The sequence below is a fragment of the Bacteroidota bacterium genome (assembly GCA_016183775.1).
Classification (GTDB): domain Bacteria; phylum Bacteroidota; class Bacteroidia; order JABDFU01; family JABDFU01; genus JABDFU01.
This window is the reverse complement of the sequence record JACPDY010000005.1, coordinates 57,672-110,496: the sequence shown is the minus strand read 5'-3', so window position 1 is coordinate 110,496 and position 52,825 is coordinate 57,672. Positions and strand designations below refer to the sequence as shown.

Here is a 52,825-nt window from a genome sequence, read left to right as displayed (position 1 = left end):
GATATAAAAAAGAAAATCCCTGTTTTGCAGACAGAGATTTTCTTTATAGTTTATTGATCGGTTAGAAACAATATTTATTTTCAGAAATTAATTTCGCGGCAACACGCCTGCGGGCTTCTTTCACGTTAAAGACCTCCGTTTTAGTGAAGCGTTTAAGTCCCATCAGCATCATGCGCATTTCATCGCCCTCGGCATAAGAAGTAATGGCATCTTTGCCATTTTTGAAGATGCGATCGGCCGCGTCGTTAATAAATACACGCATAATATCCAGTTGTTCTTTCGAGGCAGCTTCGCCCTTTATACTTACTAATTTTTCAACACGTAATTGCAGTGATTCAGCTACATAAAGATCGATCAGCATATCCGCAATATTCATCAGTATTTCCTGTTCTTTTGCCAATTCCATCATCAGCTTTTGAGCCGCTGAACCGGCAACCATCAGGATGGCTTTTTTGAAATTCTTAATGTATTTCTTTTCAGCCGCGAAAAGTGTTGTGTCTTCAGCCGCAAAGTCAGGAACGGACATTAATTCCGCACCTATTTTTTGTGCCGGGCCCATCAGGTCGATCTCGCCTTTCATGGCTCTGCGCAGCAGCATGTCTACGATCAACATGCGGTTAATTTCATTGGTGCCTTCAAATATCCGGTTAATACGTGAATCGCGGTAAGCGCGCTCCATCGGGGCATCGGCCGAATAACCCATGCCACCATAAATTTGGACGCCTTCATCCACCACATAATCCAGTGTTTCGGAACCATGCACCTTCAGGATAGCTGCTTCAGGCGCGAATTGTTCAACACCCTTCAGGATAGATTTCTCATGTTCCATGCCACCTGCTGCAAGCGCATTAATAGCGTCTTCAATATTTTGTGTGGCACGGTATAAAGCCGATTCAGAAGCATAAATGCGGATCGCCTGCTCAGCTAATTTATAACGTATTGCCCCGTATTTCGCCAAAGGGCGCCCGAATTGGTTGCGCTCATTCGCATATTGTACAGCTTTGCCGGCAGTATTTTTAGAGGCGCCAAGGGCAGCCGCAGCTAATTTAACACGGCCTATATTGAGAATGTTTACTGCAATTTTAAAACCATTTTGTCTTTCCGATAAAAGGTTTTCAACCGGAACTTTGCAATCGTTAAAGAACACCTGGCGGGTGGAACTGCCTTTGATACCCATTTTATGTTCTTCCGGGTTCAAGGTGATCCCGCCGAACGATTTTTCAACGATAAAAGCACTCAGGTTCTCATCGTTATCAATTTTTGCAAAAACGGTGAACACCTCGGCAAATCCGCCATTGGTGATCCACATTTTTTGTCCGTTCAATATGTAATGTTTTCCGTCAGGAGAGAGTACAGCCTTTGTTTTCCCAGAGTTTGCATCAGAGCCAGAGCCCGGTTCAGTTAAGCAATAGCAGGCTTTCCATTCGCCCGATACAAGTTTAGGGATGTATTTTGCTTTTTGTTTTTCATTGCCATAGTATAAAATAGGAAGTGTTCCGATACCGGTATGAGCTGAAATAGATACCGCGAAAGAATAACCAGCTCCCAGCACTTCTGTGGCCAGCATGCCTGTTACGAAATCTTTTTCAAAGCCGCCCAGGTTTTCGGGTACACTTAAGCCAAGTAAGCCAAGTTCCGCAGCTTTATCTAAAAGTTTTACGGTAAGGCCTTCTTCCTGTTTGTCTATCTTGTCGAGGTTGGGCCATATTTCCTGCGCCAGAAAGTCCTTACAGGTTTGAGCGATCATTAATTGCTCCTCATTGAATTGTTCGGGAATAAAAACATCACCGGCCTGCGTTTCTTTTATCAGAAATTCTCCGCCTTTAAGTGCTTGTTTGGTTGTAGTAGTACTCATGGTTTTTTGTTTTAATTAGAAAAGCCCGTAAAATTACAAATAAGTGATGATAAAAGCTACTTCATGGTGATATTTCAACCTCTCATCTTTTCAAGCATCATCCCGCTCTGAGCAGCTATTGACTTGAGTTTTAATGTCATTGAACGCAGACCGAAAGCTGACTTGTGCTTTTGTTTATGATAATGCACCTCATTGTAAACCCAGCGGACGGCGTAATTATAAAAATTCCGGTTGTAGGTTCGTTTAAAATCAATATCTCTGTCTGTTGACGTTTCCCAGGCCGGGGGCTGAATAAAATCATCTTTAACTTCCGAGTAGAGTGGTGTTCCTTTGATGGGGTATGCAACAGTGATTGTGTAATGATCCGGGTCGGAGAGAATAAGGTGTCGTATTGTTTCTTTAATATCACGCTGTGTTTCGCCAGGGTATCCTAACATGATAAAGGTTCCGGCTTCTATTCCATGCTTACGTGATAGTTGTATCATGTTACGCACCTGTTCCACCTTGACTCTCCGGTCCATGTTGTCAATCACTTTCTGTGAGCCGCTTTCCGCGCCGATCCAAATCCTGTAGCATCCGCTTTGTTTCAGCAGATCAATAATATCTTCATTCATCCGGTCAGCACGGGTAATGATCTCATATCTCACTCTTATATTCCGGCTGGCGAGTTCATTTACGAATTCCCGCAGCCATTTGTGGCTGATCGTAAATACATCATCTGTAAACCATAATACATCGAAAGTGTAATTGGCTTTCAGCCATTCAATTTCATCAACTACAAGTTTGGGATTTCTTCTGCGGTAAGTTCCGCCATATACAGCACGGCTGCACCATTTGCAGGTATAAGGGCAGCCCCGCATTGTGCTTATAGAAATGGTGTTTTGTCCATGTCGTTTTTTCCAGGCATTGAGGTAAAGCTGCAAGTCGATTTTTGCACGGGCCGGAAAGGGAAGCAGGTTGATGTCTTTAAGCAAGGCCCTCTCAGAAGTCCGGATTATTTCTTGTTGCTTAATAAAGGAGATTCCATTAATGGTGGAGAGGTCAGGACGATCGGATAGTTGGTAAGCCTTTATTAACTCCAGCATTGTATCTTCTCCTTCACCAAGCACTATCACATCTGCTCCATAATGAAGAAAGTTGTCGGAACTGTTGCGGACTTCCGGTCCGCCTAATATTATTTTGATATGTGAAAGGGAATTGTTGCTTTTAATGAATTTAATGATTTTTAAAACATTCAGCTTGGTCATTAAGTTGGTATAGAGAGCAAGAATGTCAGGTTTTTCTGTGGCTATCCTGTTGCAGAATTTTTTAAGGTCTGAAAAAGTGTTGTCAATTACTTCATTTGCGAAACTATGCTGTTCTAAATAGGCCGAAATATAAAGTATCCCCAGGGGAGGGTAAGGCTTCATGATTTGTTGTTCCTTTTCATCCTCGCGTATGAAATAGCCATGACTTAAATAAATGCGCATAACGTAACTAAGTTACTGTTTCTTTTCGAGCGTTATAAAATAATGATCTGCCAGGTTTGAGAATATAGAAAGTCTTCCGGATAAATTTTCCGCGCGACCAAGAAGTTTTAAAAGCCATTCTTTGTTTTTAAAAAAGGGTTCTAAATAGGAAGGAGGTATAAAAAGACCGATTGGCTTTTGAATTAAAAAGTGAGAATTAAAGATCAAAAATTGCTTGATTTTTTTTGGGGAATGGTAATAGGTATTAAAGACTGAATTTTTGATAATTGTTTCCACTCCTTTTTTATTGAGTCTTCTGAACGCTTTTTTTAATTGGAGTTTCATGCTGAAATAAAATACTTCCCAAATGCAGCAGGTTCCCATGATTGTTAATGCAATCTTGCCGCCGGGCTTTAGCAGGTTGTGCAGCGTGTTTAATGTTTTTTTCAAGTCGGGTTCATTGATGCAGTTGAGTCCTCCGAAGTCGGATAGGATAAGATCAAATTGTTTTCCCTCGAATTTTGTGTGCAGTTCATGAAAGGAGCATTGCTCTGCATTTGCCCTCAGATCAAAATGGTGTTGTTTTATTTTTTCTGCTGCAATAGCAATCATTTCCGATGAAGCATCGGTGGCTGTAATTGTATGGCCGAATTTAGCCATGTAAACAGTGTCTTCTCCGGTTCCGCAGTTTATTTCCAGGATATTGAGTTTGTTTGACTTTTCGGTTGAGACGAGTAAGGGATTCAGATAATGCCAGACTCTTTTCCGCTGCAGGCTGCCGATAGTGGAATTGGTAAAATCTGCATCATAATGTAACGCGTAGTTGTCGAAAGGAGTTTGGGTGGCCATTTTGGATTAACAGGACTAAATGTAATAGAAAAAAGCGCTACTTTTTTATATACTTCCAGTTCCTTGTTTTTCCCTCTGATATCCATTTGACAGAGATGGAAAGTCGTCGGTTGCGGGTATCTTCGGTCTTTGCTTCAGTTATCCATTCAATATATTCCCTTCTTTTGGAAGGGCTGAATTCTTTAAACACTTTCACCGCCCTTTTATTTTTATTCAACACCTTTTTAAAATAGGCGGGGAGCTCCGGTTCTTTATTTACTATGGCTTTCGGTCGTGATGGTAATTTTACCCCTTCATCCGTTAGTTTAACGGCTTCTTTTATGTATTGAATGAGTATTTTATCCGAAGGAAGATCTTTCAGGCTTGTTATTCTTCCCAGATGTCCCATTGAAGTTTCACCAACACTTTTAAAAATTTTATGAGAGTCGGACATGATCGGTGCCTTCCAGAAACCAAATGAGCAGTGTTGTTTGAATGAAGCCAACGTGCATAAGATGGAGTCCTTGTAATCAAAACAAGCGAAGCTCCACTTTATTTTTTCTTCTACATCCGGGCAAGCCGCATGAACAAGTTTGCGAAGGTGGTTAAGTATAGGTTGGGCAAAAGGTTGCGATCTTGCAATGTAGTCGTCGATCTTTTTGTTTTTTGGCATCAGTGATAATTGTTTATCTGGAATTTATAAAAATCTGCGTTCAACTGTTTTTTGATATTTTCAATTTGTTTTTTTCAACTATCGCTGTTGGTATATAATAGAAAACAGAAGCAGCCCTTTTCAATGTTTTAAAATTTGTTTTAGCAGGTTGGGTAAATAATCGTTTCAGGCTTTCGTAACCCTGGTGTTTGCGGTAATTTTTATGCACATACCTGTGAAGCTGTCTGTAAAATGCCGGTGAATAAGTGTTTTTGAACATAAGCACGAGTTCATCGGAGTCGGTCCAATTACTCTTTTCTTTCAGTTCTTCTTTCACCTTTTCATAAAATTTTGTGCCTGGTAAAGGATAGGATACAGAAACCCCGATATCTTCAGGTAAGAGATCGTTCACCATTTTTATTGTTAGCTCAATATCTTCTTTTGTTTCGCCTAAATAACCGAACTGCAGAAATAAAGACGGCTTAATGCCATAATGTTTTAACAGGTTTACTGCTTTATAGATCTGCTCAACGGTGATGCCTTTCTCCATGGCATCCAGTATTTTTTGGGAGCCGCTTTCGGCACCTACCCATACACTATCACAGCCTGATTCGGCTAAATATTTTACGTAATTCTCCTGAACCAGGAGGTCGGCCCGCGATTGTATTTTGTACCTGAGCTTTAAATTATGTTGTTTCACCAGTTTGCTGAATTCTTCAACCCACGTCGGTTTTAGACCAAAAATATCATCGCAGAACCAAATATGATCGAATTTGAATTTATCTTTTAAAAGCAAAAGTTCATGTATTACATTTTGCGGACTTCGCGTGTTATAACGATTACCGTAAATAGGTTTGGCGCACCAATTGCATTTGTATGGACATCCCCTTGTTGTCGCCATGTTCAGTGAAAAATATCCGTATTTGTTTAACCATGTTTGCTTGTATGGTTCCATATTGATAAGGTTCCATGCGGGCACCGGGAGACTATCCAGGTTACGCATAACATCGCGTTTGGCAGTTTTGAACAACACATTGTTGTTGTAATATACAAGACCCCCGATATTTTCAATGCTCCTTGTTTTGTTTTTTAAACTGTCTGTAAGTTCAAGTAGCGTTTGTTCAGCTTCCCCGATGATGATATAATCCGCCCCATTTTTTAAATACTGTTCGCAATTGTCGCTTGAGTCGGAGCTTGAAACTATAACAATGCAGTTTTTCTGTTTAGCCAGTTTCACCATTTGAAAAGCCGCCTCACGCATATTGCTCAGGCACATTTTAGTGAGGTAGTTGAAGCCATCGTCGTAGATCACAAAAATATCCGGTTGCTTTTTTTCAAAAGCGGCTATAATTTCACCTGCCGATTGAGAGAACATGGTGTCAAAAAAACTCACTTCATAATTATTCTCAGAAAGCATTGCGGCAGCATATAAAGTGCCGACAGGCGGGTAGGGCTGGCCTAGCTCTTTTTGTTTAGGGTCGAATTGTAAAAAATAGGAGTGTGTAATTAGTATTTTCATTTAACCAGCCCGATATTGTTTTTCATATTAAAAGCTTTGATCGATTCTTCATGGGCCTTTAACACTTTTTGTTGAAACCCGTTTGGATGATGCTTTGAAACGTTTTTTCTCGACCGGACATTGAGATCAAATGTGGACTCATCGAAATCACTGAATTTTTTTTTCCAGTAAGCGAGGGTGAATTTAAAGCACCATTGGTCAAGCTTTTCGCCCAGCGAGCCTTTAAACAGGCTCTCGTTTATTTTTTTTAATAAATTATCGCTGACCAGCGGTACTGTGCTCAGGTTTGTAACAGGTTTATTTGGATAGAAATTATCTTTCCATTGATTCGCTTCAAAAAAATCCGAGCATAAATTTTTATTGTACATAGGCCTGGCGAACACGAGTTCGGTCGCCGTAAAAATATTTTTATCCGGCACTTCCAGGTTCTTTGAATCAATAAAATAGTTTACACAGAAATATTTATGTGAATTAAGCAGGAATACTTTCTTAAAGGTTACAAGTAACGTTCTGCATAACCACAGCCGGCCGGGTTTGGTAATAATGAAGTAATCAATGTCCCCCTCTTCATCTACATAACCTTTTGACAGGGAACCTGAAAGAAACACTGCTTCAACAAAAGGAAAGCGGGAAATGAGTTTAGTATATCGCCGGGCTTTAAGTAAATATTTTTCGGCAAGTTTATTGCCTTTTATCCTTCTGTCGACCGCAGAAACATCATTATTGACATAATAGAATTGTCCTGTTTGTGAAACATATCCTGACTGAACAAGTTTGCTGAGTTCCGTTTCAGTTTCAGATAACGTGATTTTTTGATGCTGGCAATTTTCGTAAATTTCTTTAACGGTAAGCGGATACCTGAAGATGCTGAAATAAAGAAGCGTTTTAATTATCGCACTTTGCTTTTCAGTTAAGGCTCTGGCAGCGGGTATGGTATTTGGTTCAAGAACTTCCAATCATCTAATTTATAAAATATGGAAGATATTCTACCTGAAGAAGCGGTTTATTTACCCTGATTTACCACCAGTTGGCCGGGTAATTTTATAAATGTAATTTGTTTCCAGGAAGAATTTTTTCTCAGCCAGTAAATTAAATGCTAACTTATTTTCTTCGGCCAGTTCCTTTATCCGATCAATGTCACAGTCCTCTGAAAGTACCATTAATACAACTGACTGTTCATCCATAAAGAGGGGTAACTGTTTGAACAGTCGCGAAAAATATTCCATGTTTTTTCCGCAATACCAGGCCCGTTCGGGCTCTATCGAGATTGACGATCGCTTTCCAGCTTATATCGGAGGCTGTCACATTCGCTCCTTTCTTTACACAATACACGGATAACATGCCGGTTCCCGCCCCCAATTCAAGTATATTTTTATCTTTCAGGGTCCGGGTTTTTAGAATTTCGAGCATAAACGTTGTACTATGGAAAAGCCCGGGATGGAATACGCCAGGCAGAACAACAAGGCGAATGCCATCATTGTAGTACTTGCGTTCCCACTTCAGATACAGGACCAGGAGAGGCCTGTATGTATAGTTTAGAATGAGTTTAACTGATTTCCGGATCATGTTTTTATATTAAGACTTTAAATATATTAATCAACCGGTTTTATGTGATCGGTCTCTGATAATGTTCAGGATCAGTTTTCGGGTCACTCGCGCATAAGCCATTTTTCTTTTAAAGGTAAATACTATTAAGCTGCCAATTAAAGACCAAATAAGAAATATCTTATTTACGAGATTGAATGTTTTACTTTTTGACATGAAATAGTTCAATGCCAAAACTCTTTTAAAATAAGCCTCGTGTTGAGGTAGTCTTCCTTTATTTATTTTATGATGTAAAGCAGAGGTGGTCGTCAGCACATGTATTGCAGGGAATTCAGGAAAACCAAGCGCCATGCCATAATTTTCACCTATTCCATTCTTATCTAAGGTTTCATCAAATGGATTTGCAATAAGCCATTCTTTTTTGATCATCCCGGCTCCTAAACCATAAAACGCGGTTTTAAATACAGGAGATCCGAAATGTGTTATTAAGGGCCAGCCGGCAAGCGTAAATGTGTTTTTTCTTTTCAAATAAAAGGCAAGGATAGGTAAGTAAATTAATCTGTTTAAGAAGGATGTTTTTATATTTTTTATTTCGTACCAAATTGTTTGCTGGAAAATAAATTTCCAGAATAATTTGCTCACTGAATTTACGGGGTATTCATGCACCCAGTTGTTATCCTTATTTTTTTCAAGTACTAATCCGCTTACAACGGAAACCTTCTCGGAATTTTTAATGAATTCTGATATCCTGAGAATATAATCTTCCCGTAATTCAATATCATCGTCACACAGCAAAATAAAAGATCCGCTTGCCTCGCGTATGCCAATGTTTCTCTGGGCACATACGGAAGGAGCGGTTTTAATACATTTTATTTTTAAAAGCGGGAACTGTTCTTTCAATAAATCCTCGTTGGTTGGACTCTGACTTGCATCAATAACTATAACTTCATCCGGCAGTTTGTTTTGCTGAGCCAATGATCTTATCGTCCGGATAAGGCTTTCCGGTCGGTTGTATGTTGGTATTACAGCGCTTACAGTTATCATTGGTTATCTTTCCGGTTTTGTGAAAAGTAAAGGGTGTTGAATTTTGATACACTGTCTTCCATCGATTGAATAAGCAGTCTTTGCCTATCGGGTTTACTCTTTAGTAATAAATTTAACTGTTCAACCATTTGATCTTTGCTCTCACAAACTCTTATCTTTTCTCCGGGTTCAACATTTCCTACTTTGTTAGCCACAACATACATTCCCGAATACAATGCTTCTTCAAATACATATCCCTGGCCCTCATGCACTGAAGGATGAAGCAGGATCCGGCTGTCGGCCATTAGCTCAATGACCTCATTGCGTTTAAGTTCTCCTTTAAGTTTAACATTTTTATCCAATCCGTGCTCTTCAATACTTTTCTGAAGGAGATGATATTCTTCACCATTACCAATAATGACGCATTTTAATTCCGGAAAGGAAGATACAAGTTGAGCGACAATTTCTATAAAAAGCGAATAGTTTTTAATAGCATGAAGGTTGCCAACCCCAAGTATATCAATGGCGGGTTTGGCAGATGGTGGAGTTTTGAAATTTTCGGTATCCAGCCCAATTGAAATGACCTGATCTGCGTTTCGGTTTGTAGTTAGTTTGAATTTTTCAGCGGCAAATACGGAAAGGGCCACAATTTTAAGTTTTGAAAAATTCAAATATCTCAGGTATTTGTTAGACGGCAGAGGATCTTGTCCAACGATTGTTGAAACGTGGTTTAGTCCGAATAACTTTCTGATATACTGGCCAATAAAGGCGCACTCAGTAAGCCAAAAGCTATGGATTACAGTTTGGCCGCTGTTCTTCAGGTAAAGGAACGTAAAAGTTGTAATTACCCTTAACCATGTTCGTATTCTAAATACTCCTTTTTTGTTTCCCCCGCCAATTGCATATACATGAATAGTATGCCACCTGTATTTTTTCTTTTTAAAAGGATATTGAAATGAGATCACTGAAACATTTACCTCAGGATTTAGCCTGGTGTAATACAAAATATAATTTTGCATTATGGGAATGCAATTAATGTCATTTTCATCTTTGGGAAATCCCGGAACCAAAAAGACAATATTTTTTTTAATTGATCTCATATAATGTCCAGTTTCCTTCTTTTACGCCTGTTGTATGTGGTTTGTAATTTTGCCTGATATGCTCCCAATTGAGCATAGGAAGTTTCCCTTTCCACTGTTTATTGAGCTCCGGTTCATTGATCAGGATGAATGAACCCTTAGGAAGGGTAGTGACTTTTGTATTCCATAGATTGATCGTTTTATTCCTGATCCCATACGTACGGATGGCTCCATTCATTCCAAATGTATAAATGGGATGATCTGCCAGGTCGTAACCCATGAGCTTTTCGCATAGTAATCGTTCCGTTTTATTCATAGTACTTATTCCTTTAAAGGCGAAGAAGAATAGAATGATCTGAAGCAGAATACTGCCGCCCATGAAGAATATTTTCTTCCCGTTTGAATTAAAAATGGATGCTAATAACCTATGAAATGGCATGTAGTAAATTATTATTATCAAAGGAAATGCCATTGTGAGTAGACGAATATTCTGATTTGGGATTCCCGCCAAAAAGAGGAGATATATCAATAAAGACAGAGCAATGAATGACATGATTTTTTTTTCGCGGAATGCTTGTATTGTCAATGGTAAAAAGAGGAGTCCCGCAAAACAAAATCCCGGGTGAACAAAAGGAAATAATACAAAAATAATATTGGGAAACTCGTAAGTATGTAACCCGTCTTCAAAATTAAATTCAGAAGCAGTAAAATTTGATAATGACCATTTTTGAAGTAAAGGGTGTTGAAATACATTCAGGAAAATCCCCGGCTGTATCAATATTAGTGCAACAGAAACCACACTAATTAATGTAATGGAAATAATAAATACCGTGAATGAGTTTTTTTTATAATGATCTCCGGCGAGGAGAATGAGAGGAACTGTCAATATGATAAAGCTTGAATAGTGTGTAAGTACGGCCAATATGGCCAATAGAACGGAATAAATAAATTCTTTTTTTTCACAGGAGAAACGATGTTTTAGAATATGATAGATAGATGCCGTGCAAAACGCGATAGAAAGCATGTCCGACATAACGCATAAGGATAATCTCAGAAAATAAGGAGACAGGAGGCCGAAAAGAGTAATGTAAATTTTGTCGTTGGTTTTTGATTCAGGAAAAATGAGGTTGATTATTTTAAATATATAGATCAGGGCAGCGGCAAATGCGGCAATTGACACCAGTTGCAGTGATTGAACAGGATTAAGAAGGAATGACAGCAAGGCTCCTGCCAGTGGATAAATAACCGGCCACATAAATTTTCCGGGAGTTATGCCATTTATAAAATAGTCTTTCAGGGCAATACTGTATCTCACATATTCATAACTATCAGCACCATAAAGCCCGTTGAAATCAATGATCTTGGTGAAAAGAGAAAGTAATAGAATGAGAAGGATAAATAGAAAGGGAATCGGATGATCTTTTATTATGCGCAAAGGGGTTATTGTTATTGGTTGTTAGCTGTTTGCTGTTGGTTGTTAGTGTAACTGTTAACAAACAACTAACAACCGGCAAATTCTTCAGGAAAGCATTTCGAAAATACCAGCCGCGCCTTGTCCTGTTCCAACGCACATCGTAACTACCCCGTATTTCTTTTTACGCTTGCGCAGTTCGTCAAATATCTGTACGGAGAGTTTTGCTCCGCTGCAGCCAAGGGGGTGACCCAATGAAATGGCTCCGCCGTTTACGTTAATAATATCCTGGTTAAGTCCGAGGGTACGGATAACAGCCAAAGATTGTGATGCAAAAGCTTCGTTCAATTCAAACAGGTCGATCTGATCTTGTTTAAGGCCGGCTATTTTTAATGCTTTCGGAATAGCGGCGATCGGGCCGATACCCATTATGCGAGGAGGAACACCTGCGGCCGCATACGATACAAGCCGCGCAACAGGTTTTAAGTTATTTGCTTTCATGAACTTTTCACTTACCACCATTACAAAGGCTGCTCCATCCGAGGTTTGCGAAGAGTTACCCGCGGTTACACTCCCTTTTGCGGCAAACACCGGCTTTAGCTTTGCCAGGGCTTCAATGTTTGTATCGGCACGAGGGCCTTCGTCAGTATCGACAATGAATTCACGCGTTTTACGCTTTTCATTTTCATCGACGTAGTTTTCTTTTACTTTGATCGGAACGATTTGTTCTTTGAACTTTCCTTCTTTGATCGCTGCAATGGCTTTCATATGAGAATTCAGAGAGAACTGGTCCTGGTCCTCACGTGATACTTTATACTCGTTAGCGACAGCTTCAGCGGTTAATCCCATGCCCCAATAATAATCCGGGTGGGCGAGGGCCACATCGGCATGCGGCACAATGCGCCAGCCCCCCATTGGGATAAGGCTCATACTTTCAGCGCCGCCTGCAATGATACAATCGGCCTGTCCTGCGTTTATTTTATAAGAAGCCATTGCTATGGTTTCCAATCCGGAGGAGCAATAACGGTTTACGGTTACTCCCGGAACCTTATCAGTATCAAATGCCAATAAGGAGATCAAGCGACCCATATTCAAGCCTTGTTCGGCTTCAGGCATGGCGTTACCAACAATCAGGTCATCTATTTGCTCAGCAGCCACATTCGGAACTGATTTCATCAAATGTTGTATCACATTTGCCGCTAAGTCATCCGGACGTGTAAAACGAAACCCGCCCCTTGTGGCTTTGCCTACTGCTGTGCGGTATCCTGCTACGATATATGCATTCATATTAAATAGATTTGAGATATGAGATTTGAGTCATTATTTTTTGCCACCAAAACTCCAAAACACTAAAGCCCACTAAAACTCCCTTTTCGTGGAATTTAGTGCTTTCGTGATTTAGTGGCATTTTATTTTTATTTATTAATTACGTAAAACTTTTCCTCCAACTAATATTGACTGAATACGCTCAAGAGTTTTCTTCTCTCCACACAATGACAAGAAGGCCTCTCGTTCTAAATCCAACAAATATTGCTCGCTAACCACTGTAGGAGCGGATAGGTCACCACCGCATAATACGAACGCCAGCTTTTGCGAGATCTTCACATCGTGTTCAGAAATATATCCGCCGCTCTTCATCGTATCAGCACCTAAATAAGCGAGGCCCAATCCCGTTTTGCCAAGCACACGAATGTCTTTGCGTTGAACAGGTTTTGTATAACCTTCTTTCGCTATCTCCAGGCATTCCGCTTTTGCTTCCGTTAATAAACGATTGCGGGAAACAACTACCATATCTTTTCCTTTGCGGAGATAGCCTAAACTAAATGCTTCATGGGCCGAAGTTGATACCTGTGCCTGACCGATAGTAAGAAAGCGTTGGCGAAAAGCATTCAATTCAATATCGCCTTCTTTTATATCGTCCGATAAACGCACTGCGAATTCTTTTGTTCCGCCGCCGCCGGGTATGAGTCCAACGCCAAACTCAACAAGGCCCATATAGGTTTCGGCGTGCGCTATAACTTTATCGGAATGCATACTCATTTCGCATGCTCCGCCTAAAGCCATATTGTGAGGTGCTACGATTACAGGTATGGAAGAATAACGTACACGCATCATTGAGTTTTGAAACGCTTTGATGGCGAAATTCAGTTCATCCCATTCCTGTTCAACGGCCATCATGAAGATCATCCCTACGTTCGCACCCGCGCTGAAATTAGCTCCTTCATTGGATATCACCAGGCCTTGAAAATCCTTCTCAGCCATATCGATCGCGGTATTCATGCCGCCTATCACTTCTCCGCCAATGGTGTTCATTTTTGTATGGAACTCAAGATTTAAAATTCCATCACCGATGTCGGTAAGTGTTGTACCTGCATTTTTCCAAACAGTTTTATTGGCGCGTATGTTATCGAGAATGATAAAGCTTTCAGTTCCGGGTATAGCTTTGTAAGATTTAGATGGAATATCATAGTATTTGCGAACACCGTTTTCCACTTTATAAAAAGTAGTTGCACCGCCCGCGATCATTTCATTTACCCATTTGGCAGGTTTTTTACCTGCTGCTTCCATATACTTAACCGTGTCCGCAACACCAAGTGCATCCCATGCTTCAAACGGACCAAGGCCCCAGCCGAAACCGGCACTCATGGCGGCATCTATTTTATAAAGTTCCTCTGTAATTTCCGGAATACGATTTGAAACATACGAAAACAAACCAAAAAACATGGCACGATAAAAATCTCCTGCCTTGTCTTTTCCTGTAATAAGCACTTTCATGCGGTCACGAAGATTCTCAATGGGCTTAGTGGCTTCAAGGGTAGCGAACTTTACCTTTTGAGATGGTTTATACTCCAGTGTTTTCAGGTCGAGCGCCTGTATCTCACTTTTTCCTCCTGCCCCTTTAACCTTTTTAAAGAAGCCCTGTTCAGTTTTTGAACCCAGCCATTTGTTCTCAACCATTTTAGCAATAAAGCCTGGAATAGCAAATTCAGCTTTAGCCTCATCATTCGGACAACTTGCCGCAACGCCATTCGCCACGTGTACCAATGTGTCTAACCCGACAACATCGCAGGTTCTGAAAGTGGCTGATTTTGGCCGGCCCAATACAGGTCCGGTCAGCTTATCAACTTCTTCAACGGTTAATCCCATTTTTTCCACCAAATGGAACAGGCTCATGATGCCATATACACCAATACGGTTGGCAATAAATGCGGGGGTGTCTTTACACAACACTGTAGTTTTACCAAGGTACAATTCACCATAGTGCATTAAAAAGTCAACTACGTCGGGTGATGTTTTTGAAGTAGGAATGATCTCCAGCAATTTTAAGTAACGGGGCGGATTGAAAAAATGCGTTCCGCAAAAATTCTTTTGAAAATCTTCGCTGCGTCCTTCGTTCATCAGGTTGATCGGAATGCCAGAGGTATTTGATGTGATGAGGGAGCCGGATTTCCTGAATTGCTCAACCTTCTCAAACACTTGTTTTTTAATATCCAGCCGCTCAATAACCACTTCAATTACCCAATCGCATGTGGCGACATCTTTCATATTGTCGTCGAAGTTGCCGGTAGTAATACGGTTCGCGAATGCTTTGCTGTAAATAGGTGAGGGGTTCGATTTAAGCGCGAAAGCAAGCGCATCGTTCACGATTTTGTTACGTGATTTCTTGTCTGTTGCCGCGTCTTTAGGAACAATGTCCAACAATATCACTTCAATGCCAATATTGGCAAAATGACAGGCAATGCGTGATCCCATTACGCCCGAACCAAGTATGGCGACTTTTTTAATAATGCGTTTGCTCATAAACAGGATAAATTTTTAATGTCCTTTTGAGTGAAATTGATTCTTCAATCGAAATGACAAAATGATTGATAATTGGAAAGATAAATATAGCTAAATTTTAGTGTTTAAATATAAATTCAGGCTATATATCAGGCTGTAGGGGCCAATGGTGCAGGAGAAATTTCGTTCCCCAGGCGTTTAAGTGTGAGGAGGTGTGAACGGATAGCACTTCCCAGCGTAGGGTTTTCGAGATACGGTATTCCAAATTCTTCAGCTGTACTTTTTACAATGTCCGAGAGTGCTTTATAGTGTACATGACAAATAGTAGGAAACAGGTGGTGTACAACCTGGAAGTTCAATCCGCCTAAATACCAATTCAGAAAACGGTTGTCACGGGCAAAATCGACAGTGGTATTTACCTGGTGTATGGCCCAATCGTTCTCCATTTCACTTTTGTCATTTGGCAGGGGGAAAGACGCGTCCTCAACAGAATGAGCTAATTGGAAGGTGATGCTGAGGATCAAGCCGCTTATCATGTGCATGATAAGAAAACCTGTTAAGACAGGAAGGAAATTATATCCGAAAAAGACACATGGAACTACTAACATATAAAAGATATAAAACAATTTGGAGAAAATAAGAATGAAAATGCTTTTGATATATTCTTTTTTGCTTGAGCGGTTAACTCCGTTCCTGCGATACCTGATTAATTGAAGAATGTCTTTAGAAACAAACCAGTTAAGTGTAAGCAGGGAGTAAAAAAAGAAAACATAAATGTGCTGGAACTTATGCATTTTCTTTAGTGGATGATGAGGTGAAAAACGTAAGGCCGGAGGGCCATCCAGATCATCGTCCATTGTGTGAATGTTGGTATAGGTATGGTGCAAAACATTGTGCTGGTATTTCCAGTTAAAAGAGGTATTGCCCAGCATGTTCAATGTATAGCCCAAAAAGGTATTTGCGTATTTATTTTTAGAATAAGCTCCATGGTTGGCATCGTGCATAATGGACATGCCAATTCCGGCCATTGCAAAACCCATTAACGCGAATAACAGGATAAGTGGAAGAAGTGTGAAATTGAAAGCAAGTATTAAAATATAAGGTACAATATACGCAGTAAGGAGTATAATGGTTTTTAAAACCATTCCGCCATTTGCGTGCCTGGAAATATTATTATTTACAAAATAAGCATCAACGTTCGCCCTGAGCGTACTGAAAAAACGCGATTTATCCTTATTAGTAAATTTTAATCTGCCTTTTTGTTTCAAAATCGTTTCTAAAAGTAAATTTTAATTGTATTTATCATAAAGGTTCCGGATCAATTTTAACGCCTATTTCGTATAGTCCTCTTTTTTTGTTAAAATTCAAATCCAATAATGATATAAATGGAAATAATGTGCGACAAAGGTACGATTAATAATGCATAAAAATTGGGTTGTTAATAGATTTTAATAACAGGACTGGTTTAATAGATGTGAATAACAATCTGATTACTCATAGGTGTCAGGGCCATAAATCTTATCAAAGAGATTTTTGTTTGCGGCGAGGATCACTTTTCGCTTCAGGCTCATTTTCGGTGTAAGTTCACCTTTCTCGATATTCCATTCCTGAGGAAGCAATTCAAAGCGTTTAATGGTTTCGTACTGGGCGAGCGTTTTATTCATTTTCTCCACCTCATCACGTATCCATCCTTTTACAACATCATTTTTTACCATTTCCTCATTGGAGGTATAGTTAATGTTTTGCTTTTTACAGAAATCTTTCAGGTAGGCAAATGCAGGAACAATAAGGGCAGAGGCGAACTTTTGATTTTCGCCTATCACCATGGCCTGTTCGATAAATGGTGATTCGCGTAATTTGTTTTCGATCATTCCCGGGGTGATGTATTTTCCGCCCGAAGTTTTGAAGATTTCTTTTTTGCGGTCGGTTATCTTCAGGTATTTTCCGTCTTCAAACATTCCGATATCACCGGTGTGAAACCAGCCGTCAATGATCACTTCAGCGGTAGCAGCCGGATTTTTGTAATAGCCCAGCATTATATTAGGGCCTTTAACCAATATCTCTCCGTCTTCTGCAATTTTAACTTCTACATTATCTATAACTGGTCCAACTGTTCCAAAGCGGCTGCAACCTTTGTCGAGATAATTTACCGCTACAACAGGCGATGTTTCCGTTAAACCATAACCTTCCAACACCGGAATACCTGCAGCCCAGAATACACGAGCCAAACGATTCTGCAGAGCAGCGCCGCCCGAAATTGTGGTAATAAGTTCTCCGCCAAGCGCTGCTTTCCATTTGCTGAAAATAAGTTTACGGGCGAGTTTAAGCTGAGTTTCGTACCACCAGCCATTTTTGCCATTCATTTCAAAACGGAGGCCAAGATCGAGCGCCCAGAAAAACAATTTTTTCTTTATGCCTGTTAACTCAATTCCCTTGGCAACAATCCGATCGTATACTTTTTCAAGCAGGCGGGGCACTGTTGTAAAAATATGCGGCTTTACTTCCTGCAGGTTCGCGGAAATTGTATCAAGGCTTTCGGCATAATATATTGAGGTGCCGCAGGCAAAATAATTATAAGTGAGCATGCGCTCGTATACGTGGTTCAGTGGTAAAAAACTCAATGCCTTGTGTCGATGATCGACGGGCATTAAACGTTTAACGGCTTTTAACTGGCTAACAATATTATCATGCGAAAGCATAACTCCTTTCGGGTTACCGGTCGTACCCGATGTATACAGTATAGTGGCAAGGTCGTTTGGCTTAATGGATGCTTTGATAGCGTCGAGTTTTAACTGATCTGTATTTTTTTTGCCCAGTTCTAACATTTCGCTCCAGTGTTGTCCACCTTCAAACTTATTGAAACAAAAAATGTTTTTTACGGACCCGGATTTTGCGGCGCAGCGTTTAACCTTTTCAAAAAGCTCCTGGCTCGAAACAAAAAAATATTTTATTCCCGCGTCGCCAATAATAAATTCCAGATCGTTGTCGCTTATAGTTGGGTAAATAGGAACGTCAACAGCACCGGTCATCATGCAGGCCATATCGGCAAAGTTCCATTCGGGGCGGTTATTGGCTATGATGCCTATTTTATCATCGCGTTGCACGCCAGTTGCAAGCAAGCCATAAGCCAGGTTGGTTGAAATATCGGCATAATCTTTTGTACTGTATGTTACCCATTTGCCGTCTTCTTTGCCCGCAAGGACATCGTTTTTTGGAAATTTTTCCAGGCAATAGGGTAAAAGGTCGAATAGACGTGTGTAGGACATTGTTTGGTTGTTGGTTGTTGGTTGTTGATTGTTGATTGTTGCAGGTTCATTATTTATCAGCAAATAAAAATTCCCTGACAATAGCCAACGCTAATATAATATTTTATAAACTTAAGAAATGTTTTTATACAGATTATTTGGTGAAATGACATTACTTAAGGATAAACAGCCGCCAACAGCTATCTAATTCAACTTCTCTTTCAATACATCTACAAACGAACGATTTTGTATTTTACTATCAAGCCATGATGCAAAGTCGAAAACGTTTAAAAATTCGGATAGATTATTCGATTTAGAAATGTCAGATACCTTCTTCTTTGTTTTTATGAATAAATCGAGAAGTTCTTTTTTGGAATTTACGGTGTGAATTTTATTGCCGAACAGATCAAGTACTAGTTCTTCAAACTCATATAGTCGACCTCTTTTAGATAAGAACTTGCGGACAGATCTTGACATGCTGATCAGCAGATCTGAATTGTCTAATTCATAATGTACAATGAGAGTGAATAATCTTAACGAATTTATCAGGCCCTGTAGAATTCCTTTATCAGATAAACGCATTATTTTATTGAGATATTTAAGCGCGTTTCTATACTCATTGATACAAAAATATGCGTGAAAAGAAAAATAGTAAAAAAATAATGACTGGGGGGATTCCATGATCAGGGAATTCTCCTTCATTAATTTTGTTACTTCAATTGTTTTGGTTATTGTGGCCTCGTTATTCATTCTTCTTACCTGATATGAAATATAGGAAAGCTTAGTTATCAGATAATCGTGGAAAATATCTTTTGTTCTCTCTTTTTCAGGCAAGCTGTCAAAAAAAGTTGTTGCTTTATTGTAATATAAATAAAAATCTTCCTGTTTATTTAAATAATCAAGAAGCGTTAAAAGATTATTGATTGATTGAATGTAGTCGTGTTTCCGTAATACCAATTTTGACTTGTTTTGTTCTATGAATTCAACATTTTTTTTCCTGAATTTGCATGATGCTTTCCAATCTTCCATAGCTCTGGTACTAATACCCATAATCTTGTAATAGTTGTTGGCCGATTCATAGGAAGTTGCGCTTTTTGCATCCTGTAGTAATGGATGAGAGGAAATCGCGCTTATTTTTTTGAAATATGCTTTATTCTTTAAATCAGGTTGAACTAGTTCATTGGTTACCATTAGTAAATGGAGCTGCTCAAACTCCAGTTGATTTTTATATTTACTCAAATAGCTGAAGTCTTCAGGGAAGCCTGTTTCAGCATAGTGTTTAATATCATCTGTTTTTTCAATAAGTTTTAAGGTTTTTCTCTTCCATGAAAGTAACAATAGAATAAATAAAAATTTTTCGTGATCAACTGCAATTTTTAATCCCTTTTTTATTGTTTTAATTGTTGAGGAGTAAAGTCTTTTGCGTAATAAAATTTCTGCTCTTTGCAAACTTTGGGCAAGTATTATTTCAACGGAATCTTTGGAATGGTATTTTTCGAGGCTTTTTAATATAGCTTCGGAAAGATAACTTTTGAAGAACTTTAAATTATTTACAATTTCTTTGTTTTTTAATCTGACTTTGAGTTTTTCTTCATTATAGCCATCAAGTCTGTCAATAATGTCAAATAAATGGAGGTAATCTTTGCCCTTTTTTCCCGATCCCTGGATGGAAGAATACAGTTTAAAATATCGTTTTTCAAGCGGGGTAAGCGATTTTATTAATTGAAAAAGTTCATCTGAAGGAGTTTTCATATAGACAATATTGATAATGTGGATGGTATAAATATAACTAAATACTATTTATTGTATGTTGGACTACTAACTTTTAAGTCATATTTATTTGACTTCCGTTGCTCTTTTAATGAAATTGCTGTAGTACTTAATCAAATAAACTAAAATACTATGCAAAACAGAGCGAAAATATTACTGGTTAATTTTATGTTTACAATAGCATTCTGACTTTGCATGAATACCATTGCGCAAACCGTTTATCCTGATTTTGCAGATGGTACACAATAAATATTAAAGATAAAAATGGGTGTAGTATAAATGTTAATTGAATTAGGCACTTAAGCAATAACTATAATAAATTAGAACCATTGATAATAAAGGATTTGATATTTTCAAATTTAAAATTTGTGATGCAATTATGTGCTAACCCACATAAGGCCATTCTAAAATGCCTATGGCCATTGGTTTTCATAATATTATCTAAGTGCCTAATTCAAAATGTTAATTTAACAACTCCATGATACCCATGAAAAAGTTTTACTACATCCCCGTCTTCGTCATTCTTATTTCAGGCAACGTAGTTGCCAATGGAAATAGCGACAAACGCACCCCTTCGGAAAAAGAGAAATCACAACTCTCTCAAAATCTCCGTGGCAGCGGCCTCTGCTTCACCCCCAACAAAGGCCAGTTGGCCGACATGAACGGCAAACTTTGTCCCGATATATTATACAAGGGTTCAGGCGGTGGAGCTGATATTTATTTACGCACAACAGGCCTCAGCTACGTGTACAGCAACATGGCTGAAGTAATGCACGAAGTTGATGAGCAAGTGGAAAAATTAATACAGGCAGGAGCAATAACCGAAGCCGATGAACGCAAAAGCAAAGAAGAGTTAATGCAAAAGGAAAACATAAAGGTACACCGTGTTGACATGGACTTTGCCAATTGCAATGAAAACATAGAACAGCTAAATGAAAATGAAGTAGAGGGCTACAACAATTATTATTACGCCCATTGCCCCAACGGTGTTTTAAACGTAAAACAATACAACAAAGTAACTTATAAAAATATTTACAAGGGCATTGACATTACCTATTACGGCAACACAGAAAAGGGAATTAAATACGATCTTATCGTGCAACCCCATGCCGACCCCAATCAAATAAAACTCCACTGGACAGGCGCTGAAAGCATACACATTAACCGCCAAGGAAACTTAGTGATCAAAACCAGTGTAAATGAATTCACCGAATCCATTCCTAAAGTTTATCAGATCATTAACGGAAAAATCGTTGACGTAAAAGCGGAATATAAACTAACACTCTCCCCTTCGGGGAGAGCCGGAGAGGGGTTTATTAGTTTTTCATTTTCAACTTTTAATTCTTCATTTCCTTTAGTGGTAGATCCCTGGGCTACGTATTACGGGGGCACGGGTTTTGATTACTGTCGCAGCGTAGCCTGCGATAACACCGGAAATGTTTATTTGGTTGGATATACCCAAAGCCCTTCAGGTATTGCTTCACTGGGTTTCCAGACAGTTTTTGGTGGCAGTTTGGTTGATGCCTTTTTAGTAAAATTTAATGCCCTCAATGGAGCTCGTATTTGGGCTACGTATTACGGGGGTACGGGTGATGACAAGGGTCACAGCGTAGCCTGCGATAACGCAGGCAATATGTACCTGGCAGGAGAGACCACCAGCAAAAATCCTGGCGTAATGGCTATTGCTCCCGGCTTTCAAACTGTTTTTGGGGGGGGGGGTAATGATGCCTTCCTTGTAAAATTCGATGCTGCAGGCGTAAGGGATTGGGCTACCTATTACGGGGGTACGGGTGGGGAACAAGGTTACAGCGCAGCCTGCGATAACGCAGGCAATATATACCTTGCAGGATATACTACGAGCCCCAATGCAATCGCTACTGCTACTGGTCACCAACCTTTTTTTGCAGCAAGTATTGATGCCTACCTTGTAAAATTCGATCCTGCAGGCATGAGGGATTGGGCTACCTATTACGGGGGTACGGGTGCTGATTACGGTAACAGCGTAGCTTGCGATAACGCAGGCAATGTGTACCTGGCAGGATTGACTGCGAGCCCCAATGCAGGCAGTGCGATCGCCACTGCCGGTGCCCATCAAACTGTTTTTGGAGGAGGTCAGGATGCCTTCCTTGTAAAATTCGATGCTGCAGGCGTGAGGGGTTGGGCTACGTATTACGGGGGTACGGGTTGGGATAGAGGTTATAGTGTAGCCTGCGATAACACAGGCAATGTGTACCTGGCAGGAAATACCTCCAGCCCTAATACGTTATTAAATGTAATTGCTTCTCCCGGTGGCTTTCAAACTGTTTTTGGGGGTGGATTTAATGATGCCTTCCTTGTGAAATTCAATTCCGCAGGCGGGCGGATTTGGGGAACCTATTACGGTTCGAATCTTCAGGAAGAGGTTCCGTATGGCTGCCTTGCCATAGATGGAAACAACAATGTGTACCTGTATATGGAAGTAGAAGATGAGCCGGGACCCACTCTTATTGACCCCTGTGCCTACCAGCCTAATTATGCAGGTGGAGGAGAAGATCAGATGATTGTAAAATTTAACCCCGCAGGCCAAAAACTATGCGCCACCTATTTTGGCGGAACAGGGTACGAGGATTTAGACCTTGGAGGTGGAATAGCTGTTTCCGGTAATTTACTGTTTATTTGCGCCTCCAATTTAACAGGTGGCTATCCGGTAACCCCGGGCGCCCATCAAACAGTTCACGGAGGCGGTGGTGCTTATGATGCCGTTTTAGCCTGCTTATGCACCAGTATATGCGAGGGCAAAACCTTAGGCTTAAACTATACCGCGACCGTCACAAGCGTATGCGCAAATGCGCCTGTTACATTTACACCAACAATAAGCAAGTCCTGCGATACCACGGGCTATAAATACCATTGGGTATTTACGGGCGGAAACCCCGCAACATCAGATTTCGTGAAACCTACAGTAAGTTTTTCCGGTGCAGGTACACATGATGTAAAATTGGTTGTTACTACGCTTTGTAAAAAGGATAGTGTAATTAAACCTTCATATATAACCGTAAATAATTGCGGTTGCGCCCTCTCTTCTGCCGTTGTATCAACGGGCAACACAAGCTGCAGTACTAAAAGTGATGGTAGCGCTGCTATAACCATCAGCAACGGCAGTGGCGGCCCCTACACATATAACTGGAGCAATGGCATAACGGGAACCACAACCGGCACAGCGTTTCTCGTTAACGGATTATCCGCGTCAACTTATACAGTAACCATAACAGAAGGAGCTTGTACCTCAACAGCAAACGTGACAATCGGTTCCCCGCCGCCCATTGCCGGACAATTCACCAAAGGCGCGGCGAACTGTGCTGGCTGCGGTTGCAAAGAATGGTTAATGGTAAACGCTACAGGCGGCGCAAGCCCATACACTTATACATGGCCCGATGGATATGTAAACAGGTATAAAAATCAGCTTTGTCCGGGCACTTACACGATAAATATTAAGGATAAAAACGGTTGCAGCGTGAATGTAAATCTGAGTGTCCCTTAGTTTACATCAGTTTTTAAACGCTCTCGATTACCATCGCACTCGCTCCGCCACCGCCGTTGCAAATGCCTGCAGCACCATACTTCGCGTTGTTTTGCTTCAGCACATGTATCAATGTAACGATAATCCGTGCACCTGAACAGCCTAATGGATGACCTAATGAAACGGCGCCCCCATTCACGTTCACTTTTGTTGCATCAAGTTTCATTTCTTTATTGTTTACAATTGCTACAACTGAAAAAGCTTCGTTGATCTCAAAGAAATTAATATCGCTCATTTTTAATCCTGCTTTGGCAACGGCTTTAGGTATAGCTTTGGAAGGTGTTGTGGTGAACCATTCGGGAGCCTGCTCGGCATCAGCGTAGCCTTTAATGATGGCCAATGGTTTAAGGCCCAGTAGATCTGCTTTTTCTTTGCTCATCAATACAACCGCTGCTGCGCCATCGTTCATGGTCGACGAGTTTGCCGCAGTGACTGTTCCATCTTTGGTAAAAGCAGGACGAAGTTCAGGCAGTTTGGCAAAATTTACATTTTTATATTCTTCATCTTCTTTAACCAATATGGGATCACCTTTGCGTTGAGGTACTTCAACGGGTACAATTTCTTCGTTAAATTTTCCGGCTGTCCAGGCGGCTTGTGAGCGTTTGTATGATTCAATAGCATACGCATCCTGCTCTTCACGGCTTATTTTACATTCTTTGGCGCATAACTCCGCTGCGTTACCCATGGGATAATTGTGGTAAACATCTGTCAGGCCGTCTTTTGCCAAGCCATCAATAAGTGTTGTATTGCCATATTTATTTCCCCAACGCAAAGTTTCCGCATAAAACGGCACCTGGCTCATGCTTTCCATTCCACCGGCAACAATAACATCAGCATCGCCCAACATAATGCTTTGAGCACCCTGCATTATGGCTTTCATCCCGGATGCACACACCTTATTGATAGTTGTGCAAATTACATTGTCAGGTAAACCCGCGAATTTGGCTGCCTGGCGCGCAGGGGCCTGTCCGAGGTTGGCTTGCATAACACTTCCCATAAGCTCCGAAACTTCCAAGAGGTGTTCTTACGGCGGATACGATATAAACTGTTCTCATAATCAAGGTTGATTTATATTGTAAAATTACTCATTAAAATTTAATGTTCTATGGTTTCAGGTTTCAAGTTTCAGGTTTCTCAGTTTTTAACCTGAAACCTGAAACCTTTTCAAACCTGAAACTTAAATAATATATCCGTAATTTTATGGTATTAACAAATCCGTATGTTGAACTTTTTCTCAAAGTTGGCCAATAAGCATTCCGAAATTTATAAGATATTGGCTTTTTTGCTGAGTATAGCTGTAATTGTCTTTGTTTTTCCGCACCAGGGAAAATTCAAATATGATCTGCATAATATTAAGGGGAAACCCTGGAACTATGAGGATCTTATCGCTCCGGTCGATTTCGCTATTGTTAAAACAGCCGATCAGCTTTCTTCGGAGCGGAGCGAAGTTTATAAAAATGCCAAAGCGTATTTTAAGTTAGATAAAAATGTATATCCGGCAAAGATGTCGGAGCTTGAGCTTGGCCTTGAAAAACTGCTGGATAAAAGATCAACACGTGTAAAGCAGAACCTGCACAGCCTTTGCATTTCTTTAATTGACAGCTTGTATAAAAAGGGTATTATTCAGTTGAATGAGGTGTTTGAAAGTAAACCTGCTGATTACTCGGTATATGTGATGAACGACAGTATCGCTGAAGAGCACGACATCGGGGATTTTTTCACTGTGCAGACTGCCGATGAATATATTAAAGCGCAATTAAAATTGTATAATTCAAGTGAGACCAATGCGCTTATTCCTTTGTTGGAAAATGTTATTGCCCAGAATATTTTCTGGGAACGGGAAACTTCTGAAAAGGTATTAAAACAGGAGCTGGAAAATATTTCGCTCACACATGGCGGTGTTGTGAAGGATCAGAGTGTGATATTGAAGGGAGAAATTGTTGATGCGGAGAAATACCAGGTACTCGAATCGCTGAGGGCCGAATACGAGGAGCAATTGGGGGGTAATGTAAACTTTATTTCGGTATTGATCGGGCAAACTATTGTGGTGTCGCTGTGTTTGCTTGTGCTGGCAATATTTTTGATCATGTTCAGGAAGGACATTTTCCTTGACAATTCAAAGATCACCTTTATACTTTTCCTCATCGTATTAATGGTGGCTACGGCTAATTTGTCGATCAAGTATGATAAGTTTAATTTGTATGTTCTTCCGTTTTGTATGCTGCCTGTTATTGTCAGGGCCTTTTTCGATACACGTCTCGCACTCTTCGCCCATATTGTCACTACTTTAATTATCGCTTTTGTTTCCTCTAACCGGTTTGAATTCGTTTTTGTACAGATCGTTGCGGGCATGGTGGCTATTTTCAGCGTTATAAACCTGCGAAACCGCTCCCAGTTTTTTTTAACATCAGTTTTAGTCTTCGCGGCATATATAATTTCCTTTATCGGGATCAATATAGTGCAGGAGGGGAGTTTTACCGGCATCAACTGGAGTGTTACAGAGTGGTTCGGGATAAGCGCTCTGCTCACTTCGTTCTCTTATCCGCTCATCTTTGTTTTCGAGCGAACATTTGGTTTTCTTTCCGATGTTTCACTTATGGAGTTGTCGGATACCAATAGTGTATTGCTGCGCGAACTGGCATCAAAGGCTCCGGGTACATTTCAGCATTCGCTGCAGGTGGCGAATATTGCCGAAGAGGTGATCTACCAGATAGGCGGGGATCCTTTACTTGTGAGGACAGGAGCGTTGTACCATGATATCGGTAAAATGGAGGCGCCGATCTATTTTATCGAGAATCAAACGGCGGAAATTAATCCGCATAACGAATTGAGTTATGAAGAAAGTGCCGCGATACTTATTCGTCACGTCACACATGGCATTGAGCTGGCAAAAAAACATAATCTGCCCCAGCAGGTCATTGATTTCATAAGAACGCATCACGGAACTACTACCACCTATTATTTTTACAAGATGTATAAAAGAGATCATCCGGATGAGCAGTTTGATGAAGGTATATTCCATTACCCCGGTCCGATTCCATTCTCAAAAGAAACTGCTGTGCTGATGATGGCGGATGGGGTGGAAGCGGCATCAAGAAGTCTGAAATCGTACAGTGAGCAAAGCATACAGGACCTGGTGGATAAAATTATAGACAGCCAGATCGCTTTGAACCAGTTTGTGAATGCGGATGTTACATTCCGTGATATTAATATCATTAAAAAAATTCTGAAGAAAAAGCTTATCAGTATTTATCATGTTCGGGTTGAATACCCGCGTTAATTTATATTCCTATGGCAATTCCTATAGATGTATTTGGTTTGTTTAAAATGAGCAGTCCGGATAAAACGGATGAAAAAATGTTTCTCTTAAGGATAAAAAGGCCCGGTTATTCTTATGCGCGTCCCTACCAGGAAGATGAAGCATTTTACATCGAAAAAATGAAAATGGAAGCATTGCTGCTGGCTTGCTCGGCTAAATTTTATGGGGATAAGGAAGTTACGGTTGAACACATCAGTTCTTTTGAGTATAAGCCTAAAGGAGAAATTTTATTCAATTCTAATGGTATGATCGATGTCGAAATATGGGCCGGGCAGCCTTCTGAATTTCCTGATTCAATTGTTATTTCGATGGCGGATTCAGAAAATGATTTTTTGAAATTTGTAGAGATGGATGAGGATCTGAATTTTTTTCTCCCGTTAAGTAAAATAGAAAAATATACGGTCAGGTTCATTACTGAAAATGATTTTGATCTGTCATCCGTACCCAAGTATAATTTAACTGATCTCGATAAAACGGAAAACCAATGATCACATATATAATTATCGGGATCACCACTCTCATTTCAATTTCGGCTTTTTCGAATCGTGATCTGTTTGGCAAACTGCTGTTCAATGCTTCTGCGGTTTATAATCACAGGCAGTGGTATCGTTTGTTTTCACATGGTCTGGTGCATGCCGATGCGGGTCATTTGCTTTTAAATATGTTTGTACTTTTCTCTTTTGGCACAGCTATTGAAAATCATTATTTTAAAGCGATATTTTCTCAAAACGCGTCATTTGTATTCGCGTTGATGTATGTTACGGCTTTGCCCGCTTCTACATTGTATAGTTATTATAAACACAAGCACAATTATGCCTATAATGCTGTCGGCGCCTCAGGCGCGGTATCGGCGGTTGTTTTCGCCTGCATTCTTATCAGTCCATTGAGTACATTGCTTGTCTGGTTCATTCCTGTAAAGGCCTTTATTTTTGGTGCTTTGTACCTGGCGTATTCCTGGTATATGGGTAAAAAGGGTACAGATAATGTTGGTCATGATGCGCATTTCTGGGGCGCTGTTTACGGCATTGTTTTTACTGCGGTGCTGAAACCGGGGCTAATAATGAATTTCATTTACCAGCTGCAAAGTGTGTTTTAAATTTGACAGCTAAAAATTTAAATACTTTGGCGATGAACAAAGCAATTTTTTTGGACAGGGACGGGGTTATAAATCGTGAACGCGGTTTTACATATCGCCTGGAAGATTTCGAAATTTTACCCGGATTGATCAGTGCATTAAAAGAATTCAGGAAAAAGGGGTACATGCTTATCGTTGTATCCAACCAGAGCGGTGTAGCGAAGGGACTGTACAGGCAAACAGATATTGAGGTGCTGCACAATTACCTGGTTGACGCACTTAAAAAGGAAGGACTCGTATTTGACGAAATTTATTATTGTGTTCACCATCCGGATATAAGCAAATGTATTTGCCGCAAGCCGGATTCATTATTTGTTGAGAAAGCTATTGCGAGATTTGATATCGATCCCGCAGGATCATTTTTTATCGGCGACAAAGAGCGCGATATTGAGGCTGCTCATAAGGCGGGTGTAAAAGGAATAATGATAGAGGCCAACTCCCCGCTATCTGAAATTATGCATCTTATTAAGTGATTTTTTTGATGATTGTGGTGGATTTAAAGAACAAAAGAGCTTCCCCGGAGCAAAATCTTTGCCTTTTATAACTGAATCATGTAAGTTTGTCGTATGTCAGTTTTTTTAAATTTTAACGGCAAGCTGGTCAACGCTGATGAACCCCTTCTGAAGGTTGATAATCGTGCATTTCGTTTTGGTGATTCACTGTTTGAGACCATTCGTGTGATGAACGGCCAGCCCTTATTCTTGAGCGATCACATTACCCGATTATTGAAAGGAGTCGGGCTTCTCAAAATGGATCTTTCGCCCCAATACACTCTGAGTTTTTTTCTGAATCAGATTACCGAGCTTATCAAGGCGAATAATATAACTGCCGGAGGTCGTATACGTATCACGGTTTTCAGAAACGGGGAAGGGTTTTATACTCCAAAGGATAATTCAACCTCCTATGTAATAGAAGTGATCAGCATTCCTGAGAATGAATATATCCTGAATCAAAAAGGTTTTAATATTGATATTTTCAGCGAGATAAAGAAGCAGCAGAACCCGATGTCAACGATAAAGTCGGGAAATGCTTTGTTATATGTATTGGCCGGCGCTCACAAAGTTAAACAGCAATTGGATGATTGTGTGGTGATGAATGCCAAAGGCGATGTCATTGAATCTATCAATTCGAATATTTTTGCAGTAAAGAACGGTGTGTTATACACTCCACCTGTAAGTGAAGGATGTGTCGATGGTGTATTACGCAAAAAGATCATCGAAGTGGCTTTTAAAAACCGAATTGCGGTTTATGAGATTAACCTGGCACAGAGTGTGCTTCTCAGTGCCGATGAACTTTTTCTTACTAATGTAATAAGCGGTTTACGTTGGGTAGGCGCGTATAAAAACAAGCGTTACTTTAACAATACCTCCAAGTCGCTTACCGATAAACTCAATGAGTACGTTACAAAAAAGGTGGAATGATTTTGGTAATTGGTTGTCAGTTGTCAGTTGGTTGTATAATGCGAGCGGGATAAATTTCCGTATAGATATATTTAAAGATTGGAAGCCGGAAGTCCGAAGCCGGAAGACTTCCATCTTCGGACTTCCGACTTCCGACTTTTTCAAAATGCGACAATTTATCATGTTTAATGTATAATTTATAATCACTAACTTTTTCCCCTTCTCAATGTTTATAAGTCCTGTTGGGCCTGTTTTAATACAGTAATTTACGGGCTATATTTATAGCAGATATGGAGGCTTTGAACCGGCTCAGGCAAACAGCATTGATCACGTTGGTGATCGTACTTCTTCTGATTTTGCTTTCATTAACGGATTCTTCATTCAGGCTTGGCAGATATAAGTTTAAGCGGGTTGATCTGTTGTCCGACATAAAAACCACGGGGCTTTACAGGAAGTCGCCTTTAAGCGGGAGGCTGCTGACGGATTCTGTGATCAGGGCGGATAGCATAACGCGCGCGGCATTCAAGGCCGATCCGGCCTCCGTCATCGATTTCGGATCAGACAGTCTTCCGGAACTGAGGCATTTTTTTGAATCCCTTTTTCAAACTCAACAAAAGCAGAAAAAAACACGTATCGGTTATTTCGGCGACTCAATGATAGAGGGCGATCTTGTTACGCAGGACCTCAGGAGCACTTTGCAAGATACATTTGGGGGTATCGGGGTTGGCTTTATGCCTGTAACATCGATCGTGGCAGGCTTCAGGCAAACTATTCTGCATACTTTTTCGGGTAATTGGCAAACATATACACTGCTCGATCATTCAGGGGCTAATCATGTGCTAGGTATTTCGGGTTTTGATTTTGTTCCGGCAACAGTAGGCACCGCTGATCGGGCGACAACCGGCCCGGGTAGTTGGGTAAAATACAGTGCTGTTTCAAAAAACAGACTCAACCGGTTTTATAATGTGAGATTGTTCTACGGATCAGCTAAAGGACCTTCAAATTATGTAACAGCAGGGGGGCGGAACTTTTCCCTTGATGGAACATCGGCTGTTAATGAATTGCAGCTGCTGAAGGGGTATCCCGTACAATCGGTGCAGGCGGCTTTTCAGTGCCAGGATCGGGTGAATGTATTTGGTTTTAGCCTCGAAGGCGACAGTGGTGTATATGTCGATAATTTTTCTTTCCGCGGGAATTCCGGTATGCCGCTTACTAAAATACCGGCGGATATTCTGTCGGGAATAAATAGCCGGCTTGATTATGGATTAATTATTCTTCATTACGGCGTTAATGTGGTGAACGAAAAAGTAACCGATTTTTCCTGGTATGAGCGGGGTATGACAGAGGTGGTCAATCATTTGAAAGCCGCGATGCCAAACACAAGTATACTTATTATAAGCGCGGGTGACAAAAGCATCCGTCGGGATGGTGAATATATAACGGATCCTTCGGTACCATTGGTGATCGATATACAAAAGCGTGTGGCACAAAAAACAGACGTGGCTTTTTGGAATTTGTATGAAGCGATGGGTGGCTATAATTCCATGGTAAAGTGGGTGCAGGGCGATACTGTACTCGCAAACAAAGATTATACACATCCGAATTTCAGAGGAGCGAGAAAAATCGCTGACTTATTGTATAAACATTTAATGACAGAATATAAAACGTATGTTAGAAAAAAAGTATAAAGATATTATGTTCAAGGTTCAAGGTTCAAGGTTCAACGCTTCGGCTACGCTCAGCCCAGGTGTTCAAGGTTGCCTTTTGTCTCATATCTCATGTCTCATATCTCATATCTCATATCTCCTGTTTCCTATCTTACTTCTCACATCTCAAATCTCCTTGTCCCAGGTCATCCTTGATACTATTCTTCCCCATTATCCATTTATTGTAGTGGATTCAAATATTGTTTATAATGATAGTGTTGCTCTGCAGCCATTTTACGAAAAACTGGTACAACTTCAGAAGACCAAAGAAGGTCGGGTGAATGTTGTACACATTGGCGATTCGCATATTCAGGCAGATCACTTTTCCGGGAAACTGAGGCAGAATTTTCAGTGCGATTTTGGAAATGCTGGCCGGGGATTTGTATTCCCCTACCGTGTAGCAAAAACAAACGAGCCGATCAGTTATAAAACTTCCACCAATGTAGCCTGGCAATATAAACGCAATGTGTTTCCTGAACAACCACTTCCTATTGGTATAGGAGGAATCACAATTGAAACAGGCGATACGGCCGCCGAGATCAAACTGATGGTCAAGGACCAGGAGGGGCTGGATTACAGTTTTACAAAACTTACATTGTTTCACGACAGGAGTGAGGAGAATTTTGATTTCGCTGTTTATGATTCGCTGTACAATGAGATCGGGTATATAAACAACTCAATTGCCGGTGAAAATAAATACACCAGCGTTTTAACATTTGATAAACCTTACCGGAATATTATCATTAAATCATGCCCGCGTAATACCTCTCAAACCTGCGCACAAATATTCGGTATGCTGCTTGAAAATGATAAACCGGGTATTTTATATAATATGATCGGTGTGAATGGGGCGGAGTACAAGCATTATACCCGATCTCAGTATTTTGTAGAGCAGCTTCCGCTCTTGAAGCCCGACCTCGTTATTATTTCTTTGGGTACGAACGAAGGATATACGGCCGCTTTTGATAAGAATAAGTTTTACGGTAATATAGATACGTTGGTGACTGCTATCAGGAAGGCCAATCCAGGAGCAGCTTTTTTGCTTACAACACCCGGCGATTCATACAGGCGGACACGTAAAGGAAGAGTGAAAAATCCGGACATGCTTGACGCCCGGAATGCAGTTATAAGGTATTGTAAGAATAATAATCTGGCTTATTGGGACCTGTATGCGGTTATGGGCGGATATGGATCGATGGCCCAATGGTATAAAGCCAAACTTACAGCAAAAGACCGGCTTCACTTTGGCGCACGTGGATATATCATTCAGGCCGAATTGATGTATAAAGCTATTCTCGCGAAGTATAACAATTACGTTGAAAACAGGAAATAGAACGTGAACATCGACCATCATAAAATGCTTGAGCAGCTTACGTACAATGCCAAAGATCCTTTATTGTTTAACAGTGGCTTCTTTTTGTTTTTCATTTTCATCTTTTTCTTCTTTTACCAGTTCCTGTACAAAAAAAAATTAACGCGTGTAATATATTTTACGATCTTTTCGCTGTACTTTTTTTACAAGGCCTGCGGTTTTTATGTTTCACTGATCATCATATCCGCCATAGTTGATTTCAGTTTGTCAAACTGGATCTACAGAGTCAATACACCGGCCAAAAAGAAAGCGCTTTTGTTTTTCAGTGTAATCATCAACCTAGGGCTGCTTTGTTATTTCAAGTATACCGATCTGTTCATCAGTATCATTAATGACGCGCAACTGGGACGTTTAGAGCCGCTTAATCTTGTACTTCCTATTGGTATTTCTTTTTATACATTCGAAAATTTAAGTTATACGATCGATGTATATAGAGGGCAATTTAAGCCCGTAACAAGTTTCCTTGATTATTTATTTTTTCTTTCCTTTTTTCCAAAGTTGGTCATGGGGCCTATTGTAAGGGCGTCTGACTTTATTCCGCAGATACGTCAGGACATTCTCGTAACGCAGCAGGATATTGGCAGGGGTCTGTATCTTATACTGGGCGGACTTTTTAAGAAGATTGTGATATCCGATTTCATTTATGTCAATTTTGTGCAGTATATTTTTGATGATCCTGCACGCTACTCAGGTATTGAGTGTTTGTTCGGGGTGTATGGTTATGCCATGGTTATTTATTGTGATTTTTCGGGATATTCCGATATGGCCATAGGCATGGCGCAATGGATGGGGTTTAAAATACCAATGAACTTCGATCTGCCTTACCAGTCATCAAGCATTACTGAATTCTGGCGGAGGTGGCACATTTCACTTTCCTCGTGGTTGCGGGATTACCTGTATATAGCGCTTGGAGGAAACCGGAAAGGAAAAATACGCTTATACATAAACCTTATGCTGACCATGCTGCTTGGCGGCCTGTGGCACGGTGCCAGCTTGAAATTTGTTTTCTGGGGCGGGATGCATGGAGTGGCTTTAGCTATAGATAAGATGATTATGGATATTAGGAAGAAATTCTTTAATAGGAGACAGGAGTCCGAAGTCCGAAGTCCGAAGTCAAATCAAGAACTTCCGACTCCCGACTTCCGACTTCCGACTTCTAAACTCTCAAATCTCACATCTCAAATCTCTCATCTCCTCAGCATCGTCTTCACCTTTCATTTTGTTTGTTTTTGTTGGATATTTTTTAAAGCGAATACGTTCGATGATGCAATCATTATTATCCGGCAGATCACCGGCAACTTCAATGGTAAAGCATTTATCCCTATGATGCAGGCCTATACCGCTGTTTTTGCTGTTATGGGGATCGGTTACCTTATTCACTTTACTCCGAAAGGGATGCAGCTTAAATTGGAAAATTTAGTGACCGATATGCCGGTTATCGGAAAGGTTGCCCTGCTCTTTATATTTATCTGGTTGGCCGTTCAGGTAAAGCAGGCCGATCAGGTGATGCCGATCTATTTACAGTTTTAGTGTAACGCCCTCTTTAATTACCATGACGTATCGTCTATTTAAAGGCTAATAATGCTCACTTTAAGGGGCAGGTTATAGCGGTAAAACCCCGCCCGAAAGCGATATTTTAAGTGTAAGCGAAGTTTCAATTGATCCTGAATATGATGTAAATACCTGTTTATCAGATATTAACGAACTTGATTACAAAACAAAACCGGATCAACAAAAAGCCTCTTTGGCAAATAAATTTACCGTAAGTATCTTGCCAATTCAATAAAATCTCCGATATTTGCACCCCTACTATTAAAAAGGGATAAATTAGTTAAATACCTACCACATGTCAAGAATTTGTGAAATAACAGGAAAAAAGGCGATCACGGGCCATAAAGTATCTTTCTCAAATCGTAAATCGAAGAGAAAATTTAACGTGAATCTGAAGACCAAAAAATTTTTTCTTCCTGAAGAAAACAAATGGATCACTATACGTGTAAGTACTTCGGCTTTGCGCACCATCAATAAAAAGGGTGTTAATGCCGCTGTGAAAGAAGCACGTGAAAAAGGTTTTTTAAATAAATAATATAAAGCTTAAAACAAAATGGCAAGAAGTAGAAGCAGAATACAGGTTATAATGGAGTGTACCGAACATAAAGAGAGCGGTATGCCCGGAACATCCAGGTATATCACTACCAAAAATAAAAAGAATACACCTGATCGTTTGGAGTTGAAAAAATTCAATCCCATTCTGAAAAAAGTAACTCTCCACAAAGAAATTAAATAAGTTGTTAGTTATCAGCTGTCGGTTAAGTAAACCACAACTTAATACCTTAATAACTCAATAACATAACAAAATGGCAAAGAAAGTTGTAGCAACATTAAAAACAGGTAAAGGAAATAACTTTACTAAAGTGATAAAGATGACAAAGTCACCTAAAACAGGGGCTTATACATTTAAAGAGGAGATCGTTCACAACGATCACATAAAAGATTTTTTGGCAGCTAAGTAATGCCTGTGTATAAAATTTGTAAAAGCTTCTTTCTTTACGAAGGGAGCTTTTTTAGTTTAATATTTATTTCTCCCTTTAATGGGAAAACAATATATCCTCCCTTCGGAGGATCATGAGAACATGGGGATTTTAAGCATATTCAGCAAAGACAAAAAAGAAAAGCTTGATAAAGGACTGTTTGTAACCAAGCAGACTTTTTTTTCAAGATTGGCCAAAGCGATCACCGGCAAGGCCACTGTCGACCACGAAGTATTGGCCAGCCTGGAAGAGATATTGATCACTTCGGATGTAGGTGTGGATACAACGATGAAGATCATTGACCGCATTCAAAAACGCGTGGAGAAGCAGCGGAAAGTTGAAACGGACGAACTGAACAAAATTTTGCGTGAAGAGATCTCCGCGTTAATGGTGCAAAGCGATACCGCTGATCAAATCGGTGAATTTACTCTTCCTCAAAGCAAAAAGCCTTACGTGATCATGGTTGTGGGGGTAAATGGAGTTGGTAAAACAACCACCATCGGTAAGCTGGCCTATCAGTTTAAAAAAGCGGGGGCCAATGTAATGCTTGGCGCAGCAGATACATTCAGAGCCGCAGCGGTTGATCAGTTAACCATTTGGTCGGAACGTATTGGGGTACAGATCGTTTCACAAGGTATGAACGCGGACCCCGCCTCTGTTGCTTTTGACACACTTACATCAGCCGTTTCAAAAGGCTCAGATGTTGTAATCATTGACACAGCGGGTCGCCTGCACAATAGGGTGAACCTGATGAATGAGTTGAGCAAAATAAAAAAGGTGATGCAAAAAGTTGTGCCCGATGCTCCGCATGAGGTACTACTTGTGCTGGATGGATCTACCGGTCAGAACGCGATAGAACAATGCAGGCAATTTACTGCTGCAACAGATGTGAATGCTTTGGCGATCACCAAACTGGATGGTACAGCCAAAGGCGGTGTGGTAATTGGCATCTCAGATCAGTTTAAGATACCGGTGAAATATATCGGGGTTGGAGAGAAGATGGAGGACTTGCAGGTATTTAATAAGCATGAGTTTGTTGATTCCTTGTTTAGCACAGATTTAAGGGATTAAGTAAATAAACCCCGAAGGAGTTAAACAACAATAACCACCGATGCAATCGGTGAAAAAAAGAAGAAGGAATCACAACCCCGAAGGGGTTGAATAAGGATTGGAATAATGAGCAGTTACAGACAAATCCTCTATCAAATTGTCTTCAGGACAAAGTCCAATAAGAATACATTGGCTGATGAGTATTGCAATGAACTTTATAAGTATATCGGGGGAATTATCAGGAATAATAAATGTGTTGTTTACCAGATCAACGGCGTACAAGATCATATTCATATTGTATGTGACCTCCATCCAACCGTGGCATTAGCAGACCTTATTAAGGACATTAAAGTAGCCGGTAATCTCTGGATGAAACAATCCGGAAAATTTCCGGATTTTGATGGTTGGTCGGAAGGGTACGGGGCTTTTACATATTCTATTAAGGAAAAGGACAGGCTGATCACCTATGTGAAAAATCAAAAAGAACATCATGCGAAATTTAATTTTATAGATGAATACAAAAAAATGTTGATTGAGCATGAAGTTGAATTTGATGAGAAATATATATGACCGGAACATTCAACCCCTTCGGGGTTGGGATACTGTATTTACTTGTTTACCTTGTGTTGCACACAAGGTTATTGTTGTTTAAGTCCTTCGGACTTATTCGGGATGAGAAGGTTGGTCAAGCTGGTTGTACTTTGTAGTGGACACAAGTTTGTCTGCCTGTAATCAGGCTGTAGTCAGACAGGTTGTTATTTAAGTTCTTCGGAGCTATGCAGGGGCATTTAGAATTAGTTGTTTGATTTTTATAAATTCTAATCGATAGGTGAAATTTTGAAAACAAAGACATTAAAGAAGAATAAAGTAAATGTTATAACCCTTGGCTGTTCCAAAAACATCTACGACTCAGAGGTGCTGATGGGGCAATTGAAGGCGAACCACTTTGATGTAGAGCATGAGAGTGAGAAGGATGATTCCGGAATAATAATCATTAACACCTGTGGCTTTATTAAAAATGCCAAGCAGGAGAGCATTGATACCATTATCCGTTACGCGGAGGCGAAGAAAGAAGGCCTGATCAATAAATTATATGTGACGGGATGTTTAAGCGAGCGCTATAAGCCTGAACTCGAAAAAGAAATTCCTGAAGTGGACGCGTACTTCGGTACGCGTGACCTGCCGCGACTGCTGAAAACCCTTAAAGCCGATTATAAGCATGAGTTGATCGGGGAGCGGTTGCTTACCACGCCCAATCATTTCGCGTATTTTAAAATTGCCGAGGGTTGCGACAGGCCTTGTTCGTTTTGTGCTATACCGCTGATGCGGGGTAAGCATCTATCAACCCCAATGGAGCAGTTGGTGCAGCAGGCGAAAACACTGGCAAAGAATGGTACGAAGGAATTGATACTCATCGCACAGGATCTGACTTACTATGGCCTTGACCTGTATAAGAAACGTAATCTGTCGGAGTTGCTGAATAAACTTTCCGATGTGGAAGGTATTGACTGGATACGTTTGCATTACGCGTTCCCTGCTGGTTTTCCGATGGATATACTGGATGTGATGCGCGATAAAAATAATATCTGCAATTACCTGGATATGCCTTTACAGCACATCAGCGACAATATGCTGAAGAGCATGCGCAGGGGAACAACAAAACAAAAAACAATAGACCTCGTAAAAAGTATACGCGATAAAGTGCAGGGTATTGCCATACGTACCACATTGATCAGCGGTTATCCGGGCGAGACGGAGCGGGATCATGAAGAAATGCTGGAGTGGATAAAGGATTCACGTTTCGATCGTTTGGGGATATTTCCGTATTCGCATGAAGAAAATACGCACGCCTATTCATTGACGGACAATATACCCGCTGAAGTGAAGCAGGTCAGGGCGGAAGCGGTGATGGCTTTGCAGCAAACCATTTCCGATGAGTTGAATCAGCAAAAGATCGGAAAAACATTTAAAGTGTTGTTCGACCGCAAAGAAGGCAATTATTTTGTGGGCCGCACGGAGTTCGATTCGCCTGAAGTGGATAACGAGGTGCTTGTGAAAGCCGATAATTATATACGTATTGGTGATTTTGCCAGCGTAAAAATTACCTCCGCTGAACCGTATGATCTGTACGGGGAGGTCGTAGACGGTGATAAGTAACCGGTATTCAGTGATCGGTGATCAGTTATTGGTTTGTTCACCCTCTCACCGATTACCGATCACTGAATACCGATCACCCTTTCCCGGTTAACAACCCAAACATTAACTGTAATTGTATATATTTGCCGACAGATGGGTTTAGTTGAAGATATAAAGCAAAGAAGGTTCAGGAATGAGCACCACAAGGCTGTTGTAAATATTATTTATACCAGCAATTGGTTAAACAGTATTCACACCCGTTTCCTGAAGAAATACGGTATTTCACCTGAGCAGTTTAATTTACTTCGTATTTTGCGCGGACAGCATCCTAAACCGGCTACTGTAAACCTGTTGATCGATCGTATGCTGGACAAGATGTCGAATGCTTCACGGTTGGTTGAAAAACTTCGTATGAAGGAATTGGTGGAACGCAGGCCAAGTCTGGAAGACAGGCGTGCCGTTGATGTTGTGATTACACAAAAAGGACTTGATCTTTTAGCTTCGATCGATAATAAGCTGGACGACCTTGTTGACATTGGGAAAAAAATCACTGAAGCCGAAGCACTGGAGTTGAACAGGATACTGGATGAAATGCGTAGTTAGTCAACGAATAACGAATAAAAAACGAACTTAAGAATCAATACCGGTAACGTAGATCTTTTTATTTTTTCTTCAAACTTTACTTAGATAGGTGAATTTTAGATTTTGTGTTGTGTATATTAAATGTTTGACATTCGTAAATTCGTTATTCGTTGATTCTTTATGAACTATTTATCAGTTGAGAACCTTTCCAAGTCGTACGGCAATAAAGTACTGTTCGATAAAATAAGCTTTGGCATCAGCCGCGGGCAGAAGATGGCGCTGGTGGCCAAGAATGGCGCGGGTAAAACCACATTGCTGAAGATCATCGCCGGACAGGATACTCCTGATGGCGGACAAATTACTTTACGTAAAGAAATTTCCAAAGCCTACCTCGAACAGGAGCCTAAGCTGGACGATAACTTAACTGTACTGGAAGCCGTGCTTGCTTCGGATAACCCGATCACCAGGGTGATACAGGAATATGAGCATGCCATCACATTGGTAGAAACACAGCATAGTCCCGCGAATGATGAACGTTTGCAGGATGCCATGTCGCAAATGGATATGCATAATGCCTGGGATTATGAACAGAAAATAAAGCAAATACTTTCACGCTTAAAGATCACGGACCTGGAGCAAAAAGTTGCATCGCTTTCGGGCGGACAGCGCAAACGCGTGGCACTTTCAAAAATACTGATCGCCGAGCCCGACCTCGTGATCATGGATGAACCCACCAACCACCTTGACCTTGAGATGATCGAATGGCTGGAAGGTTATTTGATGAACAAAGATCTCACTTTATTGATCGTGACGCACGACCGCTACTTCCTTGATCGTGTGGCCACAGAAATTGTGGAGATTGATGGCGGAAAAATATACCAGTATGCCGGCAACTTCAGCTATTTTGTGGAGAAGAAGGCCGAGCGCGAAATAATGGAGAACAGTGAACTGGACAAAGCCAAAAATTTATACAAGCGCGAACTGGAATGGGTGCGTAAAATGCCCCGTGCGCGCGGCACCAAAGCCAAATCGAGGGTGGATGCGTTTGATGATGTGAAGAAAAAAGCTACCGGCAAAAAGAACGAGGATGCCTTGCAGCTCACGGTGAAGATGACGCGTATGGGCGGGAAAATACTGGAGCTTATTAAACTTGGTAAATCGTTTGGCGATAAAAAAATACTGGAAAATTTTTCATACGTATTTAAGAAAGGCGAAAAGATCGGCATTATGGGCCCGAATGGAGTGGGGAAGAGCACCTTCCTGAACATTATACAGGGTTTAGAACAGGCCGATACCGGCAAGATACAAACGGGAGAAACAATAGTGTTTGGCTATTACTCGCAAAAAGGTATGAAGATGCGCGAGGATAAACGTGTAATAGAAGTGGTGAAGGACATTGCGGAGTTTATTCCCCTTGCGGATGGCTCCAAACTCTCAGTTTCTCAGCTGTTGCTGCGTTTCCAGTTCAGCGGTGATATGCAGTATAGTTTTGTAAGCAAATTAAGCGGGGGCGAAAAACGCAGGTTGTATTTATTAACTGTGTTGATTAAAAATCCTAACTTTTTAATTCTGGATGAGCCCACCAACGATCTTGATATTTTAACCCTATCTGTGCTCGAAGATTTTTTACAAAGCTTTGGGGGCTGCATGCTTATTGTTACTCACGACCGTTACTTTATGGACAAGCTCATCGACCACTTGTTTGTGTTTGAAGGCGAAGGTTATATAAAAGATTTCCCGGGCACTTACTCCGAATACACTGTTTGGAGAGAAGAACAGCAGCGCGAATTAAAAGCGGGCAACACTCCTGCTAAAGCCGAAGAAAAAGTTGTAGTAGAAAGCAAACAGGATTTTCCTCCCGCCAATGGGCCACGCAAGGCAAGCTTTAAAGAAAAATTTGAGTTTGAACAATTGGCCAAAGAACTGAAAGAACTGGAAGAGGAAAAAAATAAACTAACTGAAATTTTCAATATTTCCTCCCAACCCCATGATGAACTGCTGAAAAGCGGTGAACGCCTGGGTAAAGTGATCTCTGAAATTGAAGAGAAGTCTTTAAGATGGCTTGAACTATCGGAGTTGAGTTAAGTGCCTGCTATTCTAAATCCTCCGGAACGCAAAGCTTACACCCAAGCATAAACTCATAACCCTGTCAGGGTTCTAAACCCTGACAGGGTTATCCAAGGGTTATCCAACGCGCGTACTTTTACTCTCAATGCGCGTTAGACCGCGGCCCACAATCCCATTCCAATGCAGGAGTCGCCTGCCCACCTCAATCCCCTACAATTTCTAACAATAGCTTGCAAACTGTTATAAATACAATACTTTAGTGCCTTATGCGAATTTGTTTGGGTTTTGTATATTTATGATAATATACTTATAGAAAAGACCAGCTCATGAAAAAAACAATATTACTTGCCATTATACTAGTGCAGGCCATAAGCGGAGCAATTGCTCAAACGCAATGGACACAAACATCCACTCCTCCGGGTGGAAGCGTATGGGATATTGAGGTGATCGGTACTAATATTTTTGCAGGCGCTACCAATGGAGGAGTTTATTTTTCGGCTGATAACGGAGTTACATGGCAGCAAAGAAACGGAGCTTTTTCAAATATGATAGTTCGTACATTGGCTGTCAGCGGCAATGATATATTTGCGTGTGGCATGAGTAGTTTGGGTGGAAGTATATTATATAAATCATCAGACAATGGAATGAACTGGACGGATATTACACCTGTTGATCTGAAAATGTCTTTTGAAATCAGAACTATGGCAATCACCGGTACAGATATTTATGCGGTGAGTTCACCCGATGGTGTTTATAGATCATCTTTAAGCGGCATCAGTACCACGAGCTGGACATCTTTCAATACAGGTTTAACAAATAAGCAAATACGTTCATTGAAAATAAAGGGGACTACTATTTATGCCGGTACCTACGGTGATGGCGTTTGGACTTCTCCAACTTCAGCTGCTGCGTGGAGTTTAACATCTTCAACTATGTCTGAGTATTCTGATTATGTCCAATCGCTAAGTATTAGCGGGTCAACAATTTTTGCAGGTAATATTTCGGGGACACCTGTATTATATCGTTCAACAGACAATGGTGCCAACTGGGTACAATCAAATACAAGTATTTTTGGAGATAAACCGGTTTACGAAATAATAAATGATGGAAATACAGTTTACGCGGGTACGGAAGGAGCGGGCATTTATAAGTCGACTGACAATGGAGTAACGTGGTCGGCATACAACGAAGGGTTACAGGATACTTCAGGCAATTGGATATGTGCAAACATACGATCACTTGTTTTTAGCGGAAACTACTTTTTTGCCGGGACCGATGACGGAGTTTGGAGAAGGTCGGCAACACCTTTAAGTATTGATGAATCAAATACCAATGATCAGGTCTCTTTTTATCCCAATCCTTCTAAAGAGTATATTGTAATTAAAGTAAAAAATGGTTTGCCGGCTTCCGTTTATACTATTTATGATCAGTTAGGCAGAGTAGTATTAACCGGAAAAATAACAAACGAAACTTCAGACATAAACATTCATGAATTAAATGCCGGAATATATATACTCAGTTTGGAAACCATCAATCCTCAGCGGTTTAGGTTTATAAAGGAATAGCTCCTTCTGGTCAAAACTTATCGCTTGTCGGTGATATGTTGTCAACTCAACTCAATTATTTCCTTTTCCCCTTCGACTTATTTTTTCTATTGTAATTGTTTTTTCCCTTCCAGCTACCCTGGATCCATTCATGACCCAGGTTGTGATGGCGTTTCCAATGGCCGCGGTTCCAATACGCGCCGTCATGAGTAGGGGTATCCCAATGGCCACTTACGTATCTATAACTTGTACCATATGGTTCCCATTCGTCATCGATCCATACATGCACAATAGTGGGTTGCGGTGTCATAACTATTACCGGGGCAACAGGGCGTATCTTTATATATATATGTGCCGGCCCGGAAAATGATGCGCCGAAAAAAACTATTGAAACGAACAGCAAATTGACAGGATTTATTTTCATAATAAAAAATTTAGTGGATTAAATTATATGATGCAAATGTGTAAGTATTGTATAAGGAAGTTGTTACACAATGATATATTTTATGTGCATTATTCACACATTGTGTAAATAGGTACATTTGCTATTGCCGGACATGACGATGGACATTAAATGCAGATTGTTTAATATTGATCTTTGTGACGTGTAAATACTTTTGTGAAAAAGCTTTTAAAAATATTCCTTATTATTTTATTTATCCTGCTTGGAATCATTGCCGGGCTTTTTACGTGGCGTTTTGTAAATTATAAATTGGATAAGAACCCGGACAAGACTTTTTTACTTCCTTATGTCGAGATAGCACAGGTTGAAATAGCTTCTCATACCCCGGAGAGAACAGAATTGATCGTTAATATGCGTATTGTAAATCATTTGCCCGGTTCATTTACTGTTGATAGTTTGCAATACAGTGTTTTTATTGATGGCGAAAAAGTGGTGAAGAATACATATAAACGATCTGTTACATTTAAACATGGTGATAGCAGCCGGATCGAGTTGCCGGTCACTATTTCAACCGACGAGCTTAAGGCGATCATAAAAGCGAACGACAAAAAGGGAATTGATTCCGTTGAATATCAATTACAGGTTTCATTCTATACCGATTTGATCTTTAAAAAGAAATTCGGATTTAATTTTAAAAAGGTACTTCCGTTGTATTATTTTCTGGAAGCATCTGCCGAACACATACGTATCGATTCGCTTAACTTCTCGAGGGCGGCCATTCAACTTATTGTATCGGTAAAAAATAAGAATGTTTTTCCGATTCGTTTCAGCGAAGTTTCTTACAAGTTCGCTATAGAAGATCATAAGTGGTTAGAGGGGCGAATTCCGGGGCTTACGGTGATTAAAGCGAATAGTGTAACTGAGATCAGTATACCGATAAGAATATCTTTTAGAGAAGTGGGCAAAACACTGTTTGACCTGTTGAAAAACGGAAGTAAGGTTAATTACAAACTTTGGATCGCATTCGTAATAGAATCAGAAAAAAATATATTGTCAAACAGTAAAGTAATTCTTAACAGTTCCGGGTCGGTAAAATCACTTTTGAAATCAGTTCAAAAGTGATTTATAAGACAATACAAGGGCAATCTCTCAGACCACAATCAGCAAATAATTATAAATTAGTGTCAAATTAACTGACATAAAATGCCCGATATCGTATCGAAAATCGCAGTTCGTTTAGGGATCTTCCTGGTGTCGGGTTATTTATCACCCCTTATTTTGTTTTTGGCTAATCTGGTTCCGCTCATTGGTTATCTATATTTCGATTGGAACGCGAATGATATCATCATCATCTTTGTTTTTGAAACAGCAGTTATTTTGTTTTTTGCGTTGTTCAAAATTATCTTCCTGCAGATCATTGGTAAAAGGGATGCTTATATCAGGAATCTTTCATCCGGACAATTAAAATATTCTTCACTCAGCATCTTTTTAACGGATATTTTTTTGATCGTTAATAATTTTTTTGTCGCGGTACTGATCTGCCTGCTGGCGATAGGTTTGCTGTTGTATTCTGTATTGTTTTTGTCACTGCTTATATTGGATAAAGGATTCATTCCGCAGGACCCCATCACTTACATTATGTCGGGAACCACGCAGCATTTTTCGGTCGCCCTTATTGTTATCATTGTTGAGCATTTCTTTTTATTCATCAGCAATTTCCTGATAGGGAAGGAGTACAACTATTTTCATCCTTTCGCTATACCCTTGAAAAGAACAATTTTACTTCTGTTTGCAATAATTGCAGCAGTCGAATTAAGTGAAAAGTTTTCCGATCAGCATTTTGTTTACCTGGCGGCATTGATCTTTCTGAAAATGCTTGGTGAATTATGGATGGTGATCGGCGAAAGAAAAGCCGGGGTAAAAAGTGGTGATACCACATTACAACGGTGACGTGGCTCATAAGAGTAATTTGTTCAATTGGTCTTGTAATATGATCACAATGAAATACTATTCAACAGCGAACGCAGCTCAGCGCTTTTATCCGGGTATCCCAGTTTTTCATAGGAGTTGATAAGGTTATTGATGAGCCGCTTGATGATATCAAGGTTGGAGCAGGAGCTGTAATATTCTTTTTTAGGTTCCAGTTTTAATTGTTTGATGAACGCGTCAATTTCTCTGCGGCTAAAAACGGCGCCACGGCTGAAAGGGTTGATGTAAAATAAAATGGGTGTTTTACTTTCGTCCTGCGCGATGATCGAAGGAAGATCAGCTTCATCTTTATAAGCCAGTACAAAATGTTCGGGCAGGTTTACGCCATAAACGGGGAGTCCCAGGCTTTGCGCTACAATGGCGTAAATAATGGACAGCGACAAAGGATTTCCTTTTTTACTTTCCAGCACATTATTGATGTAACTGTTTTGCGGCGCGTAATAATTTGTAGTGTTGGGACTGAATAAATGAACATCGAATAAAATATGATTGAGCACCTTTGTCTTTTCAAGGGCGGTGAGGTTATCATTCAGCTCCAGCCATACATCGTGTTTTACCTGTTCAAGCTGTTTATACATTTTAGCGATGTCAATATCCGGATATTGGTATTGGGCCACAAGCAAAGCGCCTTCCAGCAGGTTATGTGAATTTTCCTCCGCCCATTTTTTCGCGTCCTCAGCTATCTTCTGAAACTGTATGGCGTGAATTATATTTTCGATGCGTGTTTGAAGCAGAGGGTTGAATGAATGTTCCCACGCGTTTTCAAGTACAGGTATCACGTCGTGTCCAAGTGATACGATCTTGGTCTTTATATGAGAAAAAACTCCTTCATCGGGGTCATCCAACAGGCTTATCAGGGCGTTCAGTTCGTTCGGCTTCATTCTTCAAAAGTACCGCCGTGAACGGCCTGTTTTAATGGAAACCAAACAAAGTTTTAACCGCGTACCTGTTGAAAGTATTCATTTTTAATTTAAATAATTGAAAATCAATATGTTAGTATTATTTGTCAGAAATTGTTAACTTTGCACCATAATAAATCAAACATTTTATGACGAAGAAAAAAATTTTAGTTCCGGTTGATTTCTCTGATCAATCCCTCATTGCACTCGGACAATCCTACAACCTGGCAAGAAAGTATAAAGCTGAAATAACATTGTTATATGTTATTGAGGACCACGGTTTGGTTTCCAAACTTTTCTCCAAAGAACAGGATGACAGCCTTAAGAAGCAGGTCGAGGAGAATCTTTCGAAATTAGCTGCAGATGTTGAAAAGAAGCAGGGTTTAAATGTTACCACTATGGTGGCACGCGGCTCGGTTTACGATAAAGTGGCTGAAGTGGCTGATATGATCAGCGCTTTGTTTATCATTATGGGAACGAACGGCGCTACTAATATTAAAAGAAAATTCATAGGATCAAATGCGTTGCGTGTTGTGCGTGAAGCGAATGTTCCTGTAATTACCATAAGAGGACAACATCACCGCGATGGCTGCAAGAACATTGTATTGCCGCTTGACCTCACAAAAGAAACAAGAGAAAAGGTGAGCTTCGCTATAGAGTTGGGGAAGTTAGGAGATGGTTCCGCTATCCGCATAGTGTCGGTGTTATTTACCACCGATGAATTTGTGGTGAACCGTCTGACACGCCAGTTGCAGCAGGTGAAGCAGTTCATTGAAAAAGAAGGACTAGTATGTTCCGCCGAGATCATCAAAGGAGTTAAGAAGGAAGAAACACTTGCGCAGAGCATTATCAATTATGCCCATAAAGTGGAAGGTGACCTGATCATGATAATGACCCAGCAGGAGCAGGATTTCACGTATCGTTTCGTTGGCTCTTCCGCACAGGAGATCATCAATACATCTGATATACCTGTTATCAGCATCATTCCGTCGATGAAACGGAATATTGTATCTGTAACACCATATTAATAGCATTCAAATGCATATTAAGATCCCGGCTAAAAATTTCTAACTTAGCCGGGATTTTTTTATAATAATTAATACACCTGATCTATGAAAACAAAGGCACTTGACATTAGAAAAGTACTTATCCCGATCGATTTTTCCGAGACCTCGATGCTGGCCATTGAGCATGGAGCATTCATGGCCAAGCTGTATAAAGCCGATGTTATATTGGTGCATGTGGTTGAACACAGCTGGCAAAAGTTCAGTATTGTGGCACCCGAAATAAAATTTGAGCTGCCCGAAAATATTCTCAGCCTGGCTGAAGCAAAACTGAAAGAAGTGGCTTCAAAGATCAGGAAGGACTATGGGGTGACTGCCACTGCCATCAGTTCCCAGGGAAATATATGCGGAGAGATCGTCGAATTGGTGAATACCGAAAAGGCGGATATTATTGTGATGGGAACCCAGGGGGCATCGGGTTTGCAAGAGGTATTCATGGGAAGTAACTCATATAAAGTCGTTACACTTGCTCAATGTCCTATACTTACCGTACAAAGTCATTCCCGTCGTATCGGTTTTTCAGAAATATTATTGCCGATCGATAACTCGGGTCATTCCCGTCAAAAGGTGGGGTATACTGTTGAGCTCGCGAAACATTACGGTTCGAGGATACACATATTAGGATTGTTGGATGAGGATGATTCGCAGGACCTGGATAAATTCAAAATCAAGATTCAGCAGGTAAAGGATTTTGTTGAAAAATGTGAGATACCATCTGTCGTTGATATACAGGTAGGAGGAAACCAGGCAAAAAACACAATTGATTACGCCAAGAAACACAATGCGGAATTAATTGTAATAATGACCGACCAGGAAGAGAATTTCACGGGATCTTTTCTCGGACCGTACGCGCAACAGGTTGTGAATCATTCATGGGTGCCGGTTTTAAGTTTTAAACCTGTCGAGAACCCCGGAAATATTTCCTGGACCTATCCGTATAATTAATTGCGGAATCAGGATAAATAATTGATTTACGACGTAATGAGCTTGCCCCAAGATGTTTCAAGCTTGATAAAGAGGGTAAATTTCATTATATTTAAACGTAATGTTTTCACCATATGAAGATGCGTTTACCTATAGTTATAGGTTTGGTGTTGTTGTTGCCGGGTGTTGTTGTGCAGGCCCAGGGCGATAGATGCGGAACTATGCTTTATGATCAGTATATGCTGAGCCAGTATCCTCAGCTTGCCGCCATCCGTAAACAAGCGCGGATTGAGATCCGTGAAAACCCTAAGATTCCTTCATTTCAGAAATTATCCACAACTGTGATAACTATACCGGTGGTGGTGCATATAGTTTATAATACTTCCCTGCAAAACATTTCGGATGCACAGATACAATCGCAGATCGCGGTTTTGAACAACGATTACAGGAAACTGAATGCCGACACAACGCTTATTCCCATGCCATGGAGAACAGTGGCGGGAGATGTGGGCATTGAATTCTGTCTTGCAAAAAAGGATCCCGCCGGAAATGATACAAATGGAATTACGAGAACATCAACTATCGTTACTCAATTCAATTACGACAACCAGGTGAAGAAAACGAGCACAAAAGGACAGGATGCCTGGGATCCCACAAAATACCTTAATCTGTGGGTCTGCAACCTGGGTACCTCACTTTATGGTTTCGCCCAATTCCCTTCCGATTTCGGAACAAGTCCTTCCACGGATGGTGTTGTTATTAATTACACGGCCTTTGGTACTTCCGGTGCTGCAAAAGCTCCTTCAAATAAGGGTCGCACAGCCACACATGAAATAGCTCACTGGCTTGACCTGTATCATATTTGGGGTGATGACGGTGGCGGATGCACAGAAGATGATTTTATCAATGATACTCCCAACCAGGCTTCGGCGCATTACGGATGTACACTTACCTATCCATACACGGATGCCTGTTCGCCAACAGCTCCCGGTATAATGTTCATGAATTATATGGACTATGGCGATGATCAGTGCCTTGTGATGTTCACAAAGGATCAGGCGACACGAATGATCAATACTCTTAACACCACGCGTTCTGCTATACTTAATACAACTATTTGTTCGGGTCCGTCTTCCGTTCCCGATGACGGATATCAAAGCCGATCTGTTTTTTCAGTTTATCCTAATCCCGCGAATGGTGTCATCACATTATCCTCTATGGATCCTGTAAAAGAACTGGCTGTATATAATGTGATCGGTGAATCCGTTTTTTACTTCAGTCCCGGACAGTACCAGGCTCAGCCAATTGATGTTGATCTGAGCGATAAGCCGGCAGGAGTATATTTTGTAAAAATATTGACTAGCAAAGGGTATTCCAGCCAAAAGGTGATTGTGGAGCGGTAAAACTTGTTCAATTTTCACTGAGCTTTCATTTTTGAGATGAGTTCTAATACACGTATCTTTAGTCTGTATAGTTTTGAATATATCATATACTATGGCAGGTGTATTAAGGCGAAATATTTTAGTCATTTCTTTTTTAATGGCTTCGTTCACAGTAATTGCTCAAAGTGATTTTAAACTTCCTGCCAATGCCGACCCCGGGCTTGCTGATGAAAAATTTAATGCGAATAATTTTACAGCCGCGCTGAAGGATTACCTGTTCCTGTTAAAGAAAGACCCGAAGAATTTAATGTATTCTTACCGCGCAGGTCTTTGTTTCCTTAACACCAATATAAACAAGGCAAAAGCTATCCCATACCTTGAAGCGGAGACAAAAACCGAGAAGCCTGATTATGACAGCTGGTTTTACCTTGCCAAGGCCTATCATTATGCCTATCGTTTTGATGAAGCCGTTCAGATGTTCACAAAATACAAGGAACTCGCGAAAGGAAGTTCTGACAACAAAAAGCAGGTTGACCGATACATACAGTATTGTTATAACGCGAAAGAGCTTGTCAAATTCCCGCTTAAAGTAACATTCAATAACCTGGGAAAGAATGTCAATTCTTCCTATGCGGATTATCAGCCTTTTGTGCCCGAAGATGAATCTTACCTCGTATTCACAACACGCAGAAAGGAAGGAGCCATGCAATCCGAGGACGGAGTGTTTACCGCCTCTGTATTTATTTCAAAAGTGCTGAACGGTGAGTTTGGAAAAGCGAGAAGCATCGGTCCGCCGATAAATACCGGTGATGGTGATGAAGAAGTGGTTGGTTTGTCTTTGTCGGGCGACATTATGATACTGGTTTATGATAACCTGGTGAGCTTTGCCGACCTGTTCATCGCGTACGCGGATAAAAAAATGAATTTCAAAAAAGCCACATTGCTGGATAAGAATATCAACTCAAGCGCCCAGGAAATATCGGCATCCATTTCACCTGACGGGAACACACTGTATTTTACCAGTACACGTTCAGGAGGTTTCGGCGGCAGCGATGTTTATGTAACGCATAAACTACCCAATGGAACCTGGGCCCTGGCCCGGAATTTGGGTCCCGAAATAAATACGGAGGCGGATGAAGATTTTCCTAACATATCTCCTGACGGAAAAACCCTATACTTCAGTTCAACAGGACATACCAGCATGGGAGGTTACGATATTTTTAAAGCGACATGGAGCGAAACAACGAATCAATGGACCAATATCAAAAACTTCGGGTATCCCATAAATACCACAGATGATGATATGAACCTCCGGCTTTCATCAAGCGGAAAATACGGATATATCTCGGCTTTGCGTGATGGGGGGATCGGGGACTTTGACATTTATCGTGTGGATTTTAATGATGTGGAACCGAATTATTCATTGATAAAAGGCCAGGTACTATCTGCGGATACCTCACGAAAGCTTAATTACAACAACAACCAGGTTTCAATTGTAGCGATCAATAATGTTACAAATAAAAAATTCGGACAGTATGTTCCCAATCCGGTTTCAGGTAAATATGTCATGATACTTCCTCCCGGAAATTATACCATTGAGCTCGACGCGGACGCTTTTGAAAAATATTCGGAAAAATTTGTTGTGGCCGATAAGATCGGTGTCCGCCAGGAAATAGATAAGAACATTATTCTTTTGCCAAAGGAAACGGGACAACCTGAAGAATCGGGGACGGAGCCCGATCAATTAAATAAGAACAAGCTGAAATAAACACATAAGATCAAAAATATGAAAAAAATTAAAATACTATTTACAACTGCCGCATTATGTGTGCTGGCTTTTCCGGTTATTGCCCAGAAGCTGGTAAACACAGGTAAGACACAGCAAGCTGTCGCTCCTGCCCAGCCCGATGACCTCTGCACAGCAATCAACAAAGTGATGAAATTTTCGTTCGATAAGTTTGAATCCATCAAAGAAGCTGAAAAGCAAGTGAAGATCGGTTTGTATTCGGAATATTCATGGATGTCGAAATATCAGGTGCCGGGATTCATCGATAGTAAGATAAAGGTAACAGTAACGGAGAAGAATTATTTTACAGCCACTTATTACAATGATTGGGATACACAAACGGGAGTTGAAAAATATAATGAGTTGATCGAAAAGGTGAAGGCGTGTGTCCCCAGGGCCTGTTGCGAGTTTACTCCAAGTGTAAGTAAGGATATGCCCGATATGAAACGTTTCGAATTCTGGACAGATAAAGTTAAACCCGGTTCCGATAAGCGTCTTTACGATGTATATATTGTGGTCAGCTATCTCATTGAAACGGATACCAAGCATGCTGTTGTTACACTCAATATTTCACCGAAGGAATGAAGGTGGTTAATAGTTCTCGGTTGTTGGTTGCCGGTTATGATACCCGACAACTTACAACCAGCAACCAACAACAATTCGCCCATGTATAAGTATTTAATAAAACCCATCTTTTTTTTATTCGCTCCCGAAACAATTCATCATCTTGTTTTTAAGATTTTAAAAATAACTTTTGTGATCCCGGGCGTGAAGCAAATTATAAGGGCTTTTCACGTTGTGAATGATGAAAAGCTGAAGCGCAATTTATTCGGGCTGACGTTCAGTAATCCTGTCGGCCTCGCGGCTGGTTTTGATAAGGACGCAAAGCTGTTCGATGAATTATCATGTTTTGGTTTTGGTTTTATTGAAATAGGTACTGTTACACCCAAAGCTCAACCGGGAAATGATAAGCCCCGTATGTTTCGTTTGACAGAAGACGAAGCGTTGATCAACAGGATGGGATTTAATAACGAGGGCGCCGCCGCTGCCGCCACACGATTGAAGGACAGAGAGGCGAATGTCATTATTGGCGGTAATATTGGCAAAAATAAGTTGACTCCTAATGAAGATGCCGGAAGTGACTATGAAAAGTGTTTTGAAACTTTGTTTGAGTACGTGGATTTTTTTGTGGTGAATGTAAGTTCTCCCAATACTCCTAACCTGCGCGCTTTGCAGGATAAAGAACCGCTTACAAAACTATTGTTGTCATTAAAAGCTCTTAATGCAAAAAAGAAAACACCTAAACCGATCTTGTTAAAGATCGCGCCCGACCTTACTAACGAACAACTGGATGATATTGTTTCTATAGTTGCCGAAACAAAAATTGACGGATTGATAGCGACGAACACAACAATTGACCGGAGTAACCTGAGAACACCGAAACAGGAACTCGAAAAGATCGGAGCAGGAGGTATGAGCGGAAAGCCCTTATTGAAGCGGAGTGTTGAAGTAATACGTTATTTATCTCAGCGTTCAAATAAATCATTCCCTATAATCGGGGTAGGAGGGATTCATTCTGCAGAAGATGCTGTGGAAATGATAAAGGCAGGAGCGAGCCTTGTGCAGGTGTATACCGGTTTTGTGTATGAAGGACCGGGAATCGTGAAGCGGATCAACCAGGCTTTATTAAAAATGTAAATCAATAGTTGCAAGTCAATTTAATAAATTGGGAAATGCCACCAAAGCACAAAAACACCAAATTCCACGAAAGGGCATGTGAATAAGGTCTAAATAATTATACCGAGGTAACTTGATTTTAAGG

The 52,825-nt window shown here is 40.5% G+C and carries 44 protein-coding genes and 1 pseudogene; 26 read left to right on the top strand and 19 right to left on the bottom strand.

The window, feature by feature from the left end:
• Positions 1-61: 61 nt before the first annotated feature.
• From HYU69_01105 to HYU69_01030, 16 genes are all read right to left on the bottom strand, one after another.
• On the bottom strand, positions 62-1,855 hold the full coding sequence (locus tag HYU69_01105) for an acyl-CoA dehydrogenase family protein (protein MBI2268935.1): 1,794 nt from the start codon (positions 1,853-1,855) through the stop codon (positions 62-64).
• A 74-nt stretch (positions 1,856-1,929) separates the two neighbouring features.
• A complete protein-coding gene (locus HYU69_01100; GenBank protein MBI2268934.1) occupies positions 1,930-3,324 on the bottom strand; it encodes a radical SAM protein in 1,395 nt (464 codons plus the stop codon).
• A 12-nt stretch (positions 3,325-3,336) separates the two neighbouring features.
• Positions 3,337-4,152: a class I SAM-dependent methyltransferase gene (locus HYU69_01095; protein ID MBI2268933.1), complete on the bottom strand. Its 816-nt coding sequence runs from the start codon at positions 4,150-4,152 to the stop codon at positions 3,337-3,339.
• A 37-nt stretch (positions 4,153-4,189) separates the two neighbouring features.
• Positions 4,190-4,804 (bottom strand): YdeI/OmpD-associated family protein, encoded by a 615-nt coding sequence (locus HYU69_01090; GenBank protein ID MBI2268932.1) that lies wholly within the window; start codon positions 4,802-4,804, stop codon positions 4,190-4,192.
• A 40-nt stretch (positions 4,805-4,844) separates the two neighbouring features.
• Positions 4,845-6,302: a B12-binding domain-containing radical SAM protein gene (locus tag HYU69_01085; protein MBI2268931.1), complete on the bottom strand. Its 1,458-nt coding sequence runs from the start codon at positions 6,300-6,302 to the stop codon at positions 4,845-4,847.
• On the bottom strand, positions 6,299-7,258 hold the full coding sequence (locus tag HYU69_01080) for a nucleotidyltransferase domain-containing protein (GenBank protein ID MBI2268930.1): 960 nt from the start codon (positions 7,256-7,258) through the stop codon (positions 6,299-6,301). Before HYU69_01080 ends, HYU69_01085 begins: the two co-directional genes overlap by 4 nt.
• A 51-nt stretch (positions 7,259-7,309) precedes the next feature.
• On the bottom strand, positions 7,310-7,486 hold the full coding sequence (locus HYU69_01075; protein MBI2268929.1) for a hypothetical protein: 177 nt from the start codon (positions 7,484-7,486) through the stop codon (positions 7,310-7,312).
• The gene (locus tag HYU69_01070; GenBank protein ID MBI2268928.1) at positions 7,479-7,868 is read right to left on the bottom strand and encodes a methyltransferase; all 390 of its coding nucleotides are present in this window, start codon (positions 7,866-7,868) and stop codon (positions 7,479-7,481) included. The genes HYU69_01075 and HYU69_01070 overlap by 8 nt, the downstream gene beginning before the upstream one ends.
• Positions 7,869-7,898: 30 nt before the next feature.
• On the bottom strand, positions 7,899-8,891 hold the full coding sequence (locus HYU69_01065; protein ID MBI2268927.1) for a glycosyltransferase family 2 protein: 993 nt from the start codon (positions 8,889-8,891) through the stop codon (positions 7,899-7,901).
• Positions 8,888-9,970: a glycosyltransferase family 4 protein gene (locus tag HYU69_01060; GenBank protein MBI2268926.1), complete on the bottom strand. Its 1,083-nt coding sequence runs from the start codon at positions 9,968-9,970 to the stop codon at positions 8,888-8,890. The genes HYU69_01065 and HYU69_01060 overlap by 4 nt, the downstream gene beginning before the upstream one ends.
• Positions 9,957-11,384 carry a hypothetical protein gene (locus HYU69_01055; protein ID MBI2268925.1) on the bottom strand — a complete coding sequence of 476 codons (1,428 nt, stop codon included), beginning with the start codon at positions 11,382-11,384 and terminating at the stop codon, positions 9,957-9,959. Before HYU69_01055 ends, HYU69_01060 begins: the two co-directional genes overlap by 14 nt.
• 84 nt (positions 11,385-11,468) lie before the next feature.
• Complete coding sequence (locus tag HYU69_01050; GenBank protein ID MBI2268924.1) at positions 11,469-12,647, bottom strand: acetyl-CoA C-acyltransferase; 1,179 nt, start codon at positions 12,645-12,647, stop codon at positions 11,469-11,471.
• Positions 12,648-12,782: 135 nt separating this feature from the next.
• Positions 12,783-15,161 carry a 3-hydroxyacyl-CoA dehydrogenase/enoyl-CoA hydratase family protein gene (locus HYU69_01045; protein ID MBI2268923.1) on the bottom strand — a complete coding sequence of 793 codons (2,379 nt, stop codon included), beginning with the start codon at positions 15,159-15,161 and terminating at the stop codon, positions 12,783-12,785.
• Positions 15,162-15,289: 128 nt separating this feature from the next.
• Positions 15,290-16,408 (bottom strand): acyl-CoA desaturase, encoded by a 1,119-nt coding sequence (locus tag HYU69_01040; protein ID MBI2268922.1) that lies wholly within the window; start codon positions 16,406-16,408, stop codon positions 15,290-15,292.
• A 222-nt stretch (positions 16,409-16,630) separates the two neighbouring features.
• Positions 16,631-18,406, bottom strand: coding sequence for a long-chain fatty acid--CoA ligase (locus tag HYU69_01035; GenBank protein ID MBI2268921.1), 1,776 nt, complete (start codon positions 18,404-18,406; stop codon positions 16,631-16,633).
• A 183-nt stretch (positions 18,407-18,589) separates the two neighbouring features.
• Positions 18,590-20,137: a hypothetical protein gene (locus tag HYU69_01030; GenBank protein ID MBI2268920.1), complete on the bottom strand. Its 1,548-nt coding sequence runs from the start codon at positions 20,135-20,137 to the stop codon at positions 18,590-18,592.
• 505 nt (positions 20,138-20,642) lie between these two features.
• On the opposite strand from HYU69_01030, the gene HYU69_01025 reads away from it, so the two are divergent.
• Complete coding sequence (locus HYU69_01025) at positions 20,643-23,675, top strand: SBBP repeat-containing protein (protein MBI2268919.1); 3,033 nt, start codon at positions 20,643-20,645, stop codon at positions 23,673-23,675.
• A gap of 13 nt (positions 23,676-23,688) precedes the next feature.
• Here HYU69_01025 and HYU69_01020 read toward each other — a convergent pair.
• Positions 23,689-24,769: pseudogene (locus HYU69_01020) on the bottom strand (acetyl-CoA C-acyltransferase).
• A 164-nt stretch (positions 24,770-24,933) separates the two neighbouring features.
• Here HYU69_01020 and HYU69_01015 point away from each other — a divergent pair.
• The 17 genes from HYU69_01015 (at position 24,934) to HYU69_00935 (ending at position 42,577) form a co-directional block, all read left to right on the top strand.
• Positions 24,934-26,994: an HDIG domain-containing protein gene (locus HYU69_01015; GenBank protein MBI2268918.1), complete on the top strand. Its 2,061-nt coding sequence runs from the start codon at positions 24,934-24,936 to the stop codon at positions 26,992-26,994.
• Positions 26,995-27,005: 11 nt separating this feature from the next.
• A complete protein-coding gene (locus HYU69_01010; GenBank protein ID MBI2268917.1) occupies positions 27,006-27,521 on the top strand; it encodes a hypothetical protein in 516 nt (171 codons plus the stop codon).
• On the top strand, positions 27,518-28,129 hold the full coding sequence (locus HYU69_01005; GenBank protein MBI2268916.1) for a rhomboid family intramembrane serine protease: 612 nt from the start codon (positions 27,518-27,520) through the stop codon (positions 28,127-28,129). Before HYU69_01010 ends, HYU69_01005 begins: the two co-directional genes overlap by 4 nt.
• A 32-nt stretch (positions 28,130-28,161) precedes the next feature.
• Entirely contained in the window at positions 28,162-28,641 is a 480-nt protein-coding gene (locus tag HYU69_01000) for an HAD family hydrolase (protein MBI2268915.1), read from the top strand.
• Positions 28,642-28,734: 93 nt separating this feature from the next.
• On the top strand, positions 28,735-29,589 hold the full coding sequence (locus HYU69_00995) for an aminotransferase class IV (GenBank protein ID MBI2268914.1): 855 nt from the start codon (positions 28,735-28,737) through the stop codon (positions 29,587-29,589).
• A 269-nt stretch (positions 29,590-29,858) separates the two neighbouring features.
• The gene (locus HYU69_00990) at positions 29,859-31,256 is read left to right on the top strand and encodes a hypothetical protein (protein ID MBI2268913.1); all 1,398 of its coding nucleotides are present in this window, start codon (positions 29,859-29,861) and stop codon (positions 31,254-31,256) included.
• Positions 31,257-31,410: 154 nt separating this feature from the next.
• On the top strand, positions 31,411-32,607 hold the full coding sequence (locus HYU69_00985) for a hypothetical protein (protein MBI2268912.1): 1,197 nt from the start codon (positions 31,411-31,413) through the stop codon (positions 32,605-32,607).
• 24 nt (positions 32,608-32,631) lie between these two features.
• Positions 32,632-34,176, top strand: a complete 1,545-nt coding sequence (locus HYU69_00980) for an MBOAT family protein (protein ID MBI2268911.1) — start codon at positions 32,632-32,634, stop codon at positions 34,174-34,176.
• 316 nt (positions 34,177-34,492) lie between these two features.
• Positions 34,493-34,732, top strand: coding sequence for a 50S ribosomal protein L28 (locus tag HYU69_00975; protein MBI2268910.1), 240 nt, complete (start codon positions 34,493-34,495; stop codon positions 34,730-34,732).
• A gap of 18 nt (positions 34,733-34,750) precedes the next feature.
• A complete protein-coding gene (gene rpmG / locus HYU69_00970; GenBank protein ID MBI2268909.1) occupies positions 34,751-34,933 on the top strand; it encodes a 50S ribosomal protein L33 in 183 nt (60 codons plus the stop codon).
• 70 nt (positions 34,934-35,003) lie between these two features.
• Positions 35,004-35,159, top strand: coding sequence for a DUF4295 domain-containing protein (locus HYU69_00965; GenBank protein ID MBI2268908.1), 156 nt, complete (start codon positions 35,004-35,006; stop codon positions 35,157-35,159).
• A gap of 120 nt (positions 35,160-35,279) precedes the next feature.
• A complete protein-coding gene (gene ftsY / locus HYU69_00960) occupies positions 35,280-36,248 on the top strand; it encodes a signal recognition particle-docking protein FtsY (protein MBI2268907.1) in 969 nt (322 codons plus the stop codon).
• 105 nt (positions 36,249-36,353) lie between these two features.
• Entirely contained in the window at positions 36,354-36,797 is a 444-nt protein-coding gene (locus tag HYU69_00955; protein MBI2268906.1) for a transposase, read from the top strand.
• 267 nt (positions 36,798-37,064) lie between these two features.
• Positions 37,065-38,384, top strand: a complete 1,320-nt coding sequence (rimO, locus tag HYU69_00950) for a 30S ribosomal protein S12 methylthiotransferase RimO (protein MBI2268905.1) — start codon at positions 37,065-37,067, stop codon at positions 38,382-38,384.
• 132 nt (positions 38,385-38,516) lie between these two features.
• Positions 38,517-38,966, top strand: a complete 450-nt coding sequence (locus HYU69_00945; GenBank protein ID MBI2268904.1) for a MarR family transcriptional regulator — start codon at positions 38,517-38,519, stop codon at positions 38,964-38,966.
• 159 nt (positions 38,967-39,125) lie between these two features.
• Complete coding sequence (locus tag HYU69_00940) at positions 39,126-41,030, top strand: ABC-F family ATP-binding cassette domain-containing protein (protein MBI2268903.1); 1,905 nt, start codon at positions 39,126-39,128, stop codon at positions 41,028-41,030.
• 308 nt (positions 41,031-41,338) lie between these two features.
• On the top strand, positions 41,339-42,577 hold the full coding sequence (locus HYU69_00935; protein ID MBI2268902.1) for a T9SS type A sorting domain-containing protein: 1,239 nt from the start codon (positions 41,339-41,341) through the stop codon (positions 42,575-42,577).
• Positions 42,578-42,632: 55 nt separating this feature from the next.
• Here HYU69_00935 and HYU69_00930 read toward each other — a convergent pair whose 3' ends face one another.
• The gene (locus HYU69_00930) at positions 42,633-42,980 is read right to left on the bottom strand and encodes a hypothetical protein (GenBank protein ID MBI2268901.1); all 348 of its coding nucleotides are present in this window, start codon (positions 42,978-42,980) and stop codon (positions 42,633-42,635) included.
• A gap of 195 nt (positions 42,981-43,175) precedes the next feature.
• Here HYU69_00930 and HYU69_00925 point away from each other — a divergent pair, with 195 nt between their 5' ends.
• Positions 43,176-44,081 (top strand): LEA type 2 family protein, encoded by a 906-nt coding sequence (locus HYU69_00925; GenBank protein ID MBI2268900.1) that lies wholly within the window; start codon positions 43,176-43,178, stop codon positions 44,079-44,081.
• An 81-nt stretch (positions 44,082-44,162) separates the two neighbouring features.
• Complete coding sequence (locus HYU69_00920) at positions 44,163-44,909, top strand: hypothetical protein (protein MBI2268899.1); 747 nt, start codon at positions 44,163-44,165, stop codon at positions 44,907-44,909.
• 44 nt (positions 44,910-44,953) lie between these two features.
• On the opposite strand, the gene HYU69_00915 is transcribed toward HYU69_00920, so the two are convergent.
• Positions 44,954-45,829, bottom strand: coding sequence for a hypothetical protein (locus tag HYU69_00915; protein MBI2268898.1), 876 nt, complete (start codon positions 45,827-45,829; stop codon positions 44,954-44,956).
• A 167-nt stretch (positions 45,830-45,996) separates the two neighbouring features.
• Here HYU69_00915 and HYU69_00910 point away from each other — a divergent pair, with 167 nt between their 5' ends.
• The 6 genes from HYU69_00910 (at position 45,997) to HYU69_00885 (ending at position 52,701) form a co-directional block, all read left to right on the top strand.
• Entirely contained in the window at positions 45,997-46,875 is an 879-nt protein-coding gene (locus HYU69_00910; protein MBI2268897.1) for a universal stress protein, read from the top strand.
• An 84-nt stretch (positions 46,876-46,959) separates the two neighbouring features.
• Complete coding sequence (locus tag HYU69_00905; protein MBI2268896.1) at positions 46,960-47,856, top strand: universal stress protein; 897 nt, start codon at positions 46,960-46,962, stop codon at positions 47,854-47,856.
• A 113-nt stretch (positions 47,857-47,969) separates the two neighbouring features.
• Positions 47,970-49,238, top strand: a complete 1,269-nt coding sequence (locus HYU69_00900; protein MBI2268895.1) for a T9SS type A sorting domain-containing protein — start codon at positions 47,970-47,972, stop codon at positions 49,236-49,238.
• A 91-nt stretch (positions 49,239-49,329) separates the two neighbouring features.
• Positions 49,330-50,985: a PD40 domain-containing protein gene (locus HYU69_00895; protein MBI2268894.1), complete on the top strand. Its 1,656-nt coding sequence runs from the start codon at positions 49,330-49,332 to the stop codon at positions 50,983-50,985.
• Between the two features lie 18 nt (positions 50,986-51,003).
• Entirely contained in the window at positions 51,004-51,588 is a 585-nt protein-coding gene (locus tag HYU69_00890; protein MBI2268893.1) for a hypothetical protein, read from the top strand.
• An 81-nt stretch (positions 51,589-51,669) separates the two neighbouring features.
• A complete protein-coding gene (locus HYU69_00885; GenBank protein ID MBI2268892.1) occupies positions 51,670-52,701 on the top strand; it encodes a quinone-dependent dihydroorotate dehydrogenase in 1,032 nt (343 codons plus the stop codon).
• Positions 52,702-52,825 lie beyond the last annotated feature (124 nt).

What these genes read in the sequence shown, in the direction of transcription:
- HYU69_01105 (MBI2268935.1), bottom strand. Translation starts at nt 1,855, where the DNA reads ATGAGTACTACTACAACCAAACAAGCACTTAAAGGCGGAGAATTTCTG.
- HYU69_01100 (MBI2268934.1), bottom strand. Translation starts at nt 3,324, where the DNA reads ATGCGCATTTATTTAAGTCATGGCTATTTCATACGCGAGGATGAAAAG.
- HYU69_01095 (MBI2268933.1), bottom strand. Translation starts at nt 4,152, where the DNA reads ATGGCCACCCAAACTCCTTTCGACAACTACGCGTTACATTATGATGCA.
- HYU69_01090 (MBI2268932.1), bottom strand. Translation starts at nt 4,804, where the DNA reads ATGCCAAAAAACAAAAAGATCGACGACTACATTGCAAGATCGCAACCT.
- HYU69_01085 (MBI2268931.1), bottom strand. Translation starts at nt 6,302, where the DNA reads ATGAAAATACTAATTACACACTCCTATTTTTTACAATTCGACCCTAAA.
- HYU69_01075 (MBI2268929.1), bottom strand. Translation starts at nt 7,486, where the DNA reads ATGGATGAACAGTCAGTTGTATTAATGGTACTTTCAGAGGACTGTGAC.
- HYU69_01070 (MBI2268928.1), bottom strand. Translation starts at nt 7,868, where the DNA reads ATGATCCGGAAATCAGTTAAACTCATTCTAAACTATACATACAGGCCT.
- HYU69_01065 (MBI2268927.1), bottom strand. Translation starts at nt 8,891, where the DNA reads ATGATAACTGTAAGCGCTGTAATACCAACATACAACCGACCGGAAAGC.
- HYU69_01060 (MBI2268926.1), bottom strand. Translation starts at nt 9,970, where the DNA reads ATGAGATCAATTAAAAAAAATATTGTCTTTTTGGTTCCGGGATTTCCC.
- HYU69_01050 (MBI2268924.1), bottom strand. Translation starts at nt 12,647, where the DNA reads ATGAATGCATATATCGTAGCAGGATACCGCACAGCAGTAGGCAAAGCC.
- HYU69_01045 (MBI2268923.1), bottom strand. Translation starts at nt 15,161, where the DNA reads ATGAGCAAACGCATTATTAAAAAAGTCGCCATACTTGGTTCGGGCGTA.
- HYU69_01035 (MBI2268921.1), bottom strand. Translation starts at nt 18,406, where the DNA reads ATGTCCTACACACGTCTATTCGACCTTTTACCCTATTGCCTGGAAAAA.
- HYU69_01030 (MBI2268920.1), bottom strand. Translation starts at nt 20,137, where the DNA reads ATGAAAACTCCTTCAGATGAACTTTTTCAATTAATAAAATCGCTTACC.
- HYU69_01025 (MBI2268919.1), top strand. Translation starts at nt 20,643, where the DNA reads ATGAAAAAGTTTTACTACATCCCCGTCTTCGTCATTCTTATTTCAGGC.
- HYU69_01015 (MBI2268918.1), top strand. Translation starts at nt 24,934, where the DNA reads ATGTTGAACTTTTTCTCAAAGTTGGCCAATAAGCATTCCGAAATTTAT.
- HYU69_01010 (MBI2268917.1), top strand. Translation starts at nt 27,006, where the DNA reads ATGGCAATTCCTATAGATGTATTTGGTTTGTTTAAAATGAGCAGTCCG.
- HYU69_01005 (MBI2268916.1), top strand. Translation starts at nt 27,518, where the DNA reads ATGATCACATATATAATTATCGGGATCACCACTCTCATTTCAATTTCG.
- HYU69_01000 (MBI2268915.1), top strand. Translation starts at nt 28,162, where the DNA reads ATGAACAAAGCAATTTTTTTGGACAGGGACGGGGTTATAAATCGTGAA.
- HYU69_00995 (MBI2268914.1), top strand. Translation starts at nt 28,735, where the DNA reads ATGTCAGTTTTTTTAAATTTTAACGGCAAGCTGGTCAACGCTGATGAA.
- HYU69_00990 (MBI2268913.1), top strand. Translation starts at nt 29,859, where the DNA reads ATGGAGGCTTTGAACCGGCTCAGGCAAACAGCATTGATCACGTTGGTG.
- HYU69_00980 (MBI2268911.1), top strand. Translation starts at nt 32,632, where the DNA reads ATGCTTGAGCAGCTTACGTACAATGCCAAAGATCCTTTATTGTTTAAC.
- HYU69_00975 (MBI2268910.1), top strand. Translation starts at nt 34,493, where the DNA reads ATGTCAAGAATTTGTGAAATAACAGGAAAAAAGGCGATCACGGGCCAT.
- rpmG (MBI2268909.1), top strand. Translation starts at nt 34,751, where the DNA reads ATGGCAAGAAGTAGAAGCAGAATACAGGTTATAATGGAGTGTACCGAA.
- HYU69_00965 (MBI2268908.1), top strand. Translation starts at nt 35,004, where the DNA reads ATGGCAAAGAAAGTTGTAGCAACATTAAAAACAGGTAAAGGAAATAAC.
- ftsY (MBI2268907.1), top strand. Translation starts at nt 35,280, where the DNA reads ATGGGGATTTTAAGCATATTCAGCAAAGACAAAAAAGAAAAGCTTGAT.
- HYU69_00955 (MBI2268906.1), top strand. Translation starts at nt 36,354, where the DNA reads ATGAGCAGTTACAGACAAATCCTCTATCAAATTGTCTTCAGGACAAAG.
- HYU69_00945 (MBI2268904.1), top strand. Translation starts at nt 38,517, where the DNA reads ATGGGTTTAGTTGAAGATATAAAGCAAAGAAGGTTCAGGAATGAGCAC.
- HYU69_00940 (MBI2268903.1), top strand. Translation starts at nt 39,126, where the DNA reads ATGAACTATTTATCAGTTGAGAACCTTTCCAAGTCGTACGGCAATAAA.
- HYU69_00935 (MBI2268902.1), top strand. Translation starts at nt 41,339, where the DNA reads ATGAAAAAAACAATATTACTTGCCATTATACTAGTGCAGGCCATAAGC.
- HYU69_00930 (MBI2268901.1), bottom strand. Translation starts at nt 42,980, where the DNA reads ATGAAAATAAATCCTGTCAATTTGCTGTTCGTTTCAATAGTTTTTTTC.
- HYU69_00920 (MBI2268899.1), top strand. Translation starts at nt 44,163, where the DNA reads ATGCCCGATATCGTATCGAAAATCGCAGTTCGTTTAGGGATCTTCCTG.
- HYU69_00915 (MBI2268898.1), bottom strand. Translation starts at nt 45,829, where the DNA reads ATGAAGCCGAACGAACTGAACGCCCTGATAAGCCTGTTGGATGACCCC.
- HYU69_00910 (MBI2268897.1), top strand. Translation starts at nt 45,997, where the DNA reads ATGACGAAGAAAAAAATTTTAGTTCCGGTTGATTTCTCTGATCAATCC.
- HYU69_00905 (MBI2268896.1), top strand. Translation starts at nt 46,960, where the DNA reads ATGAAAACAAAGGCACTTGACATTAGAAAAGTACTTATCCCGATCGAT.
- HYU69_00900 (MBI2268895.1), top strand. Translation starts at nt 47,970, where the DNA reads ATGAAGATGCGTTTACCTATAGTTATAGGTTTGGTGTTGTTGTTGCCG.
- HYU69_00895 (MBI2268894.1), top strand. Translation starts at nt 49,330, where the DNA reads ATGGCAGGTGTATTAAGGCGAAATATTTTAGTCATTTCTTTTTTAATG.
- HYU69_00890 (MBI2268893.1), top strand. Translation starts at nt 51,004, where the DNA reads ATGAAAAAAATTAAAATACTATTTACAACTGCCGCATTATGTGTGCTG.
- HYU69_00885 (MBI2268892.1), top strand. Translation starts at nt 51,670, where the DNA reads ATGTATAAGTATTTAATAAAACCCATCTTTTTTTTATTCGCTCCCGAA.